Source organism: Prauserella aidingensis (assembly GCF_024171865.1).
In the GTDB taxonomy this organism is placed as follows: Bacteria; Actinomycetota; Actinomycetes; order Mycobacteriales; family Pseudonocardiaceae; genus Prauserella; species Prauserella aidingensis.
Genome location: NZ_JAMTCN010000027.1, coordinates 1 through 54,761, shown reverse-complemented (window position 1 = coordinate 54,761; position 54,761 = coordinate 1). Strand labels below are relative to the sequence as shown.

General features: G+C 70.1%; 59 protein-coding genes, 2 tRNA genes and 1 pseudogene (1 of these 62 running past the window's edge). 38 read left to right on the top strand and 24 right to left on the bottom strand.

Features of this window, described 5'->3' with window-relative positions; translation table 11 throughout:
• The 4 genes from LY13_RS21415 to LY13_RS21400 form a co-directional block, all read left to right on the top strand.
• Positions 1-1,947: the 3' portion of a WD40 repeat domain-containing serine/threonine protein kinase gene (locus tag LY13_RS21415; RefSeq protein ID WP_253830399.1), read on the top strand. It extends 2,604 nt beyond the left edge of the window; the window shows 1,947 of its 4,551 coding nt (coding positions 2,605-4,551); the start codon falls outside the window, past its left edge; it ends in the stop codon at positions 1,945-1,947.
• A 169-nt stretch (positions 1,948-2,116) separates the two neighbouring features.
• A complete protein-coding gene (locus tag LY13_RS21410; protein WP_253830398.1) occupies positions 2,117-2,584 on the top strand; it encodes a hypothetical protein in 468 nt (155 codons plus the stop codon).
• 6 nt (positions 2,585-2,590) lie between these two features.
• Complete coding sequence (locus tag LY13_RS21405; protein WP_253830397.1) at positions 2,591-3,418, top strand: hypothetical protein; 828 nt, start codon at positions 2,591-2,593, stop codon at positions 3,416-3,418.
• Positions 3,419-3,446: 28 nt separating this feature from the next.
• Entirely contained in the window at positions 3,447-4,610 is a 1,164-nt protein-coding gene (locus tag LY13_RS21400; protein ID WP_253830396.1) for an outer membrane protein assembly factor BamB family protein, read from the top strand.
• A 105-nt stretch (positions 4,611-4,715) separates the two neighbouring features.
• Here LY13_RS21400 and LY13_RS21395 read toward each other — a convergent pair whose 3' ends face one another.
• Positions 4,716-5,252 carry a hemerythrin domain-containing protein gene (locus LY13_RS21395; RefSeq protein ID WP_253830414.1) on the bottom strand — a complete coding sequence of 179 codons (537 nt, stop codon included), beginning with the start codon at positions 5,250-5,252 and terminating at the stop codon, positions 4,716-4,718.
• Between the two features lie 330 nt (positions 5,253-5,582).
• Between LY13_RS21395 and LY13_RS21390 the strand changes: the two genes are divergently transcribed.
• Positions 5,583-6,236 (top strand): class I SAM-dependent methyltransferase, encoded by a 654-nt coding sequence (locus tag LY13_RS21390; RefSeq protein ID WP_301299466.1) that lies wholly within the window; start codon positions 5,583-5,585, stop codon positions 6,234-6,236.
• Between the two features lie 331 nt (positions 6,237-6,567).
• Positions 6,568-6,858 carry a hypothetical protein gene (locus LY13_RS21385; protein WP_253830395.1) on the top strand — a complete coding sequence of 97 codons (291 nt, stop codon included), beginning with the start codon at positions 6,568-6,570 and terminating at the stop codon, positions 6,856-6,858.
• A gap of 115 nt (positions 6,859-6,973) precedes the next feature.
• Here LY13_RS21385 and LY13_RS21380 read toward each other — a convergent pair whose 3' ends face one another.
• From LY13_RS21380 to LY13_RS21370, 3 genes are read right to left on the bottom strand one after another with little or no spacing between them, the layout of a single operon-like run.
• Positions 6,974-7,843: a helix-turn-helix domain-containing protein gene (locus LY13_RS21380; protein WP_253830394.1), complete on the bottom strand. Its 870-nt coding sequence runs from the start codon at positions 7,841-7,843 to the stop codon at positions 6,974-6,976.
• On the bottom strand, positions 7,840-8,379 hold the full coding sequence (locus LY13_RS21375) for a DUF6879 family protein (protein WP_253830393.1): 540 nt from the start codon (positions 8,377-8,379) through the stop codon (positions 7,840-7,842). Before LY13_RS21375 ends, LY13_RS21380 begins: the two co-directional genes overlap by 4 nt.
• On the bottom strand, positions 8,376-8,696 hold the full coding sequence (locus tag LY13_RS21370; RefSeq protein ID WP_253830392.1) for a hypothetical protein: 321 nt from the start codon (positions 8,694-8,696) through the stop codon (positions 8,376-8,378). Before LY13_RS21370 ends, LY13_RS21375 begins: the two co-directional genes overlap by 4 nt.
• 186 nt (positions 8,697-8,882) lie before the next feature.
• Here LY13_RS21370 and LY13_RS21365 point away from each other — a divergent pair, with 186 nt between their 5' ends.
• From LY13_RS21365 to LY13_RS21345, 5 genes are all read left to right on the top strand, one after another.
• Positions 8,883-9,020, top strand: a complete 138-nt coding sequence (locus LY13_RS21365) for a hypothetical protein (RefSeq protein ID WP_253830391.1) — start codon at positions 8,883-8,885, stop codon at positions 9,018-9,020.
• The gene (locus tag LY13_RS21360; RefSeq protein ID WP_253830390.1) at positions 9,017-9,265 is read left to right on the top strand and encodes a hypothetical protein; all 249 of its coding nucleotides are present in this window, start codon (positions 9,017-9,019) and stop codon (positions 9,263-9,265) included. Before LY13_RS21365 ends, LY13_RS21360 begins: the two co-directional genes overlap by 4 nt.
• Positions 9,262-9,519 (top strand): hypothetical protein, encoded by a 258-nt coding sequence (locus LY13_RS21355; protein ID WP_253830389.1) that lies wholly within the window; start codon positions 9,262-9,264, stop codon positions 9,517-9,519. The genes LY13_RS21360 and LY13_RS21355 overlap by 4 nt, the downstream gene beginning before the upstream one ends.
• A gap of 107 nt (positions 9,520-9,626) precedes the next feature.
• Positions 9,627-10,388 (top strand): DddA-like double-stranded DNA deaminase toxin, encoded by a 762-nt coding sequence (locus LY13_RS21350; protein WP_253830388.1) that lies wholly within the window; start codon positions 9,627-9,629, stop codon positions 10,386-10,388.
• Positions 10,376-10,786 (top strand): Imm1 family immunity protein, encoded by a 411-nt coding sequence (locus tag LY13_RS21345; RefSeq protein ID WP_253830387.1) that lies wholly within the window; start codon positions 10,376-10,378, stop codon positions 10,784-10,786. Before LY13_RS21350 ends, LY13_RS21345 begins: the two co-directional genes overlap by 13 nt.
• 153 nt (positions 10,787-10,939) lie before the next feature.
• Here LY13_RS21345 and LY13_RS21340 read toward each other — a convergent pair whose 3' ends face one another.
• Positions 10,940-11,371, bottom strand: coding sequence for a hypothetical protein (locus LY13_RS21340; protein WP_253830386.1), 432 nt, complete (start codon positions 11,369-11,371; stop codon positions 10,940-10,942).
• Positions 11,372-11,793: 422 nt separating this feature from the next.
• Positions 11,794-11,866: transfer RNA gene (locus LY13_RS21335), tRNA-Arg, on the bottom strand.
• A gap of 168 nt (positions 11,867-12,034) precedes the next feature.
• Here LY13_RS21335 and LY13_RS21330 point away from each other — a divergent pair.
• The 8 genes from LY13_RS21330 (at position 12,035) to LY13_RS21295 (ending at position 19,594) form a co-directional block, all read left to right on the top strand.
• Positions 12,035-12,685, top strand: coding sequence for a response regulator (locus LY13_RS21330; protein WP_253830385.1), 651 nt, complete (start codon positions 12,035-12,037; stop codon positions 12,683-12,685).
• Positions 12,686-12,783: 98 nt separating this feature from the next.
• Complete coding sequence (locus LY13_RS21325; protein WP_253830384.1) at positions 12,784-13,473, top strand: response regulator transcription factor; 690 nt, start codon at positions 12,784-12,786, stop codon at positions 13,471-13,473.
• A 101-nt stretch (positions 13,474-13,574) separates the two neighbouring features.
• Entirely contained in the window at positions 13,575-14,912 is a 1,338-nt protein-coding gene (locus LY13_RS21320) for a HAMP domain-containing sensor histidine kinase (RefSeq protein WP_253830412.1), read from the top strand.
• Positions 14,913-15,066: 154 nt separating this feature from the next.
• Positions 15,067-15,864, top strand: coding sequence for a DeoR/GlpR family DNA-binding transcription regulator (locus tag LY13_RS21315; RefSeq protein WP_253830383.1), 798 nt, complete (start codon positions 15,067-15,069; stop codon positions 15,862-15,864).
• On the top strand, positions 15,861-17,006 hold the full coding sequence (galT, locus tag LY13_RS21310) for a galactose-1-phosphate uridylyltransferase (RefSeq protein WP_372493871.1): 1,146 nt from the start codon (positions 15,861-15,863) through the stop codon (positions 17,004-17,006). Before LY13_RS21315 ends, galT begins: the two co-directional genes overlap by 4 nt.
• A 78-nt stretch (positions 17,007-17,084) precedes the next feature.
• Positions 17,085-18,698 (top strand): S1C family serine protease, encoded by a 1,614-nt coding sequence (locus LY13_RS21305; RefSeq protein WP_253830382.1) that lies wholly within the window; start codon positions 17,085-17,087, stop codon positions 18,696-18,698.
• A 133-nt stretch (positions 18,699-18,831) separates the two neighbouring features.
• On the top strand, positions 18,832-19,332 hold the full coding sequence (locus LY13_RS21300; RefSeq protein WP_183649701.1) for a MogA/MoaB family molybdenum cofactor biosynthesis protein: 501 nt from the start codon (positions 18,832-18,834) through the stop codon (positions 19,330-19,332).
• 16 nt (positions 19,333-19,348) lie between these two features.
• Positions 19,349-19,594 (top strand): hypothetical protein, encoded by a 246-nt coding sequence (locus LY13_RS21295; protein WP_253830416.1) that lies wholly within the window; start codon positions 19,349-19,351, stop codon positions 19,592-19,594.
• Between the two features lie 9 nt (positions 19,595-19,603).
• Here LY13_RS21295 and mscL read toward each other — a convergent pair whose 3' ends face one another.
• Both mscL and LY13_RS21285 read right to left on the bottom strand, forming a co-directional pair.
• Positions 19,604-20,011, bottom strand: coding sequence for a large-conductance mechanosensitive channel protein MscL (mscL, locus tag LY13_RS21290; protein ID WP_253830381.1), 408 nt, complete (start codon positions 20,009-20,011; stop codon positions 19,604-19,606).
• Positions 20,012-20,044: 33 nt separating this feature from the next.
• On the bottom strand, positions 20,045-20,701 hold the full coding sequence (locus LY13_RS21285; RefSeq protein WP_253830380.1) for an SAF domain-containing protein: 657 nt from the start codon (positions 20,699-20,701) through the stop codon (positions 20,045-20,047).
• Positions 20,702-20,975: 274 nt separating this feature from the next.
• Here LY13_RS21285 and LY13_RS26055 point away from each other — a divergent pair, with 274 nt between their 5' ends.
• On the top strand, positions 20,976-21,293 hold the full coding sequence (locus tag LY13_RS26055) for a hypothetical protein (RefSeq protein WP_308216380.1): 318 nt from the start codon (positions 20,976-20,978) through the stop codon (positions 21,291-21,293).
• A 14-nt stretch (positions 21,294-21,307) separates the two neighbouring features.
• Here the strand turns inward: LY13_RS26055 and LY13_RS26050 are convergent.
• Positions 21,308-21,448: pseudogene (locus LY13_RS26050) on the bottom strand (FmdB family zinc ribbon protein); the annotation flags it as partial.
• A gap of 138 nt (positions 21,449-21,586) precedes the next feature.
• Positions 21,587-22,207 carry a 5-formyltetrahydrofolate cyclo-ligase gene (locus LY13_RS21275; RefSeq protein WP_253830378.1) on the bottom strand — a complete coding sequence of 207 codons (621 nt, stop codon included), beginning with the start codon at positions 22,205-22,207 and terminating at the stop codon, positions 21,587-21,589.
• 168 nt (positions 22,208-22,375) lie between these two features.
• Between LY13_RS21275 and LY13_RS21270 the strand changes: the two genes are divergently transcribed.
• The 5 genes from LY13_RS21270 to LY13_RS21250 all read left to right on the top strand — a co-directional run bounded on the left by LY13_RS21270 (position 22,376) and on the right by LY13_RS21250 (position 26,621).
• Entirely contained in the window at positions 22,376-23,278 is a 903-nt protein-coding gene (locus tag LY13_RS21270) for a UTP--glucose-1-phosphate uridylyltransferase (protein ID WP_253830377.1), read from the top strand.
• Positions 23,278-24,561, top strand: a complete 1,284-nt coding sequence (gene glp, locus LY13_RS21265; RefSeq protein WP_253830376.1) for a molybdotransferase-like divisome protein Glp — start codon at positions 23,278-23,280, stop codon at positions 24,559-24,561. The genes LY13_RS21270 and glp overlap by 1 nt, the downstream gene beginning before the upstream one ends.
• Positions 24,562-24,580: 19 nt before the next feature.
• Positions 24,581-25,249 (top strand): GNAT family N-acetyltransferase, encoded by a 669-nt coding sequence (locus LY13_RS21260; RefSeq protein WP_253830375.1) that lies wholly within the window; start codon positions 24,581-24,583, stop codon positions 25,247-25,249.
• A gap of 199 nt (positions 25,250-25,448) precedes the next feature.
• Entirely contained in the window at positions 25,449-26,468 is a 1,020-nt protein-coding gene (gene sepX, locus LY13_RS21255; RefSeq protein ID WP_253830374.1) for a divisome protein SepX/GlpR, read from the top strand.
• A gap of 80 nt (positions 26,469-26,548) precedes the next feature.
• A tRNA-Ala gene (locus LY13_RS21250) sits at positions 26,549-26,621 on the top strand.
• A gap of 340 nt (positions 26,622-26,961) precedes the next feature.
• Here the strand turns inward: LY13_RS21250 and LY13_RS25765 are convergent.
• The 3 genes from LY13_RS25765 to LY13_RS21235 all read right to left on the bottom strand — a co-directional run bounded on the left by LY13_RS25765 (position 26,962) and on the right by LY13_RS21235 (position 30,788).
• Complete coding sequence (locus LY13_RS25765) at positions 26,962-28,743, bottom strand: phosphatase PAP2 family protein (protein WP_301299456.1); 1,782 nt, start codon at positions 28,741-28,743, stop codon at positions 26,962-26,964.
• 262 nt (positions 28,744-29,005) lie between these two features.
• Entirely contained in the window at positions 29,006-29,239 is a 234-nt protein-coding gene (locus LY13_RS26215) for a helix-turn-helix domain-containing protein (protein WP_372493870.1), read from the bottom strand.
• 37 nt (positions 29,240-29,276) lie between these two features.
• A complete protein-coding gene (locus LY13_RS21235; protein ID WP_253830373.1) occupies positions 29,277-30,788 on the bottom strand; it encodes an SLC13 family permease in 1,512 nt (503 codons plus the stop codon).
• 276 nt (positions 30,789-31,064) lie between these two features.
• Here LY13_RS21235 and LY13_RS21230 point away from each other — a divergent pair, with 276 nt between their 5' ends.
• From LY13_RS21230 to LY13_RS21215, 4 genes are all read left to right on the top strand, one after another.
• Positions 31,065-31,334 (top strand): metal-sensitive transcriptional regulator, encoded by a 270-nt coding sequence (locus LY13_RS21230; protein ID WP_253830372.1) that lies wholly within the window; start codon positions 31,065-31,067, stop codon positions 31,332-31,334.
• Between the two features lie 244 nt (positions 31,335-31,578).
• Positions 31,579-32,997, top strand: a complete 1,419-nt coding sequence (locus LY13_RS21225) for an MBL fold metallo-hydrolase (protein WP_253830371.1) — start codon at positions 31,579-31,581, stop codon at positions 32,995-32,997.
• Between the two features lie 56 nt (positions 32,998-33,053).
• On the top strand, positions 33,054-33,650 hold the full coding sequence (locus LY13_RS21220) for a rhodanese-like domain-containing protein (RefSeq protein ID WP_253830370.1): 597 nt from the start codon (positions 33,054-33,056) through the stop codon (positions 33,648-33,650).
• Between the two features lie 213 nt (positions 33,651-33,863).
• Positions 33,864-34,508 carry a sulfite exporter TauE/SafE family protein gene (locus LY13_RS21215; RefSeq protein ID WP_308216379.1) on the top strand — a complete coding sequence of 215 codons (645 nt, stop codon included), beginning with the start codon at positions 33,864-33,866 and terminating at the stop codon, positions 34,506-34,508.
• A gap of 80 nt (positions 34,509-34,588) precedes the next feature.
• Here LY13_RS21215 and LY13_RS21210 read toward each other — a convergent pair whose 3' ends face one another.
• From LY13_RS21210 to LY13_RS21180, 7 genes are all read right to left on the bottom strand, one after another.
• Entirely contained in the window at positions 34,589-35,317 is a 729-nt protein-coding gene (locus LY13_RS21210) for an MIP/aquaporin family protein (RefSeq protein WP_253830369.1), read from the bottom strand.
• 124 nt (positions 35,318-35,441) lie between these two features.
• Positions 35,442-36,194, bottom strand: coding sequence for an SDR family NAD(P)-dependent oxidoreductase (locus tag LY13_RS21205; protein ID WP_253830368.1), 753 nt, complete (start codon positions 36,192-36,194; stop codon positions 35,442-35,444).
• Positions 36,191-36,952: a ribose-5-phosphate isomerase RpiA gene (gene rpiA / locus LY13_RS21200; RefSeq protein ID WP_253830367.1), complete on the bottom strand. Its 762-nt coding sequence runs from the start codon at positions 36,950-36,952 to the stop codon at positions 36,191-36,193. The genes LY13_RS21205 and rpiA overlap by 4 nt, the downstream gene beginning before the upstream one ends.
• Positions 36,953-36,999: 47 nt before the next feature.
• Positions 37,000-37,641 carry an HAD family hydrolase gene (locus LY13_RS21195; RefSeq protein WP_253830366.1) on the bottom strand — a complete coding sequence of 214 codons (642 nt, stop codon included), beginning with the start codon at positions 37,639-37,641 and terminating at the stop codon, positions 37,000-37,002.
• Positions 37,641-39,143: a xylulokinase gene (gene xylB, locus LY13_RS21190; RefSeq protein WP_253830365.1), complete on the bottom strand. Its 1,503-nt coding sequence runs from the start codon at positions 39,141-39,143 to the stop codon at positions 37,641-37,643. Before xylB ends, LY13_RS21195 begins: the two co-directional genes overlap by 1 nt.
• 22 nt (positions 39,144-39,165) lie before the next feature.
• Positions 39,166-40,617, bottom strand: a complete 1,452-nt coding sequence (locus tag LY13_RS21185) for an aldehyde dehydrogenase family protein (RefSeq protein ID WP_253830364.1) — start codon at positions 40,615-40,617, stop codon at positions 39,166-39,168.
• 151 nt (positions 40,618-40,768) lie between these two features.
• Positions 40,769-41,482, bottom strand: coding sequence for a FadR/GntR family transcriptional regulator (locus LY13_RS21180; protein WP_253830363.1), 714 nt, complete (start codon positions 41,480-41,482; stop codon positions 40,769-40,771).
• Between the two features lie 23 nt (positions 41,483-41,505).
• On the opposite strand from LY13_RS21180, the gene LY13_RS21175 reads away from it, so the two are divergent.
• The 4 genes from LY13_RS21175 (at position 41,506) to LY13_RS21160 (ending at position 45,405) form a co-directional block, all read left to right on the top strand.
• Positions 41,506-41,667, top strand: a complete 162-nt coding sequence (locus LY13_RS21175) for a hypothetical protein (RefSeq protein ID WP_253830362.1) — start codon at positions 41,506-41,508, stop codon at positions 41,665-41,667.
• Complete coding sequence (locus LY13_RS21170; RefSeq protein ID WP_253830361.1) at positions 41,664-42,863, top strand: fumarylacetoacetate hydrolase family protein; 1,200 nt, start codon at positions 41,664-41,666, stop codon at positions 42,861-42,863. Before LY13_RS21175 ends, LY13_RS21170 begins: the two co-directional genes overlap by 4 nt.
• The gene (locus tag LY13_RS21165) at positions 42,860-43,813 is read left to right on the top strand and encodes a C-terminal binding protein (RefSeq protein WP_253830360.1); all 954 of its coding nucleotides are present in this window, start codon (positions 42,860-42,862) and stop codon (positions 43,811-43,813) included. Before LY13_RS21170 ends, LY13_RS21165 begins: the two co-directional genes overlap by 4 nt.
• Positions 43,814-43,896: 83 nt before the next feature.
• Positions 43,897-45,405 carry an aldehyde dehydrogenase (NADP(+)) gene (locus LY13_RS21160; RefSeq protein WP_253830359.1) on the top strand — a complete coding sequence of 503 codons (1,509 nt, stop codon included), beginning with the start codon at positions 43,897-43,899 and terminating at the stop codon, positions 45,403-45,405.
• Positions 45,406-45,468: 63 nt separating this feature from the next.
• Here the strand turns inward: LY13_RS21160 and LY13_RS21155 are convergent, their stop codons facing one another.
• The gene (locus LY13_RS21155; protein WP_253830358.1) at positions 45,469-46,569 is read right to left on the bottom strand and encodes an alkene reductase; all 1,101 of its coding nucleotides are present in this window, start codon (positions 46,567-46,569) and stop codon (positions 45,469-45,471) included.
• A 112-nt stretch (positions 46,570-46,681) separates the two neighbouring features.
• On the opposite strand from LY13_RS21155, the gene LY13_RS21150 reads away from it, so the two are divergent.
• A complete protein-coding gene (locus LY13_RS21150) occupies positions 46,682-47,152 on the top strand; it encodes a MarR family winged helix-turn-helix transcriptional regulator (protein ID WP_253830357.1) in 471 nt (156 codons plus the stop codon).
• Positions 47,153-47,243: 91 nt separating this feature from the next.
• On the opposite strand, the gene LY13_RS21145 is transcribed toward LY13_RS21150, so the two are convergent.
• A complete protein-coding gene (locus LY13_RS21145) occupies positions 47,244-48,455 on the bottom strand; it encodes a cytochrome P450 (protein ID WP_253830356.1) in 1,212 nt (403 codons plus the stop codon).
• A 383-nt stretch (positions 48,456-48,838) separates the two neighbouring features.
• Between LY13_RS21145 and LY13_RS21140 the strand changes: the two genes are divergently transcribed.
• Positions 48,839-49,159, top strand: a complete 321-nt coding sequence (locus tag LY13_RS21140) for an SH3 domain-containing protein (protein ID WP_253830355.1) — start codon at positions 48,839-48,841, stop codon at positions 49,157-49,159.
• Between the two features lie 91 nt (positions 49,160-49,250).
• Here the strand turns inward: LY13_RS21140 and LY13_RS21135 are convergent, their stop codons facing one another.
• Both LY13_RS21135 and LY13_RS21130 read right to left on the bottom strand, forming a co-directional pair.
• The gene (locus LY13_RS21135) at positions 49,251-49,616 is read right to left on the bottom strand and encodes a DUF488 domain-containing protein (protein ID WP_253830354.1); all 366 of its coding nucleotides are present in this window, start codon (positions 49,614-49,616) and stop codon (positions 49,251-49,253) included.
• Positions 49,617-49,689: 73 nt separating this feature from the next.
• Positions 49,690-50,568, bottom strand: a complete 879-nt coding sequence (locus LY13_RS21130) for a LysR family transcriptional regulator (RefSeq protein ID WP_253830353.1) — start codon at positions 50,566-50,568, stop codon at positions 49,690-49,692.
• 167 nt (positions 50,569-50,735) lie between these two features.
• On the opposite strand from LY13_RS21130, the gene LY13_RS21125 reads away from it, so the two are divergent.
• The 3 genes from LY13_RS21125 to LY13_RS21115 all read left to right on the top strand — a co-directional run bounded on the left by LY13_RS21125 (position 50,736) and on the right by LY13_RS21115 (position 54,418).
• Positions 50,736-51,341: a hypothetical protein gene (locus LY13_RS21125; RefSeq protein WP_253830352.1), complete on the top strand. Its 606-nt coding sequence runs from the start codon at positions 50,736-50,738 to the stop codon at positions 51,339-51,341.
• Positions 51,342-51,752: 411 nt separating this feature from the next.
• Entirely contained in the window at positions 51,753-53,627 is a 1,875-nt protein-coding gene (locus tag LY13_RS21120) for a calcineurin-like phosphoesterase C-terminal domain-containing protein (protein WP_253830351.1), read from the top strand.
• Between the two features lie 296 nt (positions 53,628-53,923).
• Positions 53,924-54,418 carry a DUF4383 domain-containing protein gene (locus LY13_RS21115; RefSeq protein ID WP_253830350.1) on the top strand — a complete coding sequence of 165 codons (495 nt, stop codon included), beginning with the start codon at positions 53,924-53,926 and terminating at the stop codon, positions 54,416-54,418.
• Positions 54,419-54,761 lie beyond the last annotated feature (343 nt).

Sequence of the window (54,761 nt, the reverse complement as noted above, 5' to 3'; positions counted from 1 at the left end):
GCCGGGACGGGCGGCGAGTCCGGAGCAGGGGAGGTCGTCGTCCGTGACACCACGTCGGGCGAGCAGACGACCCTCGACGCGGGGCTCGGTGCCGACACGGTGCAGGCCGTGCGGTTCTCGCCCGACGGCTCGATGCTGGCGGTGGCGGCGTTCGGCGACGGCGTGCGCGTGTGGGACGTGGCGAGCGGGAAGGTGCTCACGCCGATCCTGGCCCGGGCGGGCCGGGTGATCGGACCGATCGCCTGGCGGCCGGACGGCAGCGGCCTCGTGGCGCAGGCGGTCGACGAGACGTCCCGGATCGGTGCGTGGGACCCGCGCACCGGGCAGCACCGCCGGTGGCTCGGTGGCCCCGCGGACGAGATGGCCTACTCGCTCGCCTACGACGGATCCCGCCTGGCCGTCGGCCGTATCGACGGCAGCGTCGCACTGTGGGACACGGCCGCGAGGAAGCGACTGTTCCGCAGCACCGCACACCGCGACGCCGCGGGAGCGGACGCCGGCGCCGTGCCGGTGGTCGTGGCGTTGTCGGACCGGCTGCTCGCGTCGGCGAGTCAGTACGACAACAGCCTCCGGCTGTACCACCGCGGCGACGGCTCGGCCGCGGGCCGGATCACGGATCGCACCCGCTCGTCCGACGACGCCGCGCAGGGGCCGACGATCATGACCTTCTCCGGGGACGGCACGTCGCTGCTCACCGCCACGGGCGGCCGCGTGATGGTGTGGGATCCGGTGGAGCGCACCCGGCTCGGCCGGCTGGCAGGCGGCACGGGCGGCGGAACCACCGGCGGGAGAACCATCGCAGCACTGGCCGTGACGGCCGACGCGGCCACGACGGTCGCGGCACGCATCGGGGGCCGTGTGGTCGACTGGCGTCGCGGTACGCCCTGGTACGAGACGCCCAGAGGATCGGTGCTCGACGTCGCGTTCGACCCGCGGAGCGACGAGGCCACGGCCGTGGACGGGACCGGGGCCGTGCACGCGTGGGACCGGCGGACCGGCCGAGCTACGGGCGAACCGGACACGCTGGACTCGGCGGGCATGGCCGTGGCGTACGCGCCCGACGGGACCCGCGTCGTCGGCGAGGCGCACGGCACGCTGACCGTCACACAGCCCGGCGGGCCGGAGGCGACCCTCGACCTGGGCAGACACTGGTTCGGCGGTGAACTCGCGATCTCGCCGGACGGCACCCTGCTGGCCGCGGCGAGCAGGCATCCCGGTGGTCCGAACGACCCGGGGCGCGTCCACGTGTGGGACCTGCGGAGCCGCGAACCGCTCGCGGTCCTCGAACTCGACGCGGGCTCGGCGTCGGCGCTCGCGTTCGCTCCGGACGGCACGCGCCTGTCGGCGGTCAGCAGCAGCTCTGCTCTGCCCGGCGGATCGGGCGACGACGAATCGGAGAACGGCGGATCGGAGAACGCGGGTGCCGAGACCGGGGTGACGCTCACGACCTGGCGCACGTCCGACATCGCCGACGGCGAGGCGGCCGCCACCGCTACAGCGCAGCTCGAGGACGACGTCGTGGACGCGGTGTACGCGCCCGGCGGCGAGAACCTGATCGCGGCATCGGTGACCGGCCGGATCCAGATCAGGGATGTGGCCGACGGGACGCTGCGGCGCGAGTTCGGCACCCACCCCTCGGCGGTGCGGGCGCTCGCGCTCGCACCCGACGGCCGCACCGTCGCGACCGCGACCACCGACGACAGTGCGGTCCGGCTGTGGAACCTCGACGACGGACGGCTCCGCGCCAGACTCAACTCCGGCCGGGGGTTCGAGATCAACGCGCTCGCGTACTCGCCGGACGGGTCGATGCTCGCGCGGGCGGGAAGCGACGCGGCTGTGGCGGTGTGGCGGGTCGACGCGGCCGCCGCGGCGGAACGGATCTGCCGCTCCCTGGTCGACGTGGGAAGGGCGGACCCCGGCTGCGACGACCTCGGAACGGGAGCCTGAAGCAGGCGGGTGAATCAGGTGGCCGAACAGGCGGGTGACCGGCGGGGACATCGTGGGTCCGGAACGTTCCGCTTCCGGCCCGATGCCCGGTTCCGCGATCGTTCCCGGCGACGAGACACCGCGCCGGCGACGAGGCCGGGCGGATTGCCGGTGACGGAAGGCGATAGTGATGACGGGCGAGAACACGGGCGAGAACACGGTGCAGCGGGAACGCGGTGAGTCACGGTGGCAGCAGCTGCGGAGACAGCACCGGTTCACGGGGCCGCTGTTGTTCGTGCTGGCGATGCTGACGGCGTTCACCGCCTACGCGACGGTCGGGAGCATCGCCGCGCTCGTCGACGAGGTATCCCACGGTCGCGAGCTCGACGACGTGACGACCCAGCTCGCACTGCTGGCGCTGGTCGAGTCGGTCGTGTCGCTGGGTGCGCTGGCGGCCGTGTGGCTGCGCAGGGTGCGCGGCGTGCACGTCTACGTGGGGGCGAAGGCCGTGGTCCTGGTGCTGGGCGTCGGGATCGCACCGGAGGCCGTGTCGATGATGGTCGTCGTTCCGCTGGTGCTGGGCGGGGTGTTGTGGGCGGCCGCGAGTTCGGCTGGCTGGCGCGCCGACGAGTTCGACCGTTCCGCAGGGAAGGCGTGAGGCGGTATGCGGGTCGTCGTGCGTTCGCCGGAGCTGCATCCGGTCGCGCTGTCCGCGGGTGAACGGCTGGTGTTCGGCCGTGCCCCGCACCGTGGTGGTCGCAGGCCGGGCCGGTACGCGGTCGCCGTGCCGGGCTGCGGCCCGCACGTGTCGCGGGTACTGGGAGACGTGCTGGTCGAACCGGCCGGGGTGCGGCTCACCTGGCGGGGTGCGAACGAGGCGATGCTCTCGAGCCTGTTCGACGCTCCCGGCGGCGCGCGGCGGGTGACCCTCGTCGACGGGATGTCGGTCGTGCTCGACGCGGGGAAGAACGAGCTCGTCGTGTTCGCGGCCCTGGACACGGCCGGCGGGCCGAAGGATCTCGCGCTCACTCTCGTCGTGTCGGGCGCCGAGCGGAGCCGCGAGCTGACCGAACTGTCCGGTGGCGAACTGCCCGCGCCGGAGGCCGCCGTGCCGACGGCGGAGGCGCCGGAGGTGCTGAGCCGCTACTCGAAGCTCTGGTACGTGGCGCTCGCGCTGACCGAACCGTTGCTGGCGGGCACCGAGGACGAGCAGAGCGTGCCGACGCATCAGGAGATCCACCGGCGGATCGAGCACTGGCGCGGCGGGGACGCGTGGAATCTCGCCGATCCGAGACGGGTCGACGAGGCGATCAAGAAGATCTCCCGCATCGCGTTCGGCGACTCGCTCGATCCGTACGGCGCCGCGCGGGAGGGCAGGTTGTTCAACGCCCGGTTCGCCGTGGCCAGGCGCACGGCCCAGCGCAGGCTCGTGACCGCCGACGACCTCGACGACGTGGAACGTGCCGCGCGGCGGCGCGGCGGCGGCCGGTGAGCCGTCCGGCCCTATCGGAAGGAGTCTCATGGGAATCGCCGCGGTGAGCCGCCGGGGTGCGGTGGGTGTGATGGGTGCGGCGCTGCTCGTCGCAGGATGTTCCGGTGACGGCGGGGGCGCGGGCGCCACGGGCGACCCCGTGGTCTTCGACGCGACACCGACATACGCCATGACGGACGTGTCGCCGGAGGGCTCCTGGCCCGCGGCGGTGCTGCACGAGGACCGCGTGTTCCGAAGCGAACCGGGAGTCCTCGTGGTCCACGACGCCGACGACGGCGAGGAGATCGCGCGGGTCGAGCCGGAGGGGGAGCCGCTGTTCGACTCGGTGGACCCGACCGAGCACTACCGCGCGACGCCCGCGCTGGCCGACGTCGAGGGCGAGCCGACGGTGCTGGTGGGGTTCGCGGTCGAGGCCGAGTCCGGGGCGACGCAGCTCGACGTGGAGATCGTCGCCGTCGACGCGGCGACGGCGGAGGTGCGGTGGCGGGCCACGTTCCCCGAGCCCGCCGCGTCGCCGGTCGTCCCGCAGAAGGACGCGGCCGTCGGCGTCAACGGTGTCGAACGGGGCGTGGCCGTGGTCAGCGTGTCGCACGACGCGGCGACGCAGGTGACGTTCGGGCTGTCGCTGGCGACGCGGGAGGTGCTCTGGGAGGACGAGGAACTCAGTGCCGTCGGCATCGGGTCCGGTGTCGCCGCGGGCTTCGGCCCTGACACGGCGGCGGGTTTCGACGTCGAGACCGGGGAGCAGGTCTGGAAGAGCGACGTCGACCCGACCCGGATCGGACGTGCGGGCCCGTGGATTCTCGTGACCGGTGAGGACGGCGAGACGCGGCTGCTCGCGATCGCCGACGGAGCCGAGGTCGACCTCGACGGTGCCGCGCTGACGGAGGAGACGTTCTGCGGTGCCGACGACCACGCCGCGGTCGTCGTCTGCGCGGAGGACGACAGTTCCGTGGTGGCCCTCGACGCCGGCAGCGGTGAGGTGCTGTGGTCCGACGACGACTGGCGCGGCGAGCTCAAGGGGATGTGGCGCGGGGCGGTGTACGTCCGGCACGGCGATTCGGCCGTGGCTCTGGACGCACGCACCGGCGAGGTGGTCGTCGACGACACCGGCGTGGCGCCCATGATCGTCGGTGACCGTGCCGGCCTGGATCAGCGGGGCACGGACGTGCAGCTGTATCCGGTTCCGTGACCACCCGGTGGTGCGCCCACGGCTGTTCGCTGTGGGCGCATCGCCGTGCTCGGAGTCGTCGCGGCCGCTCACCGGCCCGGGCCTGCGGCCGGTGGGCGGCGGGCCTCAGTCGTCGAGGTGGCCCTCGCGGCGGGCCTGCTCGACGATGCGGCGCACGTACTCGACGTCGCCGCAGTCCTGGTCCAGGAGTTCGGTGCGGCGCGCGGCCCACTTCTCGCCGAGGTCGTGCCGGGTCCGCTCGGCGACCTCGGTGCGGGCGGCCGCGAGGATGCTGAGCTCCTCCTCCGCGAGGTGGTGCGCCACCAGATTGCTCAGCTTCTCGACGGCCTCGACGAACGTGGGGGTGTCGGTGCCCTTGAGGTCCAGCACCCGGAGCAGCGCCTCGTTGCCCTCGGCGTGTTCCTCCTCGCCGTGCTCGACCTCGTGCCGCCCGATGTCGTCGGCCTTGCGCCGCAGCACCGGATAGACGATCTCCTCCTCCGCGACGCTGTGGGCCACGTGCACCGCGGCGAACGCGCGCCGCAACTCGTCGCGGTTCCCGTCGCCCATGCGCAGCTGCCGGAGAAGCTGCTCGAACCGCCGATGGTCGTCGATGATGAGGTCCACGACGTCGCCGTGCGTCGGCCTGCCCAGATCGATCATGCTCACGACCTCCTTCCTACCGCGTGTACGGCCGTGGTGCACGTGGTGCCGGGCCACCGTGTGTCCCCTCGCGGCACATCGGCCGTTCGGCCGAGTAGTCATCGCACCGGCAGACGAGTGAGCAATACCTCGCCCGGGTTAGACCACTCGGCGACACGGTGGTGTGGCTATTGGCCTGAACCGGTGAGCGCAATTGACGCTTTCAGCGCGTGCGTGTCAGGGTCATTCACAGGTTGATCACTGAATCGTACTCACCGTCCTCATCGGACTGATTGGATTCACTGTTGGCTATGCGGGAAAGAAGGCACGTGAGAGCGTCGTTCGACGTCACTGCCTGACCCGTTTCTCAACGCGATCTTTCTTCATTCTCCGCTTGTTGCGGCGGTCGATCCTGCGCGGATTCGGCCGCCCTGTTCTCGAAGGGACTCCGAACGTGGTCGATCCTCCGCGCGTGAGCTCAATGCGGATCAGGACCGGATCGAGTTCCTCCGGGTCGACGGGCGGCGGTCGCCGTTCGACGACGACGGTTTCGACGGTGCGATCAGGTTGATGGTGTTGCAGCATTCGCCGCCTGCGGTGCAGGTGGCGGCGTTGGCGGAGCTGGTGCACGTGGTGCGGCCGGGTGAGCGGGTGGGGCTGACGATGTCGGTGCGGGCGCCGGATGCGCCGGGGCGCTATGAGCTCGAGCTGGACATGATGCAGGAACTGGTGGCGTGGTGGTCGCAGTTCGGCAGCCCGACCGTCCGGAGGCCGGTTGTCGTGACCGAGGACGCCGAGCCCGCACGGCAGGTGACCGAGAATGTGCCGGCGTCGTATGCCGATGTGGTCGCGGCCGACACCGAGGGCATCGAGATGCATCCCGTGCCGATTCCGCTCATGCAGGGTCTGTTCCAGCACATGGGCGGAACCGTGCTGGCGGTCGAACCCGATCCGTTCTCCGAACCGCCGTGGGACAGCCGCACCTACCTGGTCCACCTCCAGTAGATCAACGCCCGGGAGAACGTTGCGAGTCATGAGTCCCGTGGGGAAACCGCACTGGCGGCGGTCGCACAGAGCCCTGTTCATCGTCGGAAACCTGGGGGTAGCTGCCTCTCTCGTGAGCGGGGTGGTCTTCATTTCCGTGCTGGAATCGAAGTATGCATTCTTTTTCAGGCGGTCCTGTGTCCGGTATTCATGGCCGTTCTTCTCGTCGGGAAGTCGTTGCGTGAGCGGCAGCTCAAGAAGGCGGGGCTCGTTCCCTCGCGGCTCGACCTGTGGAGGAACCGCCCGTAGCATGAGTGGGCTTTCCTGTGCCGGCCGATGAGGGTGTGCGTAGATGTCGTGCGGTGGGGTGTCGAACCGGCTGCGCCGTCTGGTGCGTCGGGTGTTCTTCGACGACGTGCACCTCGTTTTCGTGTTCCTGGCGTTCGTCGGGGTCGCGTGCTATCCGGTCGCCGAATTTCTCCTCGGTGTGGATCCGCTCTACGTCACGACGCCGTCGGTGGTGCTGTTCGTGGTCGGCGTGTGGCTGCGCACCTGCGGCCGGGAGGAGGAGCGTGGCGCTGCGGAGCGGTGCGATCGTGCCGCTGATCAGCCGGAGCAGAGGGTGGCAGGTGACGCCTCGTGAGTGCGGTGTCGTCGGAGCGGGGCCGAGTGGCGTGACGGTGTGAGGAGTTGCCGTCCGTCGGGCGTAGTGGTGGCTCGGGACAGTTGAGCTGGTACAGACCAAAGGTCGTGTGGTCCTATGTCAGCTGAGAGGACTCGCGCTGATAACCCTCGGACACGGTGAGTAGAAGTTGCCGCGCCTGGTCGCCCTCGGCGAGTTCGTCGCGTTCCCAGAGTTGGTCGAGCATGGCGTTGTAGAGCCGGATGTCGGTGGGATTGCGGGTTACGACTTCGGTTGTGAGCACTTCGATCCGCGCTACGTCGTCGAGGATCCAGAATCCGTGCATCGGTGGCACGTCGACCTGCACGCCGAGCGGGATGATGCCGAACCGGACGTTGGCAACTCCGAGCACGGCGAGCAGGCGGTCGATCTGCGCGGCCATGACTGTCGGCTCTGCGATCGGTGTGCGCAGTGCGGCCTCGGTGACCAGCAGTTCGATGCGTTTGGTGGAGTCGTAGAGGATGGTCTGCCGCCTGAGGCGTTCGCGCACGGCGTCGTCGGCGTCGTCGGGGCTGCCTTGAAGATGCGCGAACGCTCGGAACACGGCGCGTGCATAGTCCGGGGTTTGCAGCAGGCCCGGCACGATGCCGGTTTCCAGGTTGCGCACGACCGTCGCGGCCTGCTCGTCCTCGGCGAATGAACGCTGTACAGGCTCGTGCCCGCCGCTGGCGCGCCGCTTCCAGCGGGCGGACTCGAGGCGTGCGGCGCGCAGGTCCGCGAACAGGTCGTCACGCTCGGCCTCGCTGGCTCGGCACAGCCGGCACCAGGTGTCGAGGTCCTGTTCGGAGATGACTTGTTGTCCGCCCTGAATGCGCGAGATCTTCGACGGCGCCCAGCCGGGACCCGCCTGCTCGGCGAGCGCAGCACCGGTCAGCCCCGCGCGCTTGCGCAGCTGGCGGAGCTTGTCGCCGAATGCGATCCAGGGGTTCGTTTCGAGGGAGGTCACACGCTCCTCGCGCTGGAGTACTCGGATTCCATGTGCGGCACGGCCATCGGCCATACGAGATCGCGCCACTGCCGGTGCTTCGCGAGCGTCTCCGGGTCGTCGAGCACCTCGGCACCGGCGACGCCGTTCTCACCGAAGTGCAGGATCGCGACGCGCTCGTCGTCGATGATGTAGAAGTCGTGCTCGGGCATCGGCAGCTCCAGCGCGTGGGCGCGGCTCTCGGCCAGCCACCGGATGTCCTCACCGGCCTCGATGTTGATGTGGGTGAAGGAGAACATCCACTGGAGGTAGTCCGTGGGCGGTTCGGTGACCATACGGACCCGTTCGAACCGCTTCCCGGCCTCGGTGATGCTGCGGATGGTCTTGACCCAGCCGTGCATGAACGAGTTGTCCGGCCGTCCATCGCGCCAGCGACGCCACGGCTCGCGTTCGTCGGGCTCGCGATACTCGCCCTGGCATTCCCAACGCCACGAGCTGACACGAACGCCGGTGACGAGGTCGAAGAAGTCCGGGCCGGGCTCGACCCACTCGCTCATCGACGAACCTCCGGGATCCTCGCCACCGCGTCCGGGTCGACCGTGAAATGCGGGCGGTCCTCGTCGGCGAACGCGAGACGCTGCAACGCTTCGACATCGACGAACGGCATCAACTCCGCCGGGATCTCGACCGCAGACTCGTGGTCAGGCAATCCGTTGCCGCGAGAGCGCATCGCGTCGAGGGCGTGCTCGTCGGTGACAGTCGTTCCCTGCACGACCAGCGTTCCGCGGTCGGTGACCCACAGCGTGGGGCATCCGCCCTGGCCAGAGCTGGTGCCGACGAATCTCATCTCCGTGGGACGTTCGCGTGCGGGCATCGTGCCTCCTCCTCGTGACGGCCTCCCCATTGTTTGCGCAATTTTGCTCAATATGCAACGACCAGGCGAGTGACCGGAGCAACCACCTCTGGTCGCCGCGAAACGACTGCCCCGTTGGCGTGACCGAACCGCAATTTTGCGCAATCTTCTCGACGTTGGCGGCCCGGGTGGCCAACACTCGCCGCTATGGGATGGATCAGCGGGGCCTGTCAACTGCCCTACGCCGTTGTCCGCTCCGGTGGCGCACCAACGGACGACGAGCGCGACGAGAACGACGACTTCGACGGACTCCTCGGCTGTGGCGAGCGCGAGGACGACGAATGATTGCCCGCGACCGGGAGCTGCTCGCCCGTGTCGGGCAGGTCAACGCGGGCCTCGGCGATGCCGTGGTCGAGCTGATGACGCGGCAGGATGGCGGCGAGCTGTCCGCGCGGCACGTGCGCGAGCTGGCCGAACTGCTCGGCGGCATGGCCGCGGAGCTGTACCAGCGTGCCGCCGAACTCGAGGGCGGCGAAACCCCGTCGCGCGTCGTGATCGACGCGCAGCAGGCCGCGGGGGTGCGGACGTGACCGGCGGGGTTGTCGAGCGAACACCGGCCACAGCCGCCCCGGAGGAGCCCGACCTCGACAGCGTGCCCGGCTGGCGCCCGGTCGCCGGCGGCGTACGCCACATCGGCGGCCTCGCCGACGAACCGCCGGCCGGCGTGGTGGTCGAGATGCTGTGCGGTCGTCAGCTCACCCTTCCTCGGCGTCGCCGACGCCGCCCGCCCCCGGCGCTGTCCGACTGCTCAGCGTGCTGGCATGTCTGGCTCGGCATCGACTGATCTCGCCTGCCCGGCCGGTGACTCCCCGCGCTCCCGGCCGGGCAGGTGCACCACGACTGTCGGGGTGATGTTCCAGGCTGCGCGCCGCAGCCGCCGGGGGTGGCCGGATGCCGGTCGAGCAGCTCGCAGAGACCATCGGTCGTGTCCTGGACCGGATCGCCGCCGCGCGATCAGAACTCGCCCACGCCTCGCAGACCACCGTCGAGGCGCGCGAGATGTACGCCTACGTCATCGAGGGCGCCCACGACCCCGACGCCGCACAGGCACCCGGCGTGGCTGCGGACGCCGTCGAGCAGGTCGAACAGCAACACGGCCGCCTCGCCCACATCGAGCAGACGCTGCGCGGCTACCTCGACCAGCTCGGCGCGCGTCTGCCGGGGTCGGCACCGACGAGCGCACCGACGCCGACACCCGACGCTGCGCCTCCTCCGACATCCGCTCCGAACGCAACACCCGTCGAGCGGGCACGTGCCGCCTTGCCGCCGCCCGTGAAGCCCGGCGCGGGGGACAAGACGCGCGGGTTCTGGTGGACGGCCGACGGTGACGACGACATGACAGAGATCGTCAGTGGCCGCGACGAGAACGCCGACCGGGTCGACGAATGGGTCACCACGCAACGGTTCCCCATGGCGCCGATCGCGCGCGCCGGGGATGTCGAGCTGAAACTCGCCGCTCACATGGTCCGCAACGACATACGGGACGCGTCGGTGACGATCAACAACGTTCCCTGCATCGGCCCGGCGTCGTGTGACACGCTGGTGCCCGTGATGCTGCCGGAAGGTTCACGACTGACCGTCCACGGGACGAAACCCGACGGCACGCCGACCACAACGACCTACGAAGGGGGTCGTGCACCATGGTGGCGCTAGACGCCTGGTACGACCACGACGGGCCGGCACGCGTCACGACGGCCGCCGAACTCGATGCCGTGCTCGACACCGTCGCCGCCATGCCGGGGCCCACTCTCGTGGCGTTCAACGCTGCCGACGACCCGGCGAGTGCTGGTCTGCTGAATATCGGTTTGTGCAGCGAACGAGGGGTCGGCGTGGTGCACCACGCGGGCCGCGGACGCGGGTACTTCTCGCTCGGGGAGGCATCGAACGCCGACACGGTGCTCTACTACTACATGGGTAGCGACACCGAGTTCCCGCCACAGTCCGAGATCCCGATCGCCGATGTACGCCGCGCAGCGCACGAATACCTCGTGACCGGCGCGCGGCCGACGTCGTCGATCCGGTCACAGCTCGACGACCGATCGACCGTCTAGTCTTCGCGCCGTATGTCGGCGAGCCGCATGTACTTGATCAGCTGCTCCGCCTCGGTCCGGACATCGCGACGGCCGCCGTGTCCGCAGAGGGCAGCAGCCTGCTGTCGGCCTATTGACGGACGGCGGGCATCGATGCGGCGTGGTGGCCGGTGATCACCCCAATGTGAGCGCTATCCCGGTGGCCTGGTCCTCGGTGAAGGCGATCGTGCCGCGATGGGACACCTCGACCTGGTACGGACCATGTCCGGTGGGCACGTCCGCCACGTCGAAGTCGAACAGGCACGAGTAGGCGTCGCCGTCCTGGCGGCCGGCGCCGAGCTGACCGGCCGCGAGCACCGTTCCGGTGTTGCCGGTGATGGTGACTTGTGCGCCGGGGCCGATGTCGTCGTAGCCCTCGTGTCCCATGCAGTCGCCGACCTCGGTGTACTCGGTGACACCGTCGGTCAGTGCGATGGTGCCGCTCACCGTCATCGTGGTCTCGCGCAGGCTGAAGTACAGGGTTGCGGCGACGCCGAGCACGAGGACGCTGCTCGCAGCGGCGACCCATACCCAGCGGCGCTTCGTTCGTGGCTGTTCGGCAGTCATGGCCGTGCATTCGCACCGAAGCGGCCTGCCGTTTCATGCAGCGCGGAGTCGTGGCCGACGTGTGACACGACAATCTGTTGTGGCGACTCCGCTGCCACGGTCGATGAGCAGCTCGGTCGGGCGGACTCGACGTCCCGGCCTGCTCCCGGCGGGCACTGCGGTACGGGGGAGCGGGTCGAGGCACGACTCCGCAGCAGGTCCCTGGCGTTGCTTCCGCTGTACGCCATGCACCTCCACGGGCAGGAGCAGATCGCGTGAGCGAAGCTCATGCGGGTTCTCGGTCACGGGTGACCGGGCGGGAAGTTCGACACACCCTCGGCACGGCGAGCCGCTCACGCTCTCTCAACAGCCGCATACAGCAATGCGACCCCTCGCCGACGTTATCGCTGGTGAGGGGCCACATTCGTGCTGGTCCAGATGGGCGCCCCCGGCAGGATTCGAACCTGCGACACCCGCTTTAGGAGAGCGGTGCTCTATCCCCTGAGCTACGAGGGCATGGGCGCGTGGCCCGGACACAGCCTAACGGTACCCGGGTGAATGTTGGTAAGTGGACCATACGGAAGCAAACGATCACTTACTCTGGGCCCACTACCGACAGGTAGCTACCCCTGTCTCCGACGGCGAAGACCTTGTCCATCCCGTTCCCCCTCCGGGAGGCAACCGTTGATCACAGTCATGTTGGCCGACGACGAGGAGCTCGTGCGCCAAGGCCTGCGCGCGATGCTGTCCGCCGCACCCGACATCGAGGTCGTCGGCGAAGCGGCCGACGGCAGATCGGCCGTCGAAACGGCCCGGCGACTGCGCCCCCAGGTCGCCCTGCTGGACATCAAGATGCGCCAGCCCGACGACGGCATCCGCGCACTGCGCGCGATGCAGGGCCTGCCCGAAGCTCCCCGGATGGCCATGCTGACGACGTTCGACGTCGACGAGTACGTGAGCCTGGCGCTGCGGTTCGGCGCCAACGGCTTCCTGCTCAAGGACATCGAGCCCAGCGTGCTCGTGCGCGCGGTGCGGGACCTCGCCCGCGGCGGCGCCGTGCTGGACCCCAGCGTGGCGGCGCGGATGGTCGACGCCCAGCGGGACGAGGCCCGCGCGGCGGCACCGGCCCGGCGGCTGCTGGCGTCACTGTCGGAACGCGAACGCGAGGTCGTGTGCCTCATCGGGCAGGGCATGTCGAACGCCGAGATCGGCGGCAAACTGCACCTGTCCGAAGCCACCGTCAAGGGATACGTCTCCGCGGTGCTGTCGAAGATCGGCGCGGCCAACCGGGTACAGGCGGCCCTGCTCGCCTACCGCGGCGGGCTCGTGGACTGACACGACCGGGTGTCGGCCCGCCGTACGTGACCGGGCCGACACCCGGGTGGGCGCAGCCTTTCAGCCGCGTCTCAGACATGCGCGACACACTGGACCCCATGCGCATACTCGTTGTCGACGACGACCGGGCCGTGCGGGAGTCGCTCCGGCGTTCCCTGGAGTTCAACGGCTACCAGGTCGACGTGGCGAGCGACGGCGCCCAGGCATTGGAGAAGGTGGACAGCGACCGGCCCGACGCGATGGTGCTCGACGTCATGATGCCCCGGCTGGACGGCCTCGAGGTCGCCCGCAGACTGCGCGGCACCGGTGACGACCTGCCCATCCTCGTCCTCACCGCGCGGGACGCCGTGTCCGACCGCGTGTCCGGCCTCGACGCGGGTGCCGACGACTACCTGCCCAAGCCGTTCGCCCTCGAGGAACTGCTCGCCCGGCTGCGGGCACTGCTGCGGCGTGCGGCGGCCGAGGCCGACCCGCAGGGTGCCGGCGCGCTGGTGTTCGGGGACCTGACCCTCGACCCCGACACCCGCGAGGTGTGTCGCGGCGACCGGGAGATCAGCCTCACCCGCACCGAGTTCACGCTGCTCGAGCTGTTCATGACGTACCCGAAACACGTGCTGACCCGCACGCGCATCCTCGAAGAGGTCTGGGGCTTCGACTTCCCCACGTCGGGCAACGCGCTCGAGGTGTACGTCGGATACCTGCGTCGCAAGACCGAGGCCGACGGCGAACCACGGCTGATCCACACCGTCCGCGGCGTCGGATACGTGTTGCGGGAGACCCCGCCGTGACCGAACCCGACCGGTCCGGCGTCACGACGTCCGGTGCCGAACCGGCGCACGATTCGGCACCGCATCGGACGCCGAAACGCATCTCGCTGCGCACCCGCGTCATGCTGCTGGCCACGCTGTGCGTCGGCGGCACCGTCGCCCTGGTGTCGCTGGTGACGTACCTGACGGTGCGCGACAACGTCTACGAGCAGTTCGACACCTCGTTGAGCCAGCGAGCGGAGGCCGCGGCGCAGAGCGTGCCCGTGGCCTCGCAGTTCCAGAACCTGCCCGCGGCGCTGTTCGCCAGTGGCGACATCCAGATCGGCCTGCTCGAGGCCGACGACACGCTCGTCGTACCGCGCGGCGCGGCGAAACCGCCGACCGGCAGGCCGGAACTGGCCGTCGCCCGCGGGGATGCCGAGTGGTCGCTGCGCACCGACAAGGCAACCGGGATACGCGTCGTCTCGGTCCCCTCGGGCCACGGGCAGGCGCTCGTGCTCGGGCAGTCGCTGGCACAGACCGAACGCACCCTCGGCGACCTCGCCCTCGTGCTGATGCTGTTCGGTGGGATCGGCGTCGTCGTCGCGGCAGGCGCGGCGACGGCCGTCGCGCGGACGGCGTTGCGCCCCGTCGAACGGCTGACGTCGGCGACCGAGCGGGTTGCCGACACCATGGACCTGCGCCCGATCCCCGTCACCGGCGACGACGAACTCTCCCGCATGACGCAGAGCTTCAACACGATGCTGGGTGCGGTCGCCGAGTCGCAGGCACAACAGAGCAGGCTCGTGGCCGACGCGGGCCACGAACTGCGCACCCCGCTGACGTCGCTGCGCACGAACCTCGAACTGCTGCTGTCTGCGGGCCGCAGCGGAGCGCCGCCACTGGACGAGACCATGCGCACCGAGATCGAAGCCGATATCCGCGGTCAACTCGACGAACTGACCCAGCTCATCGGCGACCTCGTGGAACTGGCGCGCGACAGCGGGCCGCAGGAGATGGTCGAGCGGGTCGACCTGGTGGAGGTCGTCGAACGGGCCCTCGACCGCGCACGCAGGCGGGCGGGCGACACGGAGTTCGACGTCCGCCTGCAGCCGTGGGAGCTCACCGGCGACCCGGGTGTGCTCGAGCGTGCCGTGCTGAACCTGCTGGACAACGCCGTGAAATTCTCGCCCACGGGCGAGACCGTGCACGTGGGACTCCGGCCGCTCGGCGACGGCACCGCCGTGGTGGAGGTCGCCGACCGCGGGCCCGGCATCTCCCCCGAGGACCTGCCCCGCGTGTTCGACCGGTTCTACCGTTCCGCCGAGGCCCGGACGTTGCCCGGTTCCGGGCTGGGGCTTGCGATCGTGCGCCAAGCCGCGCAGCGTCACGGGGGCGGCGCGTTCGCCTCCGCGCGGGAGGGCGGCGGCACGGTCATGACGATCCGGCTGCCGGGCGTCGCCGCCGACCGACCGGAGTAGCCGCGCGAGCTCCGCCGATGCCGGCCCGCCCGCCCCGCGCCGCCGGCTTTCGTCGATCCCGAACCACCCGGCTGTTGAATGCTGTAGGATTTTGTTCAGTTGGGTTCGGTTTGTGGGCGTCGGCGGTGTCCGGCGCCGGACGGTGGGAGACGGTGTGCTGGCGCGGCAGCGACAAGCGATCATCCTCGAGGAGGCGCGGCGAACCGGTGCGGTCCGCGTGAGCGACCTCGTCGAACGGCTCGGCGTGTCCGACATGACCGTGCGCCGTGACCTCGACGTGCTGGCGGGCCGCGGCCTCGTGGAGAAGGTGTACGGCGGGGCCACGACGATCGGCGACCGCAGCACCGACGAGCCCGGCTTCGAAGCCAAGTCCGTGCAGCAGCAGGACCACAAGGAGGCCATCGCGGCGCGCGCGGCCGAACTCGTACACCCCGGCAGCGCCATCGGCCTGTCCGCGGGCACGACCACCTGGACGTTCGCCCGCGCGCTCGCCGGCATCGCCGACCTGACCGTCGTCACCAACTCCGTGCGGATCGCCGACGTGCTGCACGAATCCCCGCAGCCGGGCCGCACGGTGATCCTCACCGGGGGCGTGCGGACGCCGTCCGACGCGCTCGTCGGACCGGTCGCGGTGCAGAGCATCCGCAACCTCCACCTCGACATGGTGTTCCTCGGCGTGCACGGCATGGCCGACGGGCCCGGATTCACCACGCCGAACCTCACCGAGGGAGAGACCGACCGCGCGCTGATGGAATCCGCGCGCAAGCTCGTCGTGCTGGCCGACCACACGAAGTGGGGCACGGTCGGCATCTCCACGATCGCCGACCTGGCCGACGCGAGCGTCGTCGTCAGTGACGCCGACCTGCCCGACGACGCGCGGGCGACCCTGTCCGAACACGTCGGCGAACTCGTCATCGCCGATGTCTCGACGAGCCCGGAGGCAGGCGAATGAGCGTGCTGCGGAAGACGTCGCGCCGGCTCGCCGACGGCCGGGAGATCGTCTACTTCGACGACACCCCGGACGCTCCGGAGCGCACCGCCGACGACACGCGTGACCTCCCGGAGGTGACGGCGGCGTCCGAGATCCGCCGCGACCCGTTGACGGGCGAATGGGTGGCGATGGCCGCGCACCGGCAGACCCGCACCTACAAGCCGCCGGCCGACCTGTGCCCGCTGTGCCCCAGCTCGCCCGGGACGCCCAGCGAGGTTCCGGAGAGCGACTACGACGTGGTCGTGTTCGAGAACCGCTTCCCGTCGTTCGCCGAGCGGGTCGACGGCACGGGCGAGACGACCGTCGACGGGGCCGGGATCGTCCCCTCCGCCCCGGGCACCGGCCGGTGCGAGGTCGTGTGCTTCACCAGCGATCACGCCGGGTCGTTCGGCGAGCTGAGCCGCGAGCGCGTGCGGACGGTCGTCGACGTGTGGGCCGACCGCACCGCGGCGTTGTCCCGGCTCGACGGCGTCCGCCAGGTCTTCCCGTTCGAGAACCGCGGCGAGGAGATCGGGGTGACGCTGTCGCACCCGCACGGCCAGATCTACGGCTACCCGTTCGTCACGCCGCGCACCGAGCGCATGCTGGCGACGGCTGAGGAGTACCGCGAGCACCACGGCCGCCACGTCCTCGGTGACGTGCTCGCGGCCGAACGCGACTCGGGCGAACGGGTCGTGGCCGAAGGCGAGCACTGGACGGCTTTCGTGCCGCCCGCGGCCCGGTGGCCCGTGCAGGTGCAGGTCGTGCCGCACCGCCAGGTGTCGGACCTGACCGAGCTGACCGGCGCCGAGCGGGACGACTTCGCCCGCGTCTATCTGCAGGTCCTCGGCCGGTGCGACGGGCTGTACGGCAAGCCGCTGCCGTACGTCGCGGGGTGGTACCAGGCGCCGCGGGACACCGACCCGGAGCTGTCGTGGCTGCACCTGGAGCTGCTGTCGGTGTTGCGCTCGGCCGACAAGCTCAAATACCTCGCAGGCTCGGAATCCGGCATGGCCGTGTGGATCAACGACGCGACCCCGGAGCAGATCGCCCGGCGCCTCCGCGAGGCCGGTGGGACCGGCGAGGCCGGCGGTGTCGCAGGCACCGGTGCGGCGACGGGCTGAGTCGGAACTCCGGGAAGCCACGGCGGGTCCACAGCCTGATTTCAGCGCGCTCTCAGGCGCATGACCCATGATGGGGGCATGAGCGAGAACGACCCCACCTTCTCGGAAGGCAGCGACTCGGACGACACCGTCACTCCGTCGTCGGGCTTCCCGGCGCAGGGCGGTCCCGCGCAGTCCCAGGGTGCGGCGTCCCAGGGTGCGCAGTCCCAGGCGCCACAGTCCCAGGTGCCACCGCCCCAGGGCGCGGCCGGTGCGACTTCCAGTCCGTGGTCGGCGGAGGGGGCGGGGCAGGCCGACGCCGCTTCGCAGGAGCGGCAGGCCGCGCAGCAGCCGCACCCCGGGCAGGCGTACGGGCAGCCAGGGCAGGCGTACGGGCAGGAGGTCCGGCACTCGCAGGGTGAGCACGCCGCGTCCGCCGGATACGCCGGTGGTTCGCCGCACGCGCAGGCCTCGCACGAACAGCAGGCCGGGCAGACCGGCGGATACGGGAATCCGTACGCGCCGCCCGGTGCGCAGCCGTATCCCGGCGGCCCGGACACGGGCGACGCAGGGGGTGTGCAGGGCCACGGCGTGCCCGGCATGGCGCCGGTGCAGGCGGGCGGCGGCAAGCCCGGCCGGGGCGGCGGCAGGACGAAGCTCGTCGTGGGGGTCGCCGTACTGGCGCTCCTGGTGGGTGGCGGTGCCGGCACCCTCGGCGGTTACCTCGCGGCCGACGGAGCCTCGGGCTCGTCGGTCAGCTCGCTCGACCAGGCGCGGCCCGCGAAGCAGACCGGCAACGCGCCGGACGGGTCGGCCTCCGCGGTGGCTCAGAAGGTCAGCCCCAGCGTCGTGCAGCTCAAAACGGTGAGCTCGCAGGGCGCGGGCGAGGGCTCCGGCTTCATCATCAGTGACGACGGCTACGTGCTGACCAACAACCACGTGATCGCGGGCGCCGCCGAGGGCGGTCAGATCCAGGTGGTCTTCAACGACGGGCAGACCACGTCGGCGAAGGTCGTGGGCCGGGACCCGACGACCGACATCGCGGTCGTCAAGGCCGAGAACGTGAGCAACCTCCCGGCCGTCGAACTGGGCCGGTCGGACGACCTGCGGGTCGGACAGCAGGTGGTCGCCATCGGCTCGCCGTACGAGCTCGCGGGCACGGTGACGTCGGGCATCGTCAGTTCGCTGCACCGGCCCGTGTCGGCGGGCAGTCAGGGCGACCAGGCGACGGTCATGGACGCGATCCAGACCGACGCCGCGATCAACCCCGGCAACTCGGGCGGGCCGTTGGTGGACATGAAGGGCCGCATCATCGGGATCAACTCGGCGATCTACAGCCCGTCGTCGGGTGCGTCGCAGGAGAGCGGCAACGTCGGCATCGGCTTCGCCATCCCGATCGACCAGGCGCGGCGTACCGCGGACGACATCATGCAGGACGGGCACGCCACGCAGACGTTCATCGGTGCGATGGTGCGGGACGCCAGGCAGGGCGGCGCCCAGATCGCCGAGGTGCAGCCCGACAGTCCCGCGGAGAAGGCGGGGCTGAAGGGCGGCGACGTGGTCGTGAAGATCGGCGAGCGGCGCGTCGACGACTCCGACACACTGGTCGCCGCGGTCCGCACCCGCGCACCCGGACAGAAGGTCACGCTCACGCTCCAAGGTGGGCGGACGGTCGACGTGACACTGGGCGGCCAACCGGTCGGTACGAACTGACCTCCCGATCGCTCGGCCGCGGCGCGCGGCCGAGACCAACAGCCGCAGGCCGCGGCGCACTGCGTCGCGGCCTGCGACCGTCGCACGCGCGGCACACGCGCAGGCCGACGGACGGACCACTACGGTAGGGATCATGGAACGGAGTGCACAGCGGCTCGGCCGCGCGCTGGTGGTCGTGGTCGACGACCGCACCGCCCAAGGGGAGACCGACGACTCGATCGGCCCGCTCGTCACGGAACTGCTCGAGGAGGCGGGCTTCATCGTCGACGGTTCGGTGGTCGTCCGCGCCGACATCGTCGAGATCCGCAACGCGCTCAACACCGCCGTGATCGGTGGTGTGGACCTCGTGCTCACCGTCGGCGGCACCGGCGTGGCACCGCGCGACGTGACGCCCGACGCGACGTCGGGTGTCCTCGACCGTCCGGTGCCGGGCATCGCCGAGGCGTTGCGTTCCTCCGGGCTGGCGGCGGGTGCCGTCGACGCGGGCGTCTCGCGCGGCCTCGTCGGGCTGTCCGGCAGCACGCTGGTGGTCAACCTGGCCGGATCGAGGCCCGCGGTGCGCGACGGCATGGCGACGTTGTCGACGCTGCTGCCGTACGTCATCGGCGAACTGTCCGGCCTCAGCGGGGACTGAGCGGGACCCGTCCGCCATGACCGATCCGTCCTCGCCGGACCCCGCCGAGTCGGCGGAACGCACCGGACAGCCGGAACGCACCGAGCCGCCGGAGGCGCCGTCGCGGTCGGAGGCGTCCCGGCGGGCGGCGCGCACGCGGATCGCGGAGGTGTTCGGCGAGGTGCTGCCGGAGACGACCTCCGACGAGCGGGACCCGCAACGAGGCCCCGCCACGTCCGAGGACTGGTACCTGGAGAACCGGCCGCCGCATCACGACCGGTGACTCCGCGAATCAGCTGCGCGGGTCGCCCTGCCGGTCCCTGAGCAGGTCGCGGATCTCGGTGAGCAGCTCCGTGTCGGTCGGTGGCATGTCCTCGGCCTCCTGACCGCGCCTGCGGCGTTCCTGCAGCTTCTGGAACGGCACGACGACCAGGAAGTAGACGACGGCGGCCACGATGACGAAGTTGATCGCCGCGTTGATCACGGTGCCGAAGTCGAGGAACGTGCTGGGGTTCTCCTCCAGGATCCGCACGCCGAGCCCCTGGGCACCTTCGCTGCCGCCCATCGCGTTGATCAGCGGTTGGATCAGACTCTCGGTGAACGCCGTGACGATCGCGGTGAACGCCGTACCGATCACGACGGCGACCGCGAGTTCGACGATGTTGCCGCGCATCAGGAATTCCTTGAAGCCCTTCAGCACGTCGCGCTCCCTTCCACATTGGACATCCCTTGGCTAGCGGAGCGTAACCGTGACGGGCCGGTCGGCGGCGGAAGCGGCGAGTCGGGCCGCGGGTTCCGGCCGGGCGGCGACGAGCACGAGGGGTCCTTCGTCGGACGAGCCCGGTACGGAATCGCCCGAGGCGTCCGGCGCGAGGACCGACAGGACCGGAACCTCGCTGGCCAGGACACGTTTCGCGGGCGTGGCGGCGGTGTCGGGGCCTGCGGCGACGATGTCCACCCGTGAGCCGGAACGCAGGAGCGGAGCGACGTCCGGATCATCCAGTCTGACCGGAACGGTCACGGTTCCCGCAGGTGTGGGAGCGCGATCCAGTAGGCGTGCATCCGTGACAGGTTCACCCTCGCGAGCGACGCCCACCAGGTGTTGTCCGGTGATGTCGTCCGGTTTTCGCAGCGCACCGGACGGCCGGAGTCGTGCCGGGACGTCGGCGACCCGGACATCGCCCGGTCGCAGCGTGCTGCCGAGCGCGAGATCGCGGGCGAACACGAGGGTCGGCCGGGTGTCGTCGTCGCCCGCGGTGGCAGGACGGGCGGCGATCAGCGCCGCGACCAGCAGGAGCGCGACGGCGAGGACCCGTCGCAGCACGGGCACGGGCCGCGCGCGCACCGCGGTCGTCAGCTGCGCGACCTGGCGCGCGAAGGGAATGGTCACGGATGCCTCCTCGTCGGATCGGTCCGGACGACGCCGGTCTCGGTTCGATCGACGCTAGGGAGGTGCGCAGGTGGTGCGGAAGACCCCGACGGCCTGCCTGTGGATAACCGGGTCGTTGTGGACAACTGCACCGCTCCGGTCATCGGGACCCGGTCTCACCGTCCCGAGGGCGCTGAAGCAGGCCGCACTCGACGCCCCGGGGTGCCCATGGAGGCACACCCCGTTGCTCGGGGCGTTGTCAGGACACGAACAAGCCCCCGGGTGCGGAGTGCGCATGCCCGGGGGCTCGGAGGGGTGCCGCCGCCTGCAGGTGCGAGCCCTGCGGGGAGCCGGTTCGCGGGACGGGCCCGCGCGTGCTCAGGAGGCGGCGGACGTCGACGCGGAGGTCGACGACGAGCTCGTCGACGAACCGGTGGAGGACGTCGACGACGAGGAGTCGCTGGACGAACCGGACGAGCTGGACGACGAGCTCGAGTCGGAACCCCCGCCGGAGCTCGAGTCCGAGCTCGTCGACCCCGATTCGCCCGACGACGCCGCGGGCGCCTGCGAGCCGCCCGAGCTGCCGTTGCCGGAGCGCGAATCGTTCCGGTAGAAGCCGCTGCCCTTGAAGATCACGCCGACGGCCCCGTACAGCTTGCGCAGCATGCCCTGGCACTCGGGGCATTCGGTGAGGCTGTCGTCGGAGAACGACTGGACCACCTCGAACTGATGGTCACACTGTTTGCAGGCGTATTGATAGGTCGGCACAGGTGCTCCTTCAGGCGTTGGCACTCGACTCCTCAGAGTGCTAACGAGATTGTGCTCCACCGCATTCCGGCATGGCAATCAGGCCCAGGTCACACCACGATCACCGGGGCTCGTGGTTCGGCTGCCCAGTGGCCGGGCTCACTGCTCCAGCGGCAGGGTGACCAGGCCGTTCCCGGGTGTGAGCACGCCGTTCATGCGCACGTCGTGGGGTTCGGCGGGCAGCCGGTCGACCAGCTCGTCGTCGCGCACCACGGCCACCAGTCGGGCTTCGGCACCCGCGAACACCAGCGACCGGTCGTAGAAGCCGGCGCCCCTGCCGAGTCGTGCGCCCTGCCGGTCGACGCCCAGTGCGGGGACGAGCACCACCGCCGCGTCGCCGATCGCCGCCGCACCGAGTCGGGGACCACCCGGTTCGAGGATGCCGCGGTATCGCCCCGGCACCAGGCTCGCCGTGCCCGTGTACTCCGCCCACTCCAGCGGGCCGGGCTCGTCGGGCACGATCGGCAACAGCACCCGCGCACCGGTGTTGCGGACCACATCGAGCAGGCCGATCGACCCCGGTTCGGACCCGAACGGCACGTAACCGCAGACGGTCGGCGACCGCAGCCCGTCGAGCAGCCCGGGGATCGCCGCCGCGAGCGCGTTGGCCTCGGCGACCTGCTGTTGGGCCGACACGGCGGAACGGGCACCGCTGATCGCGCGGCGCCACTCCCGCTTGCCTGCGTCTCCGGTCACGTGCTCCGGCTGGGGCGTGTTCACGGCCTTCCTTTCCAGGGCTGACCCGGGGTCGGTGGGTACGTCGGGCCGGCGAGCGTGGGCGAAATGCGACGCGAACGTGGTCTTGTGCGCATTTCGTCGGTTGCCGACTGTCGCTGTCAGCCTGTCATTGTCGGCTTGAATCGCACGTTCAGGCTAGGCTTCACGCCCATGACCGGTCCCATTACTACGAACACCTTCCGTACGGCCATCGTCCCGGCTGCGGGCCTCGGGACCAGATTCCTGCCGGCCACCAAGGCGGTGCCGAAGGAACTGCTGCCCGTGGTGGACACTCCGGGTATCGAGCTGGTCGCGGGCGAGGCGGCCGAAGCCGGGGCGCGGCGCATGGTCGTGGTGACGTCTCCGGACAAGCAGGCCGTCGTCGACTACTTCCAGTCCCGCCCCGACCTCGAGGAAGCCCTCGAGAAGAAGGGCAAGGACGCGCTGCTCGAGAAGGTGCGCAGGGCTCCGGGACTGATCGACGTCGACGTGGCGATCCAGGAGGAGGCCCTCGGTCTCGGGCACGCGGTGGCGCAGGCAGGACCGGTGCTGACCGACGAGGACGACGCGGTGGCCGTGCTCCTGCCGGACGACCTGGTGCTGCCGACGGGCGTGCTGTCGAAGATGGCCGAGGTGCGCTCCCGATTCGGCGGCAGCGTGCTGTGCGCGTTCGACATCCCGAAGGAACGGATCTCCCCGTACGGCGTGTTCGACGTCAGTGACACCGACGACGGCGACGTCAAGCAGGTGCACGGCATGGTCGAGAAGCCGGCTCCGGAGGACGCGCCGTCGACGTACGCCGCGGCGGGCCGGTACCTGCTCGACCGCGCGATCTTCGACGCCCTCGACCGGATCGGCCCCGGCAGCGGCGGCGAGCTGCAGCTCACCGACGCCGTGGCGCTGCTGATCGACGAGGGACACCCGGTGCACGTCGTCGTGCACCGCGGCGGCAGGCACGACCTCGGCAACCCGGGCGGGTTCCTGCGTGCGGCCGTCGACTTCGCACTGGCCGACGAGGAGTACGGCCCCGCCCTGCGTGACTGGCTGAAGCAGCGAATCGAGAACGTCGACTGATGAGCGAACTCGAGCCGACCACCACGGTGACCGCCGTTCCGGATCTGCCCGCCGAGGACTTCCGGCCGGTCGCCGAGCAGCTGAACCGTGCCCTCTCGGCGGCGGTGCGTCCCAACCCGGTGCGGGTGGCGATCTCCGAGTCGCAGGGGCTGCCGTGTGCCGAGGAGGTCGTCGCCGAGCAGGCGTTGCCCGGGTTCGACCAGTCGGCGGTGGACGGCTATGCGGTGCGCAGTGTCGACGTGCGCACCGCGGGCGAGGAGCCGGTGCAGCTGCCGGTGGTCGGCGAGATCCAGGCAGGGTCGCGGCAGCCCCGGCGGCTGCAGCCGGGCCAGGCGGTGCGGGTCGCCACGGGTGCGCCGCTGCCGACGCTGGCGGACGCGGTCGTGCCCACGGCCTTCACCGACGGCCACCAGGCGAACGTCACCGTGCAGCGGGCCGTGCCGTCGGCGGGCTACGTGCGCAGGACGGGCGAGGACGTGCAGATCGGTGACGTCGCGGTGCGCGCGGGCGACACGATCGGTTCGGCGCAGGTGGGGCTGCTCGCGGCCGTCGGCCGGTCGAAGGTGCTGGTCTACCCGCGGCCCAGGGTGTCGATCATCTCGGTGGGTGACGAGCTCGTCGACGTCGACCGCACCCCGTCGGTGGGGCAGGTCTACGACGTCAACTCCTACGCGTTGGCCGCCGCCGCGCGCGATGCGGGCGCCGAGGTCAGCCGCGTGGGGATCGTCCCGCTCGACCCGAAACGCCTGCGCGAGACGGTCGAGGGCAGGCTGCTCATGTCCGAGGTGGTCGTCGTCGCGGGTGGCGCAGGCGGGACGACGGGCAACGAGGTGTACGCGGCCCTGTCGGACCTGGGTGACCTGGACGTGCGCCGCATCGCCATGCACCCCGGCTCGGTGCAGGGCTTCGGCAGGCTCGGCCCCGACTCGGTGCCGACGTTCCTGCTGCCCGCGAATCCGATGAGCGCCCTCGTGGTCTTCGAGGTCATGATCCGCCCGCTGATCCGCGCGGCCCGCGGCACGAAGAACCCGCACCGCCGTGCCGTCGACGCGCGGTTGCTGTCGCCGGTGGTCTCGACGGGGGGCCGGAAGGGGTTCCTGCGGGGGCAGCTGCTGCGCGACGAGACCAACGGCGAGTACCTGGTGCAGCCGCTCGGCACGTCGGGTGCGCACCTGCTCGCCTCGCTCGCCGAGGCGAACTGCCTGATCAACGTCGACGAGGAACTCACCGAACTGCCCGCGGGCGAGCAGGTCAAGGTGACCTTCCTGGCCCAGCGGGCCTGAACGGGGAGCGGAACGGGCGATGTCGGAGCGCGAGCCGCTCGGCGAATCGCAGCATCCCGGCTGGCCCGCCCGCCCGTTGCCGCTGATCGTCGACGGCGCCGAGGTGCGGTTGCGGCCCGTGCGCTGGCGCGACGCGAGTGCCTGGAGCAGGCTGCGGCTGCGCGACCGCAACTACCTGGAACGCTGGGAGCCCACAGGCACCGGCACGTGGGAGGAACGCAACTCCGGCTGGGCGTGGCCTCCGCAGTGCACGCAGCTGCGGGCGCTGGCCCGTCGCGGCCAGTGTCTGCCGCTGGCGATCGAGGTCGACGGCGACTTCGCGGGGCAGATCACCGTGGGCAACATCGTCCGTGCGGCGCTGCGCTCGGCCTGGGTCGGCTACTGGGTCACGTCGGACCTCGCAGACCGGGGCATCGCCACCGCGGCGGTCGCGATGATGACGGACCACGCGTTCGGGCCGGGACGGCTGCACCGGCTGGAGGCCACCGTGCGTCCGGAGAATGCCGCGAGCGTTCGGGTCCTCACGAAGGTGGGGTTCCGGAAAGAGGGCCTGTTCGAACGCTATCTCAACGTGACGGGTGAATGGCGCGACCACATCGTCTACGCCATCACCGCGGAGGAAACCGGCAACGGCCTGGTGGAACGCCTCGTAGCCGCAGGTCGCGCGGCACACGTCCATTCGAGTTAATTCCTCGCGCTTCCGCTACCTGATCCAGTGACAGGAATCAAAGATGGCTCCGGCGCGTCTCCGGGTCTTCTGTTACTCGTGTGGCTAACGTGGTGATTTGTCAGCGTGGAGACAAAGCGCTCTGCGGACAAGGGGAGTGGGGCGGCCCGAGGGCTGCGCGGCAACGCGGACGACCGACAGGTCGGGGAGGTGACGGGAGATGCCAAGCTCGTTGATCATTATCGGGCTCGCCGCTGCGTGGCTTGTCGTTCTCGTTCCCATGGTGGCGCGGAAGCGTCAGGAGGTCACACAGACCAGCGATGCGGCGCTGGCCGGCCGGATCGTGCGGAGCGGTACGCGCAACAACGGGCGAAGGGAGTTCGCCATGACCCGGAACGCCGGCGGTCGTGACGACCGTGACGACGAGTTCGACGAGGCCGTCGACTACGACGACCACGACAGCGGCCACGACACCGAGGACGACGCCGCCGACGACTACGACGTCGACCACGACTACGACGACCCCGACGACGAGCCCGCCGAGCCGCGCAAGCGCTGGTTCGGACGCCGAGCCGCCGCCGGCTCCACCGACTCCCGGGGCGCCGATTCCGACTACGACGTCGACGACGCCGGTGACCTCCCCGAGGAGGAACCAGCCCCGAGGCGGTACCGGCCCGGCCGCGGCGGATTCGACCCCGAGGCCGCCGAGATGAACGCGCGCGCCAAGTACGCGTACCGCCAGCGGGTCGTGCTGTTCCTGCTCATCGCGGCCGTCGCCAGCGCGGTCGTCGCCGCTGCCGTGCTGCCGATGGTGTGGTGGCTGCACGGCGCCGTCGACGTGGCCCTCGTCGGGTACCTCGCCTACCTGCGGCGCCAGGTGCGCATCGAGGAGGAGATCCGCGAACGCCGCATGGCCCGCTACGCCGGCGCCTCCCGGCGGCGCGCCCCCGAACCCGAATGGGACGCCGAGGACGACAGGGACCCTCGTGACGCCCGTGACGTGCGCGACGTGCGTGCCGCGCGCGACACCGCCGAACCGCGTCGCGGGCGTCCCGACGACCGTCCTGAACCCCGCCGCGACCGCGACCGGCAAGGCCCCGAACTCGTCGACGTCGAACGCCGCCGTGCCCCGCGACCCCCGCGGAACGCCGTCGTCGTCGACCTCGACGACGAGGACCCCGCCTTCCACGAGCTCGGCGACCCGGGCGAACTGCCCTACCGGCGGGCCGCAGGCGAATAGGGACCCCCTCGCTCGATGGGCATGGCACGGGTTGCTATGCTCATCGAGCACTCATCAAGAGGGCAACAACTTCACAACCCGGGGCTGTAGCGCAGTTGGTAGCGCGTCTCGTTCGCATCGAGAAGGTCAGGGGTTCGATTCCCCTCAGCTCCACGCATGGATGGCGAGTGCTCGCGGAGAGCACTCGCCATTTTGCGTTCCGCCATAGTTTTGCGGGGCCGAGCCCCGCAGACCCCACGGTGCGAGCTTCTCCTGCCCCAGCGTCGCTGCGTTGATCTTGGACCAGCCCAGTGTGAGCTCGTGTGATCCGGTGCGGTTGCGTGGACCGGCGCAGAGGTCGCGATCAGCGGTTTTCCACCCCCACCGCCGTGTCGGCCGGCTGACAGTGCGGCAGGGCGCGGCAACCGATCGATCGACCAGGCCGAAAACGGAACCCGCCCGGGCCAGGGCCGTGGTCGGTCCGGCCCGGGCGGATGCCCGGCAGCTGCGGCCGTCAGAGCCGGATCGTGACGGCGTGCTTGGTGTGTTCGGCCTCGACGCGGCGGCCGTTGACGCGGACCTCGGCGAACTCGCCGGTCACGTGCCGCGCTCGTAGCACTGTGTGGTGGCCGCCGAGGCGCTGCTCGGGGGCGGTGACGTCGAGCGCGGCGCCGCGGCCGATCCGGGCCGCCCCGTCGACCTCGACGGTCGTGCCCAGCGTCGCGCCGAGGGACACACCCGGCGCCACGTAGAGGTCACCGCTGCCCAGCGCCGATCGCGACGCCGCCACCAACGTGCCGCCCTCGACGCGCGTGCCGCCGCGATACGAGTTGGCACCGCGCAGCACCAGCGTGCCGCTGCCCGCCTTGGTCAGGCCGCCCCGACCACCGATGTCGTTGCGCCACGTGTCGCGTGCGTGGAACCCGCGCTGTGCCGAGTCCATGACGACCCGCATCGGACGGACGAGTTCGCCGAAACCGTCCGCCGCGGTGAACAGATCGAGCCGTCCCCACTGCTCGGGCCCGTCGAGCAGTGGGTAGCCCGCCGGAAGTGCGGTGGACTCCAGTACCGCGCGCCGGTCCCGGCCGGACAGATAAGGGAACCGGGTTTCCAGCAGCGACTCGCTGCCCTCGGGGGCACGCATGGAACTGTCGTCGTGGCGGTCGACCGGGGAGAGGTAGGTCATCCGCGGCATGGTCCGCCGCCGGTTCTCCTCGCGGTCGCCGTACGGATCGTCACCGGTGTGCGCCGCTTCGTAGAGGTCGTCGTTGCCGGTGACGGTCGTGAAGTAGTCCACAGCCCGCTCCCGCGCGGCAGCCTTGATCTCGGCGTTCACCGGGTCGGCGAGGATCGCCGCCGCCAACGCGGTCGCCAGGACACGCCCGCCCACCACGCTGATCGGCGAGTGCATGCCCGCGACGATGCGGGTGTGCCCCAGGTCAGCCGCGGCCACCATGAGCTCCTGGTACCGCTCGGGCAGCGCGTAGGCGTAGGCGAACGCCGCCAGCCAGCCCGCGTTCGTGTGGCCGCTGGGGAAACCGCCGTCGCCGGACGGGTCGTCGCCGCGCTGACGCAGCAGCTGCGGGGCGACCACGACCTTCGAGTCGTAGACGGGGAAACCGAACTCGTCGACCCGCCCGGTGTCGACCACCTCGTTGCGGTCGTTGAGCCGCCACGGGCGCGGATAGTTGAACGAGTACTTGGACGGGTTGCTCGACGAGTGCGGCCCGCGGACCGTATTGACCAGCAGCGCCACCGGTCCGAGCTCCGAGCTTTCCGAGCCCGCGCCCAGGGCCGAACCGACCGGGGCGTCGTCGGGCAGCGTGTCGGAGATCTTCCCGGGCGGGGTGCCGTCCGGGGCGTCGACGATCGAGGTGACGGCCTGCGCCCCCTCGCGGTATGCCTCGGCCAACGGGCCCAGGCCCCGGATCATCGAGTAGCTCTTGTGGCGGCGGTCGTCGATGAACGACTGCTTGGCCTCGTCCACGGTGCGCCGGCGGGTGGTCCGCTCGGTGTAGCGGATGTTCTCGCGCAGCACCTTCGGCGCGAGGGCCGTGCCGTTGTCCCACTCCGTGCCCGTTCGCCAGAGCTCGCTCATGCCCGACAGGGCACGGACCGCGGCGTTGGACTCGGGGGTGAGGTTGTCGGTGTTGTTGGTCCGGTAGGCATCGACGAACGGGGTGAACCGCTCCGCGGACGCCACGCCGGTGGGCGAGATCGCCAGGACGGCGGGCGCGGCGGCGGCGAGGGCGGTGCCGCGCAGGAAGGTGCGGCGGCCGAAAGGATCACTGGACATGTCGGGCACACTCACCCTTGTCGTCGTCGGTGAGGTGAACGGAGCGTGGCTTCACCGGGAAGCCGAGTCCACGGTGTCGCGACCGGCCAGGGCGACGCTTCACCACCGGCGAGGCGCACAGCGCCGAGATGCACAGCGTCGAGGGCGGTGGCCGGACGACGATGTCCACGGCGCGAAGGTCCGGGAGCGTGCGTCCGTCCGATGTGTACCTTCCGTTCGTCCATCCGGAGGAGGTTGCGCGAACTCCGGCGAGAAGGTCGCTCTACAGCCAGCACAGCCGGGCGAAGCGAAGGGCGGCGTGGATGCGGAACCGTGCGTGCCCTGCCGGATCCTCCCCGAGGATCCGGCAGGCTTGGCGAAGGCGGTAATACAGCGTCGTGCGGTGCACGTTCATGGCTGCAGCGGTCGCCGAGACATCACCCTGCCGTTCGAGGACGAGCTGTTGAGGTAGGCCGCCTGGGGCACGCGGGCGGCGGCCGACCCAGAACTCGTTCACAGGCCGGCCGCCGCCGCATGTCACCGCCCGAGGCGGGTCACAACGAGATGCCGAGCATCCATCCACCCAGGGTGTAGACGGCCACCGTGACGAGCACGACGCCGATCACGTTCAACCAGACGCCGCCCTTGACCATCTGGCCGATGGTGACGTGCCCGGAACCGAACACGATCGCGTTCGGCGGCGTGGCGACCGGCAGCATGAAGGCGCACGTCGCGGCGAGCGCCGCCGGCACGACCAGCAGCATCACGTCCATGCCCAGGCCGACTGCCACCGCGCCGAGGATCGGCACGAAGATGCTGGACATCGCCGTGTTGCTCGTCAGCTCCGTCATGAACAGCACGATCACCACCGCGGCGGCGACGAACAGGATCGTCGGCAGCACGTCGAGGTTCGCGACCTGATCACCGAGCCAGGTCGCGAAGCCGGTGTCCTCGAACTGTTTCGACAGCGCCAACCCACCGCCGAACAGCAGCAGGATGCCCCACGGCAGCTGCTTGGCCGTGTCCCAGTCCATCGTGCGCACCCCGCGCCGCACGGGCAGGACGAACAGCAACACCGACGCGATCATCGCGATCACGCTGTCGTCGGCGTACTCGAGCCAGGTGAACGCGGCGCTGCCCATGATCTCCTCGTCCGCGAGCAGCGGCAGGATGATCCACGCCGCGGCCGCGCCGACGAACACGGCGAGGGCGTTCTTCTCGCCGCGCGACATCGGGCCGAGCTCCTCCAGCTGCTCGCGAATGAGGTCCCGGCCCCCGGGCAGTTCGCTGAGCTTCGGCCGGAAGACGACCTTTGCGAGGATCAGCCACGCGAGGAAGAGGAACACGACGGCGAGCGGCAGGCCGAACAGCATCCACTGGCCGAACCCGATGGAGATGCCCTGCTCGCTGAGATAACCGACCAGCACGGCGTTCGGCGGTGTGCCGATGATCGTGCTCAGCGAGCCGATCGACGCGGCGTAGGCGATGCCGAGCATCAACGCCGTGGCGAAGTTCGTGTCGCCCTTGCCGTTGCCCAACTGCAGCACCAGGCCGAGGACGGACACACCCACGGGCAGCATCATCACCGCGGTCGCGGTGTTGCTGACCCACATGCTCATGAACGCCGTGGCGATCATGAACCCGGCGATGAGCCGCACCGGGCTGGTCCCCACCAGCAGCACCGTGCGCAACGCGAACCTCTTGTGCAGGTCCCAGCGCTGCATGGCGAGCCCGATGATGAACCCGCCCATGAACAGGAAGATGATGTCGTTGGCGTACGGCGCGGTGACGTCGTCGACCTCGGCCACGCCGAACAACGGGAACAGCACCAGCGGCAACAGCGCCGTCGCCGCGAGCGGGATCGCCTCCGTGACCCACCAGGTGGCCATCACGACGGCGATCGCGGCGGCCGCCTTGCCGTCCGCCGACAACGAGTTCGGCAGCAGGACGTACACCAGCGCCGCGAGCACCGGGCCGAGTGCCAACCCGATCCACCGCCGCGTGTTGCCGCCTACCGCCTCCGCGTCACCGCCCGCGGATCCCGACTCACTGGCAGTTTGTGACATCGAACACCTCCCGAATCGGACGGCAATCTACCGTGATCGGCAACCGTTGTGTCCAGTCCGTTGCCCGTGCGTTTCGGGGCGGTGGCCTCGGGAGGCGCTGGACGACTTCCGGGTCCGTTGCGGCCCCGCGGGTACCGACGCGCGGACGCAACGGACTGTCCCCTTCGGTCGTCGTTTCCGTCGTCGACAGGTTCTTGGTCCGGGCGCAATTCGGCTGATTGGAATACCCCCGGGGGTTTGTTACGTTGGAAGCAACGAGAAAGGAGATGGGTGCGGATGGAGATGAAACCGGAGATGGTGGGCGATGCCCTGACCCGCCTGCGTCGGGCGCGAGGGCAGTTGAGTGGTGTGATCGAGGCGATCGAGGAGGGGCGCGACTGCGCCGAGGTGTTGACGCAGTTGGCGGCCGTCTCTCGTGCCCTGGACCGTGCCGGGTTCAAGATCGTCGCCAGTGGTATGCGGCATTGTCAGCAGGCGCACGACGATGGCGACGAACCGCCGATGACCGAGCAGGAGTTGGAGCGCCTGTTCCTGGCGCTCGCCTGAGCGGGCCTCTCGGGAGGGTGTGAATCGGGGCCGACTGCCTTGAACATACCCCCGGGGGTTTATGGGGAGACTTTGTCCGAGTGAGTGAACGCGGGAGGCGGCGCCGTCGTTGCGGACCGATCGTCGGTCGGGCGCAGTCCCGGACCGGCAGGGGACGGGTGCGGCCCGCACGCGCGGCCACGTCGTCCGCGGGGCGTCGGAGTTCGATCGAAACAGCACGCGAGAGTGAAAGGGGAGTTCGACGGTGGATACGACGAAACAGGCCGAACGGGCGGCCGACGCTCCGGTCGTGGAGGTCATCGAGACGTCGTCGCTGGGGGACCGGAGCTATATCGCCACCGACGGCGGCGTCGCGGTGGTCGTCGACCCACAGCGGGACGTCGACCGGGTGATCGCGGCCGCCGGGCGGCTGGGTGCCCGGATCGTGCTGGTGCTGGAAACGCATGTGCACAACGACTACGTGTCCGGTGGCCTCGAGCTGGCCCGGCTGACCGGGGCGGACTACGGGGTGGCGGCCGCCGACGAGGTGCCATTCGACCGCAGGCCGCTGTCGGACGGCGACGTCGTGGAACTCTCGGCGCGAATGCGGGTGCGGGCGGTGGGCACTCCGGGGCACACGTTCCACCACCTCTCTTATGTGCTGGAAGGCCGGGACGGACCGGTGGGCGTGTTCACCGGCGGGTCGCTGCTGTTCGGTACCACAGGGCGTACCGACCTTCTCGGGGAACAGCACAGTGAGGACCTGGCGCGTCACCAGTACGCATCGGCGCAGCGGCTCGCCGAGAACCTTCCGGACGGCGCCCAGATCTGGCCCACCCATGGATTCGGCAGCTTCTGCTCGGCCGCTCAGGCCTCGGGCGACTCGGCAACCCTTGGTGAGCAGAAGCGCATCAACCCTGCGCTGACACTGTCGGAGGGCGAGTTCGTCGAACAGACGCTCTCCGGGCTGGACGCCTATCCGGCGTACTACGCGCACATGGGTGTGCAGAACACCAGCGGGCCGGAGCCGCTTGACCTGCGCGAGCCGGTTCGTGCGGATCCGGAGGAGCTGCGGCGTCGCCTGGAGCACGGCGAGTGGGTCGTCGACCTGCGGTCTCGCAAGGCTTACGTCGTCTCGCATCTCGCCGGCACCGTCAGTCTCGGACTGGACGGGCCGATGGCGACCTGGCTCGGCTGGATGATCGACTGGGGCGCTCCGATAACCCTGCTGGGCGAGTCGCGTGAGCAGGTCGGCGAGGCTCAGCGTGAGCTGACCCGCATCGGCATCGACAAGTTCGCCGCGGCAGCGGTCGGGCCTCCGGAGGAGCTGGCAGCCGATCCCGGGCAGGTGCGCAGCACTCCGACAGCGACCTTCGGCGATCTGGCCGCGGCGCTGGGTGGCGATCCCACCGGGCTTCCGGCACCGGAGGTGGTGTTGGACGTCCGGACCAACAACGAGTTCGGCGCCCGGCACGTCACCGGTGCCGTGCATGTCCCGCTCTACGAGCTCAAGGACCGGCTCGGTGAGGTTCCGGCCGGTGCGGTCTGGGTGCATTGCGGAAGCGGTTACCGCGCCACCGCCGCAGCGTCGCTGCTCGAAGCCGCGGGCCGCACGGTCGTAGTCATCGACGACATGTTCGACGGCGCCGGCCAGGCCGACGTGCCGTTGACCGACGGAATCTGACAGTGCACATCGCCGGACAGTCCGCATCACCGAAACGATTGCGAGGTACCGCACGCGTGCCCCACGCATTGCCCACGACCGTCGACGCCACACAGGTCCGCGAGCTACGGGACGTCGATCCCCGGATCCGGCTGATCGACGTGCGCGCACCCGGGGAGTTCGCTTCGTTGCACATCCCGGGTTCCTACAACGTCCCCCTCGGTCTGTTGCGGGAACACCGCAAGGAGCTCACAACCCGGCTCGGTGACCCGGTGGTACTCGTGTGCGCCTCGGGCGCCCGTGCCGAACAGGCACGCGGTCTGATGGAAAGTGCCGGGCTGGAGCGGCTGAGCGTGCTGCACGGCGGTATCGCCGGTTGGGAACAGCAGGGCGGTGAGCTCAACCGGGGACGCGGCACCTGGGCCATGGAGCGGCAGGTCCGGCTGGCGGCCGGGTTGCTCGTGCTGACCGGCGTGGTGGCGAGCATCGCCTACGAACCGCTCAAGTGGATCGCAGGGTTCGCCGGTGCCGGTTTGACGTTCGCGGCGGTGAGCAACACGTGCGCGATGTCGCGTGCGCTCGGAATGCTGCCGCACAACCGCACGTCCCGCACCGAGGACCAGTCGCTCATCGAAGCGCTCACCGGTGGCAGCCGCGTCGAAGGCCGGGACTGAGACCGGTGGGTCCGCGACTTCGCACACGGCGCGGGCGGTTGCCGACCGTCCCGTTGGGCGGATAGGTGCTTTCGTTGCTGTTGTCCGCGATATTCGGCGCCGCAATCGGGTTGGCGCTGGGATTGCTCGGTGCCGGTGGTTCGATCCTCGCGGTGCCGGCGCTGGTCTACGGCGTGGGACTGCCCCTGGGAGACCGCCGTTCCGACGTCCCTGGTGGTGGTCGCCCTGCCCTCGGTGGGAGCGGTGCTGCCGCGCGAGCGCCGGACGTCGGTGTGGTGGCCCGTCGCGTCGGTGTTCGGTGCGGCCGGTGTGCCCGCCGCGTTCGGGGGCACCGCCCTCGGGAAGCTGCTGCCACAACGCTGGCTGCTGGTGGCGTTCGCCGTACTCATGGTTGTCGTCGCGGTACGCATGCTGCGCGGCGAGGAAGCTCAGAGCGGTGCCTGCCGGACAGTGCAGGGCGCGATCAGTTGGCGTACCTGTCTTCCCAAATCGGTGTTGACGGGTGCGGCCGTCGGGGTGTTGACGGGATTGTTCGGTGTCGGCGGAGGTTTTGTCGTCGTACCGGCTCTCACCCTGTTGCTGGGCCTGGGCGCCCAGCAGGCGGTCGCGACGTCGTTGGTGGTCGTTCTGATCAACTCGGCTGCCGGATTCACCGCGCACGCGGGCACGGCCGGTGACATCGACTACCGAATTCTGCTGCTGTTCGCCGGTGCGGCGTTGGTCGTGTCAGTCGTGGCCGCACGGTGGTCGGCGAAGCTGGACGCGGCCACGGTCCGCCGCTGGTTCGCCGTCGTCGTGTTGGCCGTGGCGGTGTTCGTCGCCACGGCTGCGGTGGTCAATCCGTCGGCAGTGGGATGACGGCAGGCGGCCGCGACGAGAACGAGCCCGCACCCCGGCGGATCGCCGGAGTGCGGGCTCGTCGACGTGGGGCTTCCGTGTCAGGTGACGGCGGGCGTCACGTGGAACAGGAGGCCTGCCACGGCTCCGCCGAGCAGTGGCCCGACGATCGGGATCCAGCTGTACGACCAGTCGGCGCCTTCACGACGTCCCATGGGCAACAGCGCATACACGATGCGCGGGCCGAGGTCACGTGCCGGGTTGATGGCGTACCCGGTCGGGCCGCCGAGCGACGCGCCGATGCCGACGACCAGCAACGCGACCGCCAGCGGGCCGAGCCCCGTCGGCGTGTTGCCGAACACCAGCACCACGTACACGAGCACGAACGTGCCGATGGCCTCGGTCACCACGTTCCAACCCGGCGTGCGCAACGCGGGTCCGGTGGCGAACACCCCCAACGTCCCGGAGTGGTCCTCCTCGGCGTCGAAATGCTTCTTGTACGCCAGGTACACCAGCACGGCGCCGAGCATCGCGCCCAGCAGCTGCCCGGCCAGATAGACGGTGACGTGCCACGGCGTCGCGGGAACGCCCGGTGCGAGGTCGTTGCCCGCGATCCAGATCCCCGCCGTCACCGCCGGGTTCAGGTGCCCACCGGAGTACGCGGCGGCGTACACACCGGCGAACACCGCGAGGCCCCACCCGAAGTTGATCAGCAGCCAGCCGCCGCCGAACCCCTTCGTCGTCGCCAGGCTCACGTTGGCGCCGACACCGCAGCCCAGCAGGACCAGCAGGGCGGTGCCCATGGTTTCGGAAAAGAGAATGCTCCCCATCGAGCCTCCTTCGGGTCACCGCAGACGCGCGGCACCGGCGCACGAAGTCGACAACGCGCGCGGATTCGACGGAGTCAGCGGTGGAAAACGGAGTGTCGGAAATGTGTCGGGCGGCGGTGAGAAATCACCACACGGTGTAGCCGCCGTCGACGACGAGGTCGGTGCCGGTGCAGAAGCCGGCGGCCTCGGAAGCCAGGAACACCACGGCCGGCGCGATCTCGCGGGGCTCGGCCACGCGGCCCATCGGCGTGCCGTCGAGCCACGCCTTGCGCCATTCCTCGTTGTTCATGCCGCGCTTGGTCAGTTCCGTGCCCACGTAGCCGGGCGAGACGGAATTGACCCGGACGCCGCGATCGGACCATTCGCCTGCGAGCGACTTGGTCAGATGAATGACGGCGGCCTTGGCGGCGTTGTAGGCGGACTGCGGCTGCGGGCGGTTGGCGATGTGCCCGCTCATGCTGCCGGTGTTGATGATGCTGCCCGAGCCCTGCGCCAGCATGCGCTTGCCCTCGGCGCGGCAGGAGTAGAACACGCCGTCGAGGTTCACCGACATGACGCGGCGCCAGTCCTCGTCGCTCAGGTCCTCGCTCGGGTGGTTGTGGACGATGCCCGCGTTGTTGACCGCGACGTCGAGCGAGCCCGCCGTCTGCACCACGTGGTCGACCGCGGCGTCGATGCTCGCCGAATCGGTCACGTCGGCCGCCACGAACTCGGCCCCGAGCTCCTCGGCGGTGGCCTTGCCGACGTCGGCGTCGAGGTCGCACACGAACACCCGGGCGCCTGCGTCGCTCAGCCCTGTGGCGATCGCGGCGCCGATGCCCTGCGCGCCTCCGGTGACCAGTGCGGTCCTGCCTTCGAGCGTGTACGGGTTCGTCACTTCGTCTCCCTACCGGTCGTCGAGGGCCGCGCCGACGGCGCGGAGCTGACATCGCGGATCTCGTGTGTTCCGTCGGCCCGGCCGATCACCATCTCGTCGGCGATGCCGGTGAACAGGCCGTTCTCCACCACGCCCGGAATCCAGTTGAGCCGGCCGTCCAGCGCGAGCGGGTCGAGGATCCGTTCCAGGTGGGCGTCGATCAGGTAGTTCCCGCTGTCGGTCACCACCGGTTCGTCGCCGCTCCTGCGCAGGGGCAGGTCCGGGTTCCGGTACCCGAGCCGCTCGAGCAGCGCCGCGACCGAACGCCGGGTCGCCTCCCACGAGAACGGCACGATCTCGATGGGAAGGGGGAAGGCCCCGAGCGTGTCGACCACTTTGGACTCGTCCACCACGGCGACCATCCGGTCCGAGGCGTCCGCGACGATCCGTTCCCACAGCAGGCACGCGCCGCCGCCCTTGATCATGGCGCCGTCGTGGTCGATCTCGTCCGCGCCGTCGATGGTCAGGTCGAGCCGTTCGACGTCCGCCAACGTCGTCAGCGGGACACCCACCTCGAGCGCCAGCTCCCTGGTCGACGTCGACGTCGGCACGCCGACGACGTTCAGCCCGTCGGCGACGGCCTCGCCCAACTTGCGGACGAACCAGTGGGACGTGGTGCCCGAGCCGAGGCCGAGCCTCATGCCGTCGGACACGTAGGCGCCGATCGCGGCCGAGCCCGAGACCACCTTGGCAACGTCCTGGGATGTGCTTGGTTGCATGAACTTCCTGTCTGCCGTTTCTGCTGTGCCGTTCCTGCTGTGTCGGGTCAGGACTTCCGGATTCGCGCGAACAGCTCGTCGAACCGCTCGATCACGGCGTGGTCGCCGGCGTGTCCCCAGGCGACGTGCACGTAGTCGACACCGACCCGCTTCGCGGTCTCCGCGTCGATCGCGGTGTCGCCGACGTACAACGACTCCGGCGGCGGCACGTCGAGGCGGTCGAAGGCGGTGCGCAGGTGCTCCGGGTCGGGTTTGCCGGCCGCGACCTCGTCGATGCCCACGACCGCGTCGACCACGTCGGCGAGACCGGTGTGGTGCAGCACCCGGTGCGCGAGCGCGGACCGTTTGTTGGTGCACACGCCGATGCGGACACCGTGGGCGTGCATCTCGGCCACCGCGTCGCCCGCGTCGGCGTACAACGTCGTCTCCGCGACCGGGTCGGCGGTGTAGGCCGCGGTGTAGTCCGCCAACGCGGTGTCCACACCCGACTCGGAACCCCCTGCGAGCGCTACCGCCCTGCCGACGAGGGCGCGGGCCCCCTCACCGAGGAGGCCACGGACCTGGTCGGCCGTCACCGGCGCGAGCGACTGCGCGGCGAGTGCCGTGTTCAGCGCGCGGGCGATGTCCGGGGCGCTGTCCACCAACGTGCCGTCGAGGTCGAAGACGACGGCACGGGCTCCTCGCGGCATCACGCCTCCGCGCCGGCGTAGAGCGGCCGCAGCCCTTCGTACAGGGCGCGGTGCCGGGCGAAGACCGTGTCGTAGACGCGGGCGCTGTCGGTGTCGGGGGTGAACGTCCGCTCGATGCTCACTCCGGACACCGCCTCGTCCAGACTGTTCCAGTAACCGACCCCGACACCGGTCGCCAGCGCGGCACCGTACGCCCCGCCCTCGGCCGCACCGGTGACGGTGACGGTCTCCCTGCCGAGGACGTCGGCGAGCAGCTGCAGCCACAGCGTTTCGCTCGTCGCCCCGCCGGAGGCGACGACACGGTCGCACTCCAGTCCCGCCTGCCGGCAGACCTCGAGGATCTCCCGCATGTTCAGCAGCACGCCCTCCAGCACGCTGCGCGAGAAGTGCCCGAGGTGGTGCATCGGTGTCAGGCCGATCCAGCTCGCCGACGCCTCGGGAGCCAGGTTCGGGGACCGCTCGCCGAGCAGGTACGGCAGGAACAACAGCCCCTCGGCACCCGGCTCGACGTCCTTGGCCAGGGCCACGAGCTTCTCGAACGACACGGGGTCGGCGGTCGTCGCCGGGGCCAGCGCGTCGCGCAGCCACTGGAACGCGCCTCCCGCGCTCAGCGAGACGCCCATGACGTGCCAGCGGCCCGGACCGTTGCCGCACGAGACCTGCACCCGCCCGCTCGGGATGTTCGGGCAGCTCGCCGCACCGCCCGCGACGATGCCCGCGGTCCCGATGGTGAAGCCGACCGGGCCCGGGTCGATGAGGCCCATCGCGGTGGTCTGGATGACGGCGTCGCCACCGCCGCCGTACACCTGGACGCCCTCGGGGATGTTCCAGCGCCGTGCCAGCTCCGGGAGCAGCGCTCCGGTGGCGTCGATCGACTCGACCGCGTCCGGAAGCAGTCCGCGGTCGATGTCCAGCAGTGTGAGCAGTTCCTCCGACCAGACGCGCTCGGCGACGTCGAACAGTCCCGTGCCGGAGGCGTCCGAGACGTCGGTGACGTGGTTGCCCGTCATCTTCAGGCGCAGATAGTCCTTGGGGTTGAGCACGTGCGCCATGCGCGCGAAGAGCTCGGGCTCGTTCTCCCGGAACCAGACGATCTTGGGTGCGGTGAATCCGGGCAGCATCCGGTTGCGGGTCATGCGGATGAGCTCGTCGAGCCCGCCTGCGCGCTCGGTGATCCAGTCGCACTCAGCGGCCGCTCGCTGGTCGTTCCACAGGATGGCACGTCGTAGCGGCTCGCCGTCGGAGTCCAGCGCGGTCAGGCCGTGCATCTGGCCGCACAGGCCGATGCCGACCACTTCGCGTCCCCGCTCCGGAAGGGAGGCGGTCACCGCCGCGATCGCCTCGTCGGTGGCGCGCCACCAGCCGGCCGGGTCCTGTTCCGCCCACCCGGGCCGGAGGTTGTGCACGGGGTAGTCCCGCGAATGCTTGGCGACCACCTCGCCCGCTCGGGATACGGCGATGACCTTGCACGACGAAGTGCCCAGATCGATGCCAATCAGCATGATGCGACCGTCCTTTCGCGCCTCACTGCGCGTTGTGGCGAAGCCGGATGTGCTTGAGTTGCAGGTAGTTCTCGAGTCCTTCGTGACCGTGTTCGGAGCCGAAGCCGCTTTCGCGGCGGCCCCCGTAGGGCGCGTTGATGACCCCGGCGTCGACGTTGTTCACCGCGACGTTGCCGAAGTCGAGGTCGCCGGCGAGCGTGAACGTCTCCGTCGTGTCGGTGGTGTAGGCGTAGGCGGCCAGCCCGCCGGGCGCGGCGTTGGCGCGGGCGACGGCGTCGTCGAGGTCGGTGAACCGTGCGACACCCACCAGGGGCCCGAACGTCTCCTCGTGCATGACCAGCGCCTCGTCCGGTGCGTCGGCCACGACGGTCGGGCGAAGGAACAGTCCGGGCGAGTCCGGCCGCGGCGGCTCGCCTCCCGCGACGACCCGCGCCCCCTGCGCGCGGGCGTCGGCGATGTGGTCGAGGGTGCGCCGGTACGTCTCGGGCATCGTCATCGCGCCGACGTCGGCATCGGGTTCGGCGAGACCGTCGGCGACGGTCAGCGCGTCGGCGGCCTTCGCCAGCCCCGCGACGAACTCGTCGTACACCCCGTCCTGCACGTAGATCCGGTTGATCGCGATGCAGATCTGCCCGGCGTTGCGGAAGGAACGCCGAGTGGCGCCCGCGATCGCGGCGTCGACGTCGGCCCGGTCGGTGACGATCATCGGGCAGCTTCCGCCCAGTTCGAGGGACAGCGCGGTGATGCCGTTGACGGAGCGGTAGATCTCCTGGCCCGTGCGCATCGAGCCGGTGAACGCGATCTTGGCGACGTCCGGGTGCTCGGCCAGCGCCTGCCCGGCCTCGCCGTCGCCATACACGACGTTGACGACACCAGGGGGCATCGCCTCGGCGACACACTCCGACAACAGCTGCGCCGATCCCGGGGTGTACTCCGACGGCTTCAGCACGATCGTGCACCCCGCGGCGGTCGCACCGGCGAGCTTCCAGCCGGTGAGTTCGATCGGGTAGTTCCACGGCACGATGCCCGCGACCGGTCCGATCGGCTCCTTCTGCACGATGCTGAGGAAACCGGCCGTGTCGTTGGGGATCGTCCGGCCGAAGACGCGCTCGGCCTCCTCCGCGTAGTAATGCAGCGCGGACACGAACTTGGTGACCTCGCCGCGTGCCTCGGTGCGCGGCTTTCCCTGCTCCCGCGTGATCGAGACGGCCAGTTCGTCGACACGGGTCGCGCAGACCTCGGCGAGCCGGTGCAGGTGGCGGGCACGCTCGGCGGGCAGGGTCTTGCGCCAGGCGGGGAACGCCGCGACCGCGGATCGCACGGCCGCGTCGACGTCGCGTGCGGTCGATCGCGGTGCCACGGCGGCCAGGTCGCCGGTCGCGGGGTTGTGCCGATCGATCGTGTCGCCGCCGGCGTCCCGCCAGTCTCCGCCGTGGAAGTTCCGGCAGGTGATCACGTCGGTGTGATGGTGCATGGTGCTGTGTCCGCTCTCATGGACGGCGGACCCGGGTGCGGTCACGGTTTCGGCCTGTGCCGAGTGGGGCAACCCGGATCCACTGATTTGTATGATGATCGGACTTTAGCTTCGGATACACACCCGCCGCAACCCGTTCGGGGGTGTCGACTCAGGCGGGCTCGTCGCCGTTCCGGCCGGGAGCGAGGCGGTCGGCGTGCCGCATGATCCGCCGGAGGTGGTTCTCCGTCGCGAACCGCGCGCGGGACGGGTCACCAGCGGCGATGGCGTCGGCGATCTCCGCGTGTTCGCGCACGGTGTCGGTCGCCTCCGACGGATACGCGGGCCCCGACGAGTACGTCTCGCGCAGGAAGCCGTTGATCGGCTTGATCATCAGCGAGAAGAACGGGTTTCCGCTGGCCTTGGCCAGGATCTCGTGGAACGACAGGTCGGCGTCGAGGAACTTCTCGCGCACGTCGACGTTCGCGGCGAGCCGGTCGTTCTCCGCCTGCATCGCCTCGAGATGTGCCTCCTCCCTGCGTGCCGCCGCGAGTACCGCCATCTCGACCTCGAGTACCAGTCGCAGTTCGAGAAGCTGCTCGAAGCTGCCTTCGCTGAGGCGGAGCAGGAGCGAGTACTGGTCGGCGATCAAGCGGCCGTCGAACTCGGAGACGACCATGCCGCGGCCCGGCTTCACCGTGACGAGTCCTCGCTGGACCAGCAGTCGGGCCGTCTCGCGCACGACCGTGCGGCTCACGTCGAACCGGTCGGCGAGTTCGGCCTCGGTGGGCAGTCGCTCGCCGACCGGCAGCTGCAGGATCTCGTCCTGGAGCGTGTCGGCGAGGGTCTCCGGAAGCCTCCGCCGGGCGCCGTGATCGAAGTTCATAGCACGATTGTATGGCTCATCGGATGCTGTATGACGACCTGTGTACCCAGGTCGCCGCGCGAAAGGGTGACAGTGGCGAGATGTCGGCTGTGGCCCACGTGACGTTCGTGTCTGGTGCCGGCGCACATTTGTATGACAAACTGATGTTTGCTGGGTTCGACACGGCAGGGAAGGCACATCTGTGAAGCTCACCGACTACGCCAGTAGCGTTCTCCCGGACGACGCCGACCGGGCGACCCTCGTGGCACGGATTCACGACCCCGGAAGTGGGGGGCCGTGCGTCGCCGCGCTGCGAGGGGACGTGCTCGTCGACCTCACGGAGGTCACGCCGACGGTCGCCGACCTGGTGGACCGACCGGACGCCGTCGACGTGGTGCGCACCGCACAGGGTTCGCGCAGCTGGCCGCTCGCCGACGTGCTGGAGGCGACGTTCGACGGCGACCGCACCCGGGCGCACCTGTTGGCCCCCGTGGACCTCCAGGTGCTCAAGGCCGCGGGCGTGACGTTCGCGCGCAGCATGATCGAGCGGGTCATCGAGGAGCGGGCGGCAGGGGACCTGCACCGCGCCGAGGAGATCCGCGGCAAACTCGGCGAACTCGTCGCGGGCCGCATCTCGCAGGTCGTGCCCGGATCCGAGGAGGCAGCGCGGGCGAAGGAACTGCTGGTCGCCGAAGGGTTGTGGTCGCAGTACCTCGAGGTCGGCATCGGCCCCGACCCGGAGATCTTCACCAAGGCGCCCGTGCTGTCGGCCGTCGGCACCGGCGCGCAGATCGGCGTGCTGGAACGCTCGACGTGGAACAACCCGGAGCCCGAACTCGCCGTCGTGGCGGACTCCCGCGGTGCGCCGATCGCCGCGACGCTCGGCAACGACGTCAACCTCCGCGACTTCGAGGGGCGCAGCGCACTGCTGCTCGCCGAGGCCAAGGACAACAACGCCTCGTGCGCACTCGGCCCGTTCCTGCGCCTGTTCGACGACGGTTTCGGCCTGGACGACGCGCGGGGAATCGACGTCGAGCTGGAGATCAGCGGCCGCGACGGGTTCTCGCTCAGCGGCGTCAACCCGGTCAGGGAGATGAGCAGGGACATCAGCACCCTGCTCGACCACGCACACGGTCCGCATCACCGCTACCCGGACGGGTTCGTGCTGCTGACCGGGACGATGTTCGCCCCCACCGAGGACCGCGACGTTCCGGGGCAGGGGTTCACGCACAAGATCGGCGACATCGTGCGCATTTCGTCCCCGAAGCTCGGGGCGCTGGTCAACGAGGTCAACACCGCCGAGCAGGCACCGGACTGGACGTTCGGGATCCGTGCCCTGTACGGCAATCTCGCCGCACGCGGCCTGCTGTCCGGTGTGCGGGGACAGGAGGTTCCGGCATGACACGCGTCGTCGTCACCGACCACGCCTTCGGCGACGTGACCGGCGAGGCCGCGGTCGCCGAGCGGCACGGCGCCGAGTTCGGGGTGCATCAGTGCCGAACCGAGGAGGAGACCGTCGAGGCGGTGCGCGGCGCGGACGTCGCGTTCGTCAACTTCGCGCCGACGACCCGTGCCGTCCTCTCCGCGATGGCCGACGGCGCATCGGTGATCCGGTACGGCATCGGCTACGACAACGTCGACGTCGCCGCCGCGACCGAACTCGGGATCACCGTGGCGAACGTGCCGGACTACGGCGTCGACACCGTCGCCGACCACACCGTCGCCTGCCTGCTGACGCTGTTGCGCAGGCTGACCCGGTTCGACCGGGCCGTGCACCGGGACGGCTGGTGCGCTCCCCGCGACCTCGGATCGGTGCCCGGGTTCGCCGACACCACGATCGGCCTCGTCGGCCTCGGGCAGATCGGGTTCGCGGTCGCGGAGCGGCTCGCTCCGTTCGGGTTCTCCGTGCTGGCCCACGACCCCTACGCCGACGCCGATGCGGCGGCCGCCCACGGTGTCCGGCTGTCCGCATTGGACGAACTGCTCGGTGCGGCCGACGCGGTGTCGTTGCATGCGCCGTTGACCGCCGAGACCAGCAAGCTTCTCGACGCGGCGGCCTTCCAACGCATGCGGACGGGAGCCTTCCTGGTGAACACCTCCCGCGGGGGCCTCGTCGATCAGGACGCGCTCGCCGACGCGGTCGCGTCGGGAAAGATCGCCGGTGCCGCGCTCGACGTGTTCGACCCCGAACCGCTCGCGGAGGACTCCCGGTTGCGGGAACTTCCCGAGGTGCTGCTGACACCCCACGCGGCGTTCTTCTCGGACAGTTCCCTCGCCGCGCTGCAGCGGTTGGCGGCCGAGGAGGCCGACCGCGCGTTGTCGGGCACACCGCTGCGGTGCCCGGTGCGCTGACGGACACTGTGACGGCGGCGCCCACGGTGCGCCGATCCCGTCCACCCGAACAGTTCCCATCGGCAAGTCTCGACGGAAAGGTGATGTCGTTGAACCAGGGAGTCGATCCGCGTACCGGCGAGCCGGTCGGTGATCCGATCCCCGACACCGGTGCCGAGGAGGTGCGCAGCGCCGTGCAACGTGCGGCCGACTGCGCGCCGCGGCTGGCCGGCCTGGCCTACGCCGACCGGGGCCGGTTGCTGAGCGCGCTGGCCACGGCACTGCGGCGTAGCGAGAACGAACTGGTCGAGCTCGCCGACCGCGAGACCGCGCTCGGCAGTCCGCGGCTCCCCGGTGAGCTGGCCCGCACGGCGGCGCAGTTGGACATGTTCGCCGACGTGCTGCGTGACGGCGCCTTCTGCGAAGCGGTCATCGACAGGCCCGATGCGAACGCGGTCCCGCCGCACGGCGACCTGCGCCGCATGCTGGTGCCGCTCGGTCCGGTCGCGGTGTTCGCGGCCAGCAACTTCCCGTTCGCGTTCTCGGTGCTCGGTGGTGACACGGCGAGTGCACTGGCCGCCGGATGTCCGGTCGTGGTGAAGGCCCATCCCGGACATCCCGGCCTGTCCGCGCGGATCGCGGAGTTGGCGACCGAGGCCCTGTCGGAAGCGGGTGCTCCCGACGGGATGTTGAGCGTCGTGCACGGTTACGAGGCGGGGCCCGCGTTGGTGACCGACCCGGCGATCACGGCGGTCGGCTTCACCGGCTCGACCGGCGGCGGCCGGGCGCTGTACGACCTGGCCGTCGGACGGGAGAACCCGATCCCGTTCTACGGGGAACTCGGCAGCATCAACCCGGTCGTCGTCACGGAGGCCGCGGTCGCCGCGCGTGGCCGCGAGGTCGCCGAGGGACTGGCCGGGTCGTTCCGGCTCGGCACCGGGCAGTTCTGCACGAAGCCCGGCGTGGTGTTCGTGCCCGCCGATTCCGGCTTCGACGCGCAGGTCACCGACGCCGTGGGTCCGTCGAAACCCGCGCCGATGCTCACCGCGCGGATGCGGGACGCCTTCCAGTCCGGTATCGCCGCTCTGTCGGAGGTGCCCGGCGTGCGTGAGCTGGTGAAGGCCGAGCCGTTGGACGCCGACGGTCACGACGTCCTCCCCGCGGTGCTGGCCGTGGACGCCGAGACCTTCGCCGCCCGTGCCGACGTGCTGGCGGGAGAGTGCTTCGGCCCGGTCACCGTGCTCGTGGAGTACCGCGACAGCGACTCCCTGCACCGGGCTCTGCGCACCGTGCCGGGCAGCCTCACGGGAAGTGTTCACGCCGAACCCGGCGACCCCGCGGCGGCCGACGTCGTCGCGGCGTTGCGGGAGAACGTCGGGCGGATCATCTTCAACGGCTGGCCGACCGGCGTGGCCGTGACCTGGTCACAGCACCACGGCGGTCCGTGGCCCGCGACCACCGACCCGCTCCACACGTCGGTGGGGGCCACGGCCATCCGGAGGTTCCTGCGCCCGGTGACCTACCAGGACGTTCCGGACGAGCTGCTGCCCGAGGAGTTGCAGGACGCCAACCCGCTCGGCATTCCCCGGCGCGTCGACGGTGCCGCGACCTGACGGCGGACTGCCGGGTCCCGTCGCCTCGCGACGGGACCCGGCAGCCCGAGCCGGCGCCGGACGTCACGCCGAGCGTGTGCTCACGAGTGTCGGGTAGTCCAGGTAGCCGGTGTGGTCGCCGCCGTAGGCCTTGGACAGGTCCGGCAGCGCGAGCGGGGCGCCGTCGGCGGCGAGGCGCGTCACCAGGTCCGGGTTGGAGATGAACAGCCTGCCGAACGAGACCACGTCGGCCGTTCCGTCGTCGATCAGTGCCAGCCGCCGCGGGTGTTCGAGCGGGTCGGCTCCCGCCGGGTTGAGCAGCAATGCGCCCGACCAGGCCGCCCGGATCTCGGGCGTCAGCGCCGGGTCTCCCGCCTCGACCAGGTGCAGATAGGCCAGGCCGAACGTGTCCAGTTCGGACACGAGGCCGCGGTAGGTCGTCGGGTGGTCCTCCTCCGCGGTGTCGCCGAGTCCGTTGTTCGGCGAGAGTCGAAGCCCCGTGCGGTCGGCGCCGATCGCCTCGGTGACGGCCCGCACGACCTCGACGGTCAGCCTGCTCCGGTTGCGCGGACCGCCGCCCCACGCGTCCGTGCGCAGATTGGCGTTGGTCGACAGGAACTGGTGCAGCAGGTACCCGTTCGCGCCGTGCACCTCCACGCCGTCGAATCCGGCGGCCACGGCGTTGCGTGCCGCGTCGGCGAAATCGGTGACGGTCGCCGCGATCTCGTCCTCGGTCAGCGCCCGGGGCACGACGTGGTCGCGGAGCCCCGTGGGCGTGAACACCTGCCCGGCCGCCCGGACCGGGGACGGGCCTACCGGTGTGAGCGGACCGTGCCCGGCGGCCTCGGTGGTGCTGGGGTGGCCGATGCGGCCCGTGTGCATCAGCTGCGCGACGATCGTGCCGCCCTCGGCGTGGACGGCGTCGGTCACCTGCCGCCACGCGCGGCGCTGGTCCGCGCCGTGCAAGCCAGGGGTTGCGGGATAGCCCTGCCCGATCATGCTGGGCTGGATGCCTTCGGTGACGATCAGTCCCGCCCCTGCGCGCTGGGCGTAATAGGTCGCCATGTCCGCGGTGGCGAGGGTGTCGTAGGCCCTGCTGCGGGTCATGGGTGCCATCGCGATGCGGTTGCGGGCCGTCATGCTGCCGAGGGTGATGGGGTCGAAAGCGGTCGTTTGCTCGCTCATCGTCGTGCTCCCTTGCCGGTTCGCGGTGTGGTGTCGCCCTGATACTTAGCCGAACAACTAAGCTGCGCCGCGAATTCCTTGGCCGAACAACTTTCTGCGGTAGGCTTGCCACGTGAACGACGAGACGGGCTTCGGCGCCGGACCGCTGAGTCATGCGATCTTCCGGGTGGCGCGCCTCCACAAGGCGTGGGCGGCGCGGCTGCTGAGCACGACGGGGCTCTATCCGGGCCAGGAACTCGTCCTGATGACGCTGTGGCGGGACGGGCCGCGACGACAAGCCGATCTCGTGCACACCCTCGACTCCGACGCGCCGACGATGACCCGCAGCATCGCCCGCCTCGAGAAGGCGGGCCTGGTGCGCAAGGAGACCTCGCAGGAGGATCGGCGCGTCACGATCGTCGAGGTGACCGAAGCCGGCCTGGAGCTGCGCGAGCCGGTCGAACAGGCATGGGCGGAACTGGAACGCCTGACGGTCGGGTCGCTGTCACCGCGGCGGCAGACCGAGGTGCTCGCGGCGCTCGCGGACGTGGAGCGGAACCTGCTCGATCCGGACGAGTCGGCGACCGGAACCGGCGAATCGTGACCCGGCGGGTGTCGTGCCCGACCCGACCGCGGCGCCGGACCCCGGTCGCGCTACGTCCCGGCTGTCAGGGGCGACGATACGACGTCGGACGTCACGCCGGTGTGCGGTCGATCCAGAGCTGCGTCGGGGCCCGGGTGAACACGCCCGCCTCGGCGGGCGCTCCGTCGGCGAACCGGACCGTCGGCATGGCGTCGAGCAGCATGTCCACGCCGACCTCGATCTCGGTCTTCGCCAGCATGGCCCCGACGCAGAAATGCCTGCCGAGGCAGAACGCGAGGTGGTCGGCGGCCGCGGAGAACGCCTTGGTGGTCGACAGGTCGTCGCGGAAGATGTCGAACGTCTCCGGGTCGGTGTAGTGCTGCTCGTCCCTTCCCGCCGCGCCGATCAGGCACGTGACCGTGCTGCCCGCGGGTACGACACCGCCCGACAGTTCGACGTCCTCGCTCGGCTGGCGCATGATCATGTGCACCGGTGGGGAGAACCGCAGCGTCTCGGCGAACGCGGCCCCGATCAGTGAGCGGTCCGCACGCACGGCCTCGAGCTGGTCCGGATGTTCGAGCAGGTTCTTCATCAGGCTGGCGATCGCCTTGTCCGTCGTCTCGCCCCCTGCCGTCAACAACAGGCTGCAGAACGCCTTGATCTCCTCGTCGGTCATCCGCTCGCCGTCGATCTCGGCGGCGCACAACGTCGACAGCAGGTCGTCGCCCGGATTCTGCCTGCGCTGCCGAATGATCGGGATCATGTACGCGGCGAATTCCTCCTTGGTGCGCATTCCCTCGGCCATCACGTCCGGGTCCTGCGTCAAATTGGACAGAAACGCCATGATCGACGTGTACCACCCGTGGAACGTGGCGTGGTCGCTCTTCGGGAGCCCGAGCATGTCGACGATCACGTTGATCGGAAATCGGGTGGCGAAGGCCTCGACGAGGTCGACCGGGTTCCTGTCACGCAGCCCGTCGATCAGTGCCCGGCTGTTGCGTTCGATGACCGGGAGGAATTTCGTCTCCAGCTCGTTGCCGCGGAACGCCGAGGACACCAGCGCCCGGTGTGTGGCGTGCTCGCGGCCGTTCATCTGCAGAATAGTGCGGCCGTGGACCGGTTCGAGCTGCCAGTCGTAGTTGTCACTGGTGAAAACCGGGTCCCGGAAGGCCTTCTCGACGTCGTCGTAGCGCGAGATGATGTAGCTCTGCATTCCCTCGTGCCAGATCAGCGGGTGTTCGCTGCGCATGATGCGGTAGAACGGGTACGGGTTCTCGGCGAACTCCGCGGACAGGATGTCCGGCGCCTCGTGCAGAGCAGTCATCGTCAGCGATCTCCTTCGATCCGAACCGGCGGGCGGTGCCCCTGCGCCGGCCATGCGGCCGCAACCGCGATTCGTGAACTGCGTCACATCACGAGCAGTATCGGGTCGGGCGTAATTCATGTCAAGGATGCGCATGGAATGCGGCCGTCGATGCACGCGAACGCACGACGGATCTCACCCGCCGAGCCGAAACGCTCCGGCCAGGCCGCGGGGTGCACATCCTCCGGCACGACGGCCGCCACTCGACGACCACCGCGGCGCCACGGGCTGGACCGACACTGTCGCCGTCATCGACATCGCGTTGGAGGATTGATGAGGACGAACGGAAACGGTCGCCGGGGCGCGGATTGGTTGTCGGCCTCGCTGCAGCCGCGTTGACACTGATGACCCCCGCGGCCCAGAGCGCGCCGCAGACGGATTCGGGCGAGATGTCGGCGGCGCAGGAGACCTCGGCGCTGCAGGAGACGTCGGCGGTGCAGTTCTGGGCGCGCATCACGGGGGACGGGGTCAACGTCCGGACCGGTCCCACGCTCGGCTCGACGATCCTCGGCACGCTGAACCGGGGTGATCGCGTGTACGTGCGTGGCTGGGCCAACGGCGACAGGTATGAGAACGCCTGTGGCGTGAGCGGCGGGCACTGGCGCGAGATCGACTACGGGGGCGGGACCGCCTGGGTCGCATCCGGCTGCCTCCTCGCGGAGTAGCGAACGGCCACCGCGCAACGGGAACTGTCGCCGCGGCGCCGCGCAGCCGTGTCGCTCGATCGGCCGGTCGTGGCACGGGCGCGACGTGCGGTCACTCGTCCTCCGTCAGCAGCTCTGCCAGCACCTGCGCGTGGCTGCGCTCGACGTCCTTGGTGGCCGTCAGGAGGGTGAGCCGCCCGCCGTCGGCGCGTGCGCGGAGCCGACCGACGGCGTCGGCGGCGTCGCCGGACGTCAGTTCCCGCCGGTAGCGACGACGGAATTCGGCGAACTTGTCGGGATCGTGCCCGTACCACTTCCTGAGGTCGGTGGACGGCGCGACCGCCTTGGCCCATTCGTCCAGTCCCGCGGACTCCTTCGTCATGCCCCGCGGCCACACCCTGTCGACCAGCACACGGTCGCCGTCGTCGCTGCGTGGGTCGTCGTAGATCCGCCGCACCTGAACGTCCCTGTCCGGCATGCCTTCGACCTCCTCGGCTCGGGAACCCACGTGCACGGTGCCGCACCTGCCGACTACCCGGCGCGCCACGCGGTCACGACGTCGGCAGCGATGCCACCACCTGCCGCAACGCCCCGACCAGCGGCGACGAGTCGGCCACGCGGGTGCACAGCGAGATCGGGCACGGCTCGGCGTCGGAGACCGGCACGAAGACGATGTCGGGATGGCCGTGGCTCGCGGGTACGAAGCCGCCGGTGATGCAGACGGCCTGCTCCGCGGCGACGGTTTCGAGCAGCTCGTCCATGGTCCGCACCGACGGGCCGTACCGCACGGGTGTGCCGCTGGGACGGGGGTCGCAGGCCCACCAGCGGACCCACTCCGGGTCGGCGTCGTCGTCGGTCACGTGGGTCTCGTCGTCGAGGTCGGCGAGGGTGACGACGTCGCGGGTGGCCAGCCGGTGTGTGGCGGGAAGCGCCACGACGCGGGGTTCGCGGTCCACGACGTCGAGGCGGAGGCCCGTGGTGTCCGAGATCGGTGGCCGTACCAGTGATGCGTCGACGTGCCCGTCGCGCACCGCCGACGCCTGGTGCGGCCATGCCAGCTCCACGCGCTCGACGGACATCTCGGGAGCCTGATGGCGCAGCTTCGTGATGATGTCGCGTGCGCGGGGCCCCGCGGAGGCGGTCACGAAGCCGAGCCGGAGCGTGGTGGCGAGTTGTCGCCGGTAGGCCACGGCGCGGTCGGCCGCGTCGAGCGATCGCCGCGCCTCGGGCAGGAACCGTTCCCCCGCCGGAGTGGGGCGGATCGGGTGGGCGGTGCGATCGACGAGCTCGGTGCCGAGGGCGCGTTCCAGCTTGCGTACCTGCTGACTCAGCGCCGGTGTGCTGACGTACAACTTCTCCGCCGCCCGGCCGAAATGTCCCTCGTCGAGGACTGCGACGAGGTAGCGCACGAGATGCAGGTTGATGTCCACGGGCTGACCCTCCCGTCGCGACCGACCGGGTTTCCGAACACCTCAGATCGGGTTTCTGACCTGGGGCGTTAACCGGACAGTTTATACGACGGCGGGGATTTGTCATGGACGCTCACCGGCGGTGAGCCAAGGATGGCAATACCCGAACCGACTCGACGAGGAGTTGAATGGTGAGCCGCTACGAGCACGACTTCACGCACATGTTCGCGGGCTTGGAGAAGCAGATCGCCGAGACCGACAATCCCCGCCACCGGGCGATCCTGAAGAACTACCGCCTCCACGGTCTGTTGGAGGTTTCCGGGCGGTACGAGGAGTTGCTCTCGCCCACCATGACGGTCGAACATCCGCACTACCGCATCCACGAGGGCGGTCAGTCGATCATCCTCGACGGCATGGCCGAGGTCAGGGCGTTCTACCGATCGCTGGTGGAGGCGAACGCCCTGGTGATGTGGGTGGCCGAGCAGGACATCGCCGTCAACGACCACGGATTCTCCGGTGAGGTCGTGTTCAACGAGTTCGTGCCGGCGCCGATGCTCGAGGGCAGCGCGTTCGGCAACATCCAGGCGGGCGAGGACCCGAGTGAGATCTACCTGCTCAAGCGCACGCTCGCGTTCGTGTGGCCCTACGACGAGCACTGCCGGATGATCGGCGAGCACGTCTACGAGGACGCCGCGTCCCGCGAGATCACCAAGCCGGATCCCGCCGACGTCATCACGGCGGAACGTGCCGCGGAACTGCTCGCCCCCGAGACCGACAAGGAACTGCCCTGTTAGGACGCTCCGCTGTCGCGCTCTGCCGCGCCGGTTGACGCGGCCGCGGTGCGACACGGTCGCGGACCCGCGCGCGTGCCCGGTCCGCGACCGTCGCCGCGTGCCGGAGCGCGTTCGGCATCGGCGGGGCTCCGGGTGGGCGGCCTCGGGATCGGCGCAGCCATGTCGGATGGGCGCAGCCGTGTCGGGCGGGCACACGCCCGTCGGCAACCCCGCGCGGATGGCCGCCGGGTGAATTCCCCGGTGACGGGGCTCCGCGACCGCGTCACATGGTGGTCCAGACCTGTCGGCTCATGGTCGTCCCTTTCATTCGTGTTCGCCGGTTGTGCGGAATCCGTTCAGCCTCGTCCGGAATGGTTGCTCTCCGCCGGCCCTCGGGCCGGTCACTGCCCCCGACTCATCGGAGTGCAACGCATGTTCAGGTCCGCTGCAGGAGAACGTAGAAGGGTTCGCGCGCTGGTCGCGACGTGCTCGGCCGTCGCGGTCGCCGCGACGTCGGCCGCCGTACTCGCCCCGGCTGCGGGTGCGCAACAGAAGCAGGCCGACGACGGTGTCTACCGCGGCCAGGTCGAGGTGGTGCCCGCTTCGGAAGGATCCGCCGAGCAGGACGTGCTGACGGGCAGGGTCTTCGTCGACGGCAACGAGGACTCCCGCGCCGGCGACGGCGAGCGCGGTCTGGCCGGGGTCGCCGTGTCGAACGGGCGCGACGTCGTCACGACCGACGACCAGGGCCGCTACCGGCTTCCCGCGTTCGACAACATGACGGTGTTCATCACCCAGCCGAGCGGCTACCAGGTCCCCGTCGACGAGTACAACGTTCCGCAGTTCCACTACAACCACCTGCCGGAAGGCTCGCCCGACCTGAAGTACGGCGGCATCGAGCCCACGGGTCCGCTGCCCTCGGCGGTCAACTTCCCGGTGGTGAAGAGCGCCGGCACCGCGGCCGACGAGCAGAGCTGCATCATGGCCGGCGATCTGCAGACCTACAACCGCACGCAGGTCGACTACGCCCGCAAGGGTGCGATCAACGACATGGCGCAGCGCGACGACTACGCGAGCTGCGGTTCGCTGTTCGTCGGCGACGTCGTCGGTGACGACCTGTCGCTCTACCCCGACGTCAAGGAACTCACGAAGCAGACCAACGGCCCGGCGCGATTCCTGCCCGGCAACCACGACCTCGACTTCGACGCCGCGACGGCTGCGCACTCGTTCGACACCTTCCGCGAGCAGCTGGCCCCGACGTACTACTCCTACGACGTCGGCAACGTCCACTTCGTCGCGTTGAACACGGTGGAATACCCGTGCAGGCCCGACGAGGACAACCTCGACGGCATCGGCACCCAGTGCGACGACCCCGAGGGCGACCCGAGCTACAACGGTTCGATGAGCGACCGGCAGCTCGCCTGGCTGGAACGCGACCTCGAGCGGGTTCCCAAGGACAAGCTCGTCGTCGTGGCGAGCCACATCGGTCTGGTCAACTACAACGACCAGTCCAGCGCGGTGCACCAGACCGACCAGGCGGCTGATGTGTACGAACTGCTCAAGGGCCGCAAGGCCGTCGCCGTCTCCGGCCACAGTCACACGATCGAGAACATGAAGAAGGGTGACTCGGCCCAGGGCTGGAAGGACACCCACGGTTTCGACAAGCTGCCGTTCCCGCACATCACGGCGGGCGCCATCTCCGGCGACTGGTACTCCGGCGAGGTCACCGAGGACGGCTACCCGACCGCCATCGGCAAGGACGGCGGCAGGCCCGGCCTGCTCACCCTGGACGTCGACGGCTCGAAGTTCCAGGAGCGCTACACGGTCACGGGCGCCGGCGACACGGTGCAGACGCAGCTCGGCATCAACAACCCGACCTACCGCGAGTGGTCCGAGGAACGGGCCGAGTGGAACGAGAACCCGGAGGGCGAGGCGCCGAAGCTCGACGAGCCCCTCGTCGTCGACTCCGACGACCTGGCAGGCCGCACCTGGCTGACCACCGACTTCTGGATGGGCGCCAGCGGTTCGTCGGTGAAGGTGGCCCTCGACGGCGGGCCTGCGAAGAAGGCCACGCGTACCCAGGAGATGAAGGGCGAGGCGAAGCGCAACGGCCCGGAGTGGTCCGACCCGTACGCCGTCTCGCAGCAGCTCGTGCACGGCGGGAGCATCGCCGACTCGTCGATGCACCTGTGGCGCTACGAGCTGCCCACCGGCCTCGAACCGGGTGAGCACACCGCCGAGGTGACCGCTACCGACTCGTACGGCCGCGAGTTCACCGACTCGCTGACCTTCGAGGTCACCGGGTAAGAGGATCTCGTCGTTCAAGCCCCCGGTCGGCGCTCCGCGCGCTGACCGGGGGCTCTGTCGCTTACTCACCGTAATACTTCTGGGAGTCCCCGGTACGAGACTTCGAAGCACACCGCGCGGTATGCCGTGCCCCTCGTCGAGCGTCCGGTCAGGTTGCCGTCGACAGCGTGTGGTGACGGGCGCACATGGGTAGTCGACAGTTCAGCAACTGGACTTACTACACGAGCTCGGAAGCTGTCGGCCGCGTTTGGTCGACGAGTTGGGCAGGTAGTACAGGTTCCGTCGAAAGGTCGATCATGGATAGAACAGGCGACCGCTCCGGAATTTCTAGCCATCCGGTCCGGCTGGCCGCGACAGTAGTTTCCGGCGTATTCTTGCTGGTCGGCATCCTTGGATTCGTTCCTGGGGTTACCACGGGGTACGATGGTATGACCTTTGCTGGACATGAATCCACTGCGATGCTATTGGGTATATTCCACGTTTCGATATTGCATAACATCGTGCACTTGCTCTTCGCAGTAGTCGGCTTCGCGCTTGCGCGGTCAGACGGTGGCGCCAGGGTGTTCCTTGTCGGTGGCGGCGTTGTTTATTTGATCCTATGGATCTACGGCCTCGTCATCGATATGGACAGTGGTGCCAACTTTGTACCCTTGAACACGGCTGACAATTGGCTGCACTTCTTCTTGGGAATCGGAATGATTGCACTGGGTGCCCTGTTGTGGCGTACGGGACCCTCCGCTCGTTCCGATACACCTAGTCCTCGCACGCAAGGTGGGCAGCAAGGGGCATAGCGAGCGTCACATTGTCGGGTTGTCGACAGGGACAAGTGGGAACACGAACAGTGAGGTGATCTCAGCGAGGTAGTAACTGGCGCATGAGATCTGTGGCATGGATGCGCTGAGATGAGGCGGAGAGCCCCTGGTAGGACTGGTCTCACCACAAGATCAAGTCCCCATACCCAGAGGCTCTCCGTGATTGCTCATCCTGCCATCCTTGATGTCTCCCGCGAGCTCGCCCGTCAGGTGGCGTGGCTGCTGCAGGCCGAACGTCGTCGTCGGGGCACTCGCGCGGGAACACGTTCGCTGACCTGCTTCTGGCAGGCTGTGCTGGGGCTACGCTGGTTTCGCGACCGCG

Excerpts from the sequence above, each read along its gene's own strand:
- LY13_RS21410 (WP_253830398.1), top strand. The coding sequence starts at position 2,117 with ATGACGGGCGAGAACACGGGCGAGAACACGGTGCAGCGGGAACGCGGT.
- LY13_RS21405 (WP_253830397.1), top strand. The coding sequence starts at position 2,591 with ATGCGGGTCGTCGTGCGTTCGCCGGAGCTGCATCCGGTCGCGCTGTCC.
- LY13_RS21400 (WP_253830396.1), top strand. The coding sequence starts at position 3,447 with ATGGGAATCGCCGCGGTGAGCCGCCGGGGTGCGGTGGGTGTGATGGGT.
- LY13_RS21395 (WP_253830414.1), bottom strand. The coding sequence starts at position 5,252 with ATGATCGATCTGGGCAGGCCGACGCACGGCGACGTCGTGGACCTCATC.
- LY13_RS21385 (WP_253830395.1), top strand. The coding sequence starts at position 6,568 with ATGTCGTGCGGTGGGGTGTCGAACCGGCTGCGCCGTCTGGTGCGTCGG.
- LY13_RS21375 (WP_253830393.1), bottom strand. The coding sequence starts at position 8,379 with ATGAGCGAGTGGGTCGAGCCCGGCCCGGACTTCTTCGACCTCGTCACC.
- LY13_RS21370 (WP_253830392.1), bottom strand. The coding sequence starts at position 8,696 with ATGCCCGCACGCGAACGTCCCACGGAGATGAGATTCGTCGGCACCAGC.
- LY13_RS21365 (WP_253830391.1), top strand. The coding sequence starts at position 8,883 with ATGGGATGGATCAGCGGGGCCTGTCAACTGCCCTACGCCGTTGTCCGC.
- LY13_RS21360 (WP_253830390.1), top strand. The coding sequence starts at position 9,017 with ATGATTGCCCGCGACCGGGAGCTGCTCGCCCGTGTCGGGCAGGTCAAC.
- LY13_RS21350 (WP_253830388.1), top strand. The coding sequence starts at position 9,627 with ATGCCGGTCGAGCAGCTCGCAGAGACCATCGGTCGTGTCCTGGACCGG.
- LY13_RS21345 (WP_253830387.1), top strand. The coding sequence starts at position 10,376 with ATGGTGGCGCTAGACGCCTGGTACGACCACGACGGGCCGGCACGCGTC.
- LY13_RS21340 (WP_253830386.1), bottom strand. The coding sequence starts at position 11,371 with ATGACTGCCGAACAGCCACGAACGAAGCGCCGCTGGGTATGGGTCGCC.
- LY13_RS21325 (WP_253830384.1), top strand. The coding sequence starts at position 12,784 with ATGCGCATACTCGTTGTCGACGACGACCGGGCCGTGCGGGAGTCGCTC.
- LY13_RS21320 (WP_253830412.1), top strand. The coding sequence starts at position 13,575 with ATGCTGCTGGCCACGCTGTGCGTCGGCGGCACCGTCGCCCTGGTGTCG.
- galT (WP_372493871.1), top strand. The coding sequence starts at position 15,861 with ATGAGCGTGCTGCGGAAGACGTCGCGCCGGCTCGCCGACGGCCGGGAG.
- LY13_RS21305 (WP_253830382.1), top strand. The coding sequence starts at position 17,085 with ATGAGCGAGAACGACCCCACCTTCTCGGAAGGCAGCGACTCGGACGAC.
- LY13_RS21300 (WP_183649701.1), top strand. The coding sequence starts at position 18,832 with ATGGAACGGAGTGCACAGCGGCTCGGCCGCGCGCTGGTGGTCGTGGTC.
- LY13_RS21295 (WP_253830416.1), top strand. The coding sequence starts at position 19,349 with ATGACCGATCCGTCCTCGCCGGACCCCGCCGAGTCGGCGGAACGCACC.
- LY13_RS26055 (WP_308216380.1), top strand. The coding sequence starts at position 20,976 with ATGCCCGGGGGCTCGGAGGGGTGCCGCCGCCTGCAGGTGCGAGCCCTG.
- LY13_RS21270 (WP_253830377.1), top strand. The coding sequence starts at position 22,376 with ATGACCGGTCCCATTACTACGAACACCTTCCGTACGGCCATCGTCCCG.
- glp (WP_253830376.1), top strand. The coding sequence starts at position 23,278 with ATGAGCGAACTCGAGCCGACCACCACGGTGACCGCCGTTCCGGATCTG.
- LY13_RS21260 (WP_253830375.1), top strand. The coding sequence starts at position 24,581 with ATGTCGGAGCGCGAGCCGCTCGGCGAATCGCAGCATCCCGGCTGGCCC.
- sepX (WP_253830374.1), top strand. The coding sequence starts at position 25,449 with ATGCCAAGCTCGTTGATCATTATCGGGCTCGCCGCTGCGTGGCTTGTC.
- LY13_RS25765 (WP_301299456.1), bottom strand. The coding sequence starts at position 28,743 with ATGTCCAGTGATCCTTTCGGCCGCCGCACCTTCCTGCGCGGCACCGCC.
- LY13_RS21235 (WP_253830373.1), bottom strand. The coding sequence starts at position 30,788 with ATGTCACAAACTGCCAGTGAGTCGGGATCCGCGGGCGGTGACGCGGAG.
- LY13_RS21230 (WP_253830372.1), top strand. The coding sequence starts at position 31,065 with ATGGAGATGAAACCGGAGATGGTGGGCGATGCCCTGACCCGCCTGCGT.
- LY13_RS21210 (WP_253830369.1), bottom strand. The coding sequence starts at position 35,317 with ATGGGGAGCATTCTCTTTTCCGAAACCATGGGCACCGCCCTGCTGGTC.
- rpiA (WP_253830367.1), bottom strand. The coding sequence starts at position 36,952 with ATGCAACCAAGCACATCCCAGGACGTTGCCAAGGTGGTCTCGGGCTCG.
- LY13_RS21195 (WP_253830366.1), bottom strand. The coding sequence starts at position 37,641 with ATGCCGCGAGGAGCCCGTGCCGTCGTCTTCGACCTCGACGGCACGTTG.
- xylB (WP_253830365.1), bottom strand. The coding sequence starts at position 39,143 with ATGCTGATTGGCATCGATCTGGGCACTTCGTCGTGCAAGGTCATCGCC.
- LY13_RS21185 (WP_253830364.1), bottom strand. The coding sequence starts at position 40,617 with ATGCACCATCACACCGACGTGATCACCTGCCGGAACTTCCACGGCGGA.
- LY13_RS21180 (WP_253830363.1), bottom strand. The coding sequence starts at position 41,482 with ATGAACTTCGATCACGGCGCCCGGCGGAGGCTTCCGGAGACCCTCGCC.
- LY13_RS21175 (WP_253830362.1), top strand. The coding sequence starts at position 41,506 with ATGCTGTATGACGACCTGTGTACCCAGGTCGCCGCGCGAAAGGGTGAC.
- LY13_RS21165 (WP_253830360.1), top strand. The coding sequence starts at position 42,860 with ATGACACGCGTCGTCGTCACCGACCACGCCTTCGGCGACGTGACCGGC.
- LY13_RS21160 (WP_253830359.1), top strand. The coding sequence starts at position 43,897 with ATGTCGTTGAACCAGGGAGTCGATCCGCGTACCGGCGAGCCGGTCGGT.
- LY13_RS21155 (WP_253830358.1), bottom strand. The coding sequence starts at position 46,569 with ATGAGCGAGCAAACGACCGCTTTCGACCCCATCACCCTCGGCAGCATG.
- LY13_RS21145 (WP_253830356.1), bottom strand. The coding sequence starts at position 48,455 with ATGACTGCTCTGCACGAGGCGCCGGACATCCTGTCCGCGGAGTTCGCC.
- LY13_RS21140 (WP_253830355.1), top strand. The coding sequence starts at position 48,839 with ATGACCCCCGCGGCCCAGAGCGCGCCGCAGACGGATTCGGGCGAGATG.
- LY13_RS21135 (WP_253830354.1), bottom strand. The coding sequence starts at position 49,616 with ATGCCGGACAGGGACGTTCAGGTGCGGCGGATCTACGACGACCCACGC.
- LY13_RS21125 (WP_253830352.1), top strand. The coding sequence starts at position 50,736 with ATGGTGAGCCGCTACGAGCACGACTTCACGCACATGTTCGCGGGCTTG.
- LY13_RS21120 (WP_253830351.1), top strand. The coding sequence starts at position 51,753 with ATGTTCAGGTCCGCTGCAGGAGAACGTAGAAGGGTTCGCGCGCTGGTC.
- LY13_RS21115 (WP_253830350.1), top strand. The coding sequence starts at position 53,924 with ATGGATAGAACAGGCGACCGCTCCGGAATTTCTAGCCATCCGGTCCGG.